This window comes from Undibacterium sp. SXout20W (assembly GCF_049340285.1).
Lineage (GTDB): Bacteria > Pseudomonadota > Gammaproteobacteria > Burkholderiales > Burkholderiaceae_D > Undibacterium.
The window spans coordinates 1-57,671 of the sequence record NZ_JBMPPH010000022.1 but is presented as its reverse complement, the minus strand read 5'-3'; the positions used below and the strand labels follow the sequence as shown (position 1 = coordinate 57,671).

The 57,671-nt window shown below is 47.0% G+C and carries 50 protein-coding genes (1 of these 50 running past the window's edge); 35 read left to right on the top strand and 15 right to left on the bottom strand.

Annotated elements, in window-relative coordinates:
- The 5 genes from ACO0K1_RS12545 to ACO0K1_RS12525 all read left to right on the top strand — a co-directional run.
- Nucleotides 1-1,006, top strand: the 3' end of a protein-coding gene (locus tag ACO0K1_RS12545; protein WP_423026182.1) for a sodium:solute symporter family protein. 1,031 nt of this gene lie to the left of the window's left edge; 1,006 of the gene's 2,037 nt are visible here — the last part of the coding sequence; its start codon lies off the left edge, out of view; the stop codon is at nucleotides 1,004-1,006.
- A 204-nt stretch (nucleotides 1,007-1,210) separates the two neighbouring features.
- Nucleotides 1,211-2,644, top strand: a complete 1,434-nt coding sequence (locus tag ACO0K1_RS12540; RefSeq protein ID WP_423026180.1) for a circularly permuted type 2 ATP-grasp protein — start codon at nucleotides 1,211-1,213, stop codon at nucleotides 2,642-2,644.
- 77 nt (nucleotides 2,645-2,721) lie between these two features.
- Nucleotides 2,722-3,672, top strand: coding sequence for an alpha-E domain-containing protein (locus ACO0K1_RS12535; RefSeq protein ID WP_423026200.1), 951 nt, complete (start codon nucleotides 2,722-2,724; stop codon nucleotides 3,670-3,672).
- Between the two features lie 6 nt (nucleotides 3,673-3,678).
- Entirely contained in the window at nucleotides 3,679-4,485 is an 807-nt protein-coding gene (locus tag ACO0K1_RS12530; RefSeq protein ID WP_423026178.1) for a transglutaminase family protein, read from the top strand.
- A 74-nt stretch (nucleotides 4,486-4,559) separates the two neighbouring features.
- The gene (locus ACO0K1_RS12525; protein ID WP_423026177.1) at nucleotides 4,560-5,456 is read left to right on the top strand and encodes a peptidase; all 897 of its coding nucleotides are present in this window, start codon (nucleotides 4,560-4,562) and stop codon (nucleotides 5,454-5,456) included.
- Here the strand turns inward: ACO0K1_RS12525 and ACO0K1_RS12520 are convergent.
- Both ACO0K1_RS12520 and ACO0K1_RS12515 read right to left on the bottom strand, forming a co-directional pair.
- Nucleotides 5,453-6,013, bottom strand: coding sequence for a DNA-3-methyladenine glycosylase I (locus ACO0K1_RS12520; protein WP_423026175.1), 561 nt, complete (start codon nucleotides 6,011-6,013; stop codon nucleotides 5,453-5,455). The two genes, ACO0K1_RS12525 and ACO0K1_RS12520, sit on opposite strands and share 4 nt — an antisense overlap.
- A 120-nt stretch (nucleotides 6,014-6,133) precedes the next feature.
- Nucleotides 6,134-7,555, bottom strand: coding sequence for a S41 family peptidase (locus ACO0K1_RS12515; RefSeq protein ID WP_423026173.1), 1,422 nt, complete (start codon nucleotides 7,553-7,555; stop codon nucleotides 6,134-6,136).
- Between the two features lie 427 nt (nucleotides 7,556-7,982).
- On the opposite strand from ACO0K1_RS12515, the gene ACO0K1_RS12510 reads away from it, so the two are divergent.
- From ACO0K1_RS12510 to ACO0K1_RS12495, 4 genes are all read left to right on the top strand, one after another.
- Nucleotides 7,983-9,038 (top strand): LacI family DNA-binding transcriptional regulator, encoded by a 1,056-nt coding sequence (locus ACO0K1_RS12510; RefSeq protein ID WP_423026171.1) that lies wholly within the window; start codon nucleotides 7,983-7,985, stop codon nucleotides 9,036-9,038.
- 195 nt (nucleotides 9,039-9,233) lie between these two features.
- A complete protein-coding gene (locus ACO0K1_RS12505; protein WP_423026169.1) occupies nucleotides 9,234-9,776 on the top strand; it encodes a gluconokinase in 543 nt (180 codons plus the stop codon).
- An 86-nt stretch (nucleotides 9,777-9,862) separates the two neighbouring features.
- Entirely contained in the window at nucleotides 9,863-11,152 is a 1,290-nt protein-coding gene (locus ACO0K1_RS12500; protein ID WP_423026167.1) for an MFS transporter, read from the top strand.
- Nucleotides 11,153-11,300: 148 nt separating this feature from the next.
- Nucleotides 11,301-12,368, top strand: coding sequence for a porin (locus ACO0K1_RS12495; RefSeq protein WP_423026165.1), 1,068 nt, complete (start codon nucleotides 11,301-11,303; stop codon nucleotides 12,366-12,368).
- A gap of 305 nt (nucleotides 12,369-12,673) precedes the next feature.
- Here the strand turns inward: ACO0K1_RS12495 and purM are convergent, their stop codons facing one another.
- Complete coding sequence (gene purM, locus ACO0K1_RS12490) at nucleotides 12,674-13,717, bottom strand: phosphoribosylformylglycinamidine cyclo-ligase (RefSeq protein WP_423026163.1); 1,044 nt, start codon at nucleotides 13,715-13,717, stop codon at nucleotides 12,674-12,676.
- A gap of 188 nt (nucleotides 13,718-13,905) precedes the next feature.
- On the opposite strand from purM, the gene ACO0K1_RS12485 reads away from it, so the two are divergent.
- From ACO0K1_RS12485 to ACO0K1_RS12455, 7 genes are all read left to right on the top strand, one after another.
- On the top strand, nucleotides 13,906-14,991 hold the full coding sequence (locus tag ACO0K1_RS12485) for an AI-2E family transporter (RefSeq protein ID WP_423026161.1): 1,086 nt from the start codon (nucleotides 13,906-13,908) through the stop codon (nucleotides 14,989-14,991).
- Nucleotides 14,988-15,662, top strand: coding sequence for a DnaA regulatory inactivator Hda (gene hda, locus ACO0K1_RS12480; protein ID WP_423026159.1), 675 nt, complete (start codon nucleotides 14,988-14,990; stop codon nucleotides 15,660-15,662). The genes ACO0K1_RS12485 and hda overlap by 4 nt, the downstream gene beginning before the upstream one ends.
- A 36-nt stretch (nucleotides 15,663-15,698) precedes the next feature.
- Entirely contained in the window at nucleotides 15,699-16,376 is a 678-nt protein-coding gene (locus tag ACO0K1_RS12475; RefSeq protein WP_423026157.1) for an HAD family hydrolase, read from the top strand.
- Between the two features lie 10 nt (nucleotides 16,377-16,386).
- Nucleotides 16,387-17,739, top strand: a complete 1,353-nt coding sequence (gene pcnB, locus ACO0K1_RS12470) for a polynucleotide adenylyltransferase PcnB (protein WP_423026155.1) — start codon at nucleotides 16,387-16,389, stop codon at nucleotides 17,737-17,739.
- Nucleotides 17,736-18,218, top strand: coding sequence for a 2-amino-4-hydroxy-6-hydroxymethyldihydropteridine diphosphokinase (folK, locus tag ACO0K1_RS12465; protein WP_423026153.1), 483 nt, complete (start codon nucleotides 17,736-17,738; stop codon nucleotides 18,216-18,218). Before pcnB ends, folK begins: the two co-directional genes overlap by 4 nt.
- Before the next feature lie 339 nt (nucleotides 18,219-18,557).
- Nucleotides 18,558-19,370: a 3-methyl-2-oxobutanoate hydroxymethyltransferase gene (gene panB / locus ACO0K1_RS12460; protein WP_423026151.1), complete on the top strand. Its 813-nt coding sequence runs from the start codon at nucleotides 18,558-18,560 to the stop codon at nucleotides 19,368-19,370.
- A gap of 449 nt (nucleotides 19,371-19,819) precedes the next feature.
- Entirely contained in the window at nucleotides 19,820-20,590 is a 771-nt protein-coding gene (locus tag ACO0K1_RS12455) for a TorF family putative porin (RefSeq protein WP_423026149.1), read from the top strand.
- A gap of 152 nt (nucleotides 20,591-20,742) precedes the next feature.
- Here the strand turns inward: ACO0K1_RS12455 and ACO0K1_RS12450 are convergent, their stop codons facing one another.
- On the bottom strand, nucleotides 20,743-21,147 hold the full coding sequence (locus ACO0K1_RS12450; protein ID WP_423026147.1) for a hypothetical protein: 405 nt from the start codon (nucleotides 21,145-21,147) through the stop codon (nucleotides 20,743-20,745).
- Nucleotides 21,148-21,699: 552 nt separating this feature from the next.
- Here ACO0K1_RS12450 and kdpF point away from each other — a divergent pair.
- The 6 genes from kdpF (at nucleotide 21,700) to kdpE (ending at nucleotide 29,805) form a co-directional block, all read left to right on the top strand.
- A complete protein-coding gene (gene kdpF / locus ACO0K1_RS12445) occupies nucleotides 21,700-21,789 on the top strand; it encodes a K(+)-transporting ATPase subunit F (protein ID WP_422992849.1) in 90 nt (29 codons plus the stop codon).
- The gene (gene kdpA, locus ACO0K1_RS12440) at nucleotides 21,789-23,606 is read left to right on the top strand and encodes a potassium-transporting ATPase subunit KdpA (RefSeq protein WP_423026145.1); all 1,818 of its coding nucleotides are present in this window, start codon (nucleotides 21,789-21,791) and stop codon (nucleotides 23,604-23,606) included. Before kdpF ends, kdpA begins: the two co-directional genes overlap by 1 nt.
- A 13-nt stretch (nucleotides 23,607-23,619) precedes the next feature.
- Nucleotides 23,620-25,701, top strand: coding sequence for a potassium-transporting ATPase subunit KdpB (kdpB, locus tag ACO0K1_RS12435; RefSeq protein ID WP_423026143.1), 2,082 nt, complete (start codon nucleotides 23,620-23,622; stop codon nucleotides 25,699-25,701).
- Nucleotides 25,702-25,732: 31 nt separating this feature from the next.
- Nucleotides 25,733-26,302, top strand: a complete 570-nt coding sequence (kdpC, locus tag ACO0K1_RS12430) for a potassium-transporting ATPase subunit KdpC (protein WP_423026141.1) — start codon at nucleotides 25,733-25,735, stop codon at nucleotides 26,300-26,302.
- Nucleotides 26,303-26,401: 99 nt separating this feature from the next.
- On the top strand, nucleotides 26,402-29,116 hold the full coding sequence (locus tag ACO0K1_RS12425) for a DUF4118 domain-containing protein (RefSeq protein ID WP_423026139.1): 2,715 nt from the start codon (nucleotides 26,402-26,404) through the stop codon (nucleotides 29,114-29,116).
- Nucleotides 29,113-29,805, top strand: a complete 693-nt coding sequence (kdpE, locus tag ACO0K1_RS12420) for a two-component system response regulator KdpE (protein WP_423026137.1) — start codon at nucleotides 29,113-29,115, stop codon at nucleotides 29,803-29,805. Before ACO0K1_RS12425 ends, kdpE begins: the two co-directional genes overlap by 4 nt.
- 229 nt (nucleotides 29,806-30,034) lie before the next feature.
- Here kdpE and ACO0K1_RS12415 read toward each other — a convergent pair whose 3' ends face one another.
- From ACO0K1_RS12415 to grpE, 11 genes are all read right to left on the bottom strand, one after another.
- Entirely contained in the window at nucleotides 30,035-30,763 is a 729-nt protein-coding gene (locus ACO0K1_RS12415; protein WP_423026135.1) for an SDR family NAD(P)-dependent oxidoreductase, read from the bottom strand.
- Nucleotides 30,742-30,963 carry a TIGR02450 family Trp-rich protein gene (locus ACO0K1_RS12410; RefSeq protein WP_423026133.1) on the bottom strand — a complete coding sequence of 74 codons (222 nt, stop codon included), beginning with the start codon at nucleotides 30,961-30,963 and terminating at the stop codon, nucleotides 30,742-30,744. The genes ACO0K1_RS12415 and ACO0K1_RS12410 overlap by 22 nt, the downstream gene beginning before the upstream one ends.
- 136 nt (nucleotides 30,964-31,099) lie before the next feature.
- Entirely contained in the window at nucleotides 31,100-31,774 is a 675-nt protein-coding gene (gene can / locus ACO0K1_RS12405) for a carbonate dehydratase (RefSeq protein ID WP_423026198.1), read from the bottom strand.
- Between the two features lie 133 nt (nucleotides 31,775-31,907).
- Complete coding sequence (locus tag ACO0K1_RS12400) at nucleotides 31,908-32,699, bottom strand: hypothetical protein (protein ID WP_423026131.1); 792 nt, start codon at nucleotides 32,697-32,699, stop codon at nucleotides 31,908-31,910.
- Nucleotides 32,700-32,851: 152 nt separating this feature from the next.
- On the bottom strand, nucleotides 32,852-33,643 hold the full coding sequence (locus ACO0K1_RS12395; protein WP_423026129.1) for a hypothetical protein: 792 nt from the start codon (nucleotides 33,641-33,643) through the stop codon (nucleotides 32,852-32,854).
- 111 nt (nucleotides 33,644-33,754) lie between these two features.
- Nucleotides 33,755-34,546 carry a hypothetical protein gene (locus ACO0K1_RS12390; protein ID WP_423026127.1) on the bottom strand — a complete coding sequence of 264 codons (792 nt, stop codon included), beginning with the start codon at nucleotides 34,544-34,546 and terminating at the stop codon, nucleotides 33,755-33,757.
- Nucleotides 34,547-34,556: 10 nt separating this feature from the next.
- A complete protein-coding gene (locus ACO0K1_RS12385; RefSeq protein ID WP_423026125.1) occupies nucleotides 34,557-34,967 on the bottom strand; it encodes a D-alanyl-D-alanine carboxypeptidase family protein in 411 nt (136 codons plus the stop codon).
- A gap of 1,083 nt (nucleotides 34,968-36,050) precedes the next feature.
- On the bottom strand, nucleotides 36,051-36,659 hold the full coding sequence (locus ACO0K1_RS12380) for a chalcone isomerase family protein (protein ID WP_423026123.1): 609 nt from the start codon (nucleotides 36,657-36,659) through the stop codon (nucleotides 36,051-36,053).
- Between the two features lie 268 nt (nucleotides 36,660-36,927).
- The gene (gene dnaJ, locus ACO0K1_RS12375; protein WP_423026121.1) at nucleotides 36,928-38,049 is read right to left on the bottom strand and encodes a molecular chaperone DnaJ; all 1,122 of its coding nucleotides are present in this window, start codon (nucleotides 38,047-38,049) and stop codon (nucleotides 36,928-36,930) included.
- A gap of 173 nt (nucleotides 38,050-38,222) precedes the next feature.
- On the bottom strand, nucleotides 38,223-40,163 hold the full coding sequence (dnaK, locus tag ACO0K1_RS12370; RefSeq protein ID WP_423026119.1) for a molecular chaperone DnaK: 1,941 nt from the start codon (nucleotides 40,161-40,163) through the stop codon (nucleotides 38,223-38,225).
- A 188-nt stretch (nucleotides 40,164-40,351) separates the two neighbouring features.
- Complete coding sequence (grpE, locus tag ACO0K1_RS12365) at nucleotides 40,352-40,990, bottom strand: nucleotide exchange factor GrpE (protein ID WP_423026117.1); 639 nt, start codon at nucleotides 40,988-40,990, stop codon at nucleotides 40,352-40,354.
- A 488-nt stretch (nucleotides 40,991-41,478) separates the two neighbouring features.
- Between grpE and rfbB the strand changes: the two genes are divergently transcribed.
- The 13 genes from rfbB (at nucleotide 41,479) to ACO0K1_RS12300 (ending at nucleotide 57,204) form a co-directional block, all read left to right on the top strand.
- Nucleotides 41,479-42,546, top strand: a complete 1,068-nt coding sequence (gene rfbB / locus ACO0K1_RS12360) for a dTDP-glucose 4,6-dehydratase (protein ID WP_423026115.1) — start codon at nucleotides 41,479-41,481, stop codon at nucleotides 42,544-42,546.
- Complete coding sequence (rfbA, locus tag ACO0K1_RS12355) at nucleotides 42,543-43,439, top strand: glucose-1-phosphate thymidylyltransferase RfbA (protein ID WP_423026113.1); 897 nt, start codon at nucleotides 42,543-42,545, stop codon at nucleotides 43,437-43,439. The genes rfbB and rfbA overlap by 4 nt, the downstream gene beginning before the upstream one ends.
- A 3-nt stretch (nucleotides 43,440-43,442) precedes the next feature.
- Entirely contained in the window at nucleotides 43,443-43,988 is a 546-nt protein-coding gene (gene rfbC / locus ACO0K1_RS12350; RefSeq protein WP_423026111.1) for a dTDP-4-dehydrorhamnose 3,5-epimerase, read from the top strand.
- Nucleotides 43,985-44,899 (top strand): dTDP-4-dehydrorhamnose reductase, encoded by a 915-nt coding sequence (rfbD, locus tag ACO0K1_RS12345; protein WP_423026109.1) that lies wholly within the window; start codon nucleotides 43,985-43,987, stop codon nucleotides 44,897-44,899. The genes rfbC and rfbD overlap by 4 nt, the downstream gene beginning before the upstream one ends.
- A 138-nt stretch (nucleotides 44,900-45,037) precedes the next feature.
- Nucleotides 45,038-45,817 carry a hypothetical protein gene (locus ACO0K1_RS12340; protein WP_423026107.1) on the top strand — a complete coding sequence of 260 codons (780 nt, stop codon included), beginning with the start codon at nucleotides 45,038-45,040 and terminating at the stop codon, nucleotides 45,815-45,817.
- Entirely contained in the window at nucleotides 45,810-46,805 is a 996-nt protein-coding gene (locus ACO0K1_RS12335) for a UDP-glucose 4-epimerase family protein (protein ID WP_423026105.1), read from the top strand. The genes ACO0K1_RS12340 and ACO0K1_RS12335 overlap by 8 nt, the downstream gene beginning before the upstream one ends.
- Nucleotides 46,805-47,365, top strand: coding sequence for a sugar transferase (locus tag ACO0K1_RS12330; protein WP_423026196.1), 561 nt, complete (start codon nucleotides 46,805-46,807; stop codon nucleotides 47,363-47,365). Before ACO0K1_RS12335 ends, ACO0K1_RS12330 begins: the two co-directional genes overlap by 1 nt.
- A 45-nt stretch (nucleotides 47,366-47,410) precedes the next feature.
- Nucleotides 47,411-49,366, top strand: coding sequence for a polysaccharide biosynthesis protein (locus tag ACO0K1_RS12325; protein WP_423026103.1), 1,956 nt, complete (start codon nucleotides 47,411-47,413; stop codon nucleotides 49,364-49,366).
- Between the two features lie 111 nt (nucleotides 49,367-49,477).
- The gene (locus ACO0K1_RS12320; RefSeq protein WP_423026101.1) at nucleotides 49,478-50,854 is read left to right on the top strand and encodes a phosphomannomutase/phosphoglucomutase; all 1,377 of its coding nucleotides are present in this window, start codon (nucleotides 49,478-49,480) and stop codon (nucleotides 50,852-50,854) included.
- A 260-nt stretch (nucleotides 50,855-51,114) separates the two neighbouring features.
- A complete protein-coding gene (gene waaC / locus ACO0K1_RS12315) occupies nucleotides 51,115-52,092 on the top strand; it encodes a lipopolysaccharide heptosyltransferase I (RefSeq protein ID WP_423026099.1) in 978 nt (325 codons plus the stop codon).
- 119 nt (nucleotides 52,093-52,211) lie between these two features.
- Entirely contained in the window at nucleotides 52,212-53,108 is an 897-nt protein-coding gene (locus ACO0K1_RS12310; RefSeq protein WP_423026097.1) for a DMT family transporter, read from the top strand.
- 22 nt (nucleotides 53,109-53,130) lie between these two features.
- Complete coding sequence (waaA, locus tag ACO0K1_RS12305; protein WP_423026095.1) at nucleotides 53,131-54,411, top strand: lipid IV(A) 3-deoxy-D-manno-octulosonic acid transferase; 1,281 nt, start codon at nucleotides 53,131-53,133, stop codon at nucleotides 54,409-54,411.
- A 297-nt stretch (nucleotides 54,412-54,708) separates the two neighbouring features.
- Nucleotides 54,709-57,204 carry an adenosylcobalamin-dependent ribonucleoside-diphosphate reductase gene (locus ACO0K1_RS12300; RefSeq protein ID WP_423026093.1) on the top strand — a complete coding sequence of 832 codons (2,496 nt, stop codon included), beginning with the start codon at nucleotides 54,709-54,711 and terminating at the stop codon, nucleotides 57,202-57,204.
- Nucleotides 57,205-57,671 lie beyond the last annotated feature (467 nt).

The window sequence follows — 57,671 nt, the reverse complement described above, 5'->3', positions numbered from 1 at the left end:
CATCTACCTGGCAAAATCACAACCAGGATTTTCGAAATATATGCCCTACTCTGCAAAAACTAAATCAGAGTCGGATGATAAACGGAATAATTTTCTCGCATTAGTACTATGTCTGATGATGGGTACGGCAGCTCTCCCGCACGTTTTGACGCGGTACTATACAACGCCCTCCGTAACGGAGAGCAGAGACTCCGTTTTTTGGTCGCTGTTTTTTATCATGTTGCTCTACATCACAATTCCAGCGCTGGCTATTTTGGTGAAATATGATATTTACACGTCGTTGGTGGGCAGCAAGTTTTCCGATCTGCCGGCGTGGGTCACTTATTGGGCAAACATCGATAAACTTAATCCCCTGGTGAGTATTATCGATATCAACAAAGATGGTCTTGTCCAATTATCTGAAATCAATATAGACGGCGATATCATCGTATTAGCGACGCCGGAAATATCGGGGCTGCCCTACGTCATCTCGGGCTTGGTTGCAGCGGGTGGTTTGGCTGCGGCTTTATCAACCGCCGACGGTTTATTGTTGACGATCTCAAATTCCTTGTCACACGACATCTATTACAAAATTATCGATCCTTCTGCATCAACACAAAAACGCGTCACGATATCAAAACTTTTTTTACTTGTGGTCGCGCTCTTCGCTGCCTATGTTGCCTCACAAAAACCTGCCGATATTTTGTCACTTGTTGGTGCAGCTTTTTCTGTCGCAGCGTCGGCACTGTTTCCCGCACTAGTATTGGGCATATTCTGGAAACGCACGAACCATCAAGGTGCAATAGCAGGCATCATTACTGGTTTTAGTGTGTGCGTTTTTTACATGCTCTATACGCATCCATTGTTTGGCGGCAATATTCATAATCAATGGTGGCACATTGCACCTATTTCGGCAGGCGTATTTGGCGTGCCGGCGGGTTTTTTAGCTATGACAATCGTCAGTCTTTGCGCTCCCAAACCAGACTCAAAAACGTTAGAACTGATTGATTATATTCGCGCACCTTAACATACCGGATGCGTAAAAAATGAATCCTGTGAACATGTTGTTGCGAACACATGTTGTTGCGAACACATGTTGTTGCTAACAATAACTAGTAATCTCCGCAACTGCATGACTTCGTGAAGCAATGTTACATAATGCCTGCAAGATGCTGTCAACTGGCACGTTTCTTGATATAGTCAATATCAATAGCACTCGTGGAAAAATGACATGGCAAATTTTTTTAATGAAATGACTGCTGATGTAGCAGTCGGTACCGATGGTCTGAACACAACACGGGAACATTATCGCGATTTTGATTTTTGGTTAAAGCAACAAACGGCAGAACGCTTACAACGTAAGCGTGCAGAAGCCGATTTGAGCTTCCGTCGCGTAGGTATTACTTTTGCCGTCTACGGTGATGACGCTGGTACCGAGCGGCTCATTCCATTTGATATCATTCCGCGCATTATCCCCGCGCATGAGTGGCAAACTCTCCAGACTGGCCTAGTACAACGCGTACAAGCGTTGAATATGTTTATTCACGATGTGTACCACGATCAGAACATCATTAAGGCTGGAATTATTCCTCCAGAGCAAATTTATAAAAATGCGCAGTACCGTCCTGAGATGCAAGGCATTTCGGTGGCATCAGACATCTACGCACACATTGCCGGTGTTGATATTGTACGAGCGGGTCAGGGCGAATTTTACGTTCTCGAAGATAACCTGCGCGTCCCGTCTGGTGTATCCTACATGTTAGAAGACCGCAAGATGATGATGCGACTCTTTCCTGAATTATTTAGCAGCAATAAAATCGCGCCGGTCGATCATTACCCGGACATGTTGCTCGACAACTTACGTTCAGTTGCGCCTATGGGTATTGACGATCCTACCGTCGTCGTGATGACGCCAGGGATGTACAACTCAGCTTATTTTGAGCATGCATTTCTGGCACAACAAATGGGCGTTGAACTGGTCGAAGGCAAAGATTTATTCGTGAACGATAACGCTGTGTACATGCGCACGACCCGTGGACCCAAACGTGTTGATGTGATCTATCGTCGTATCGATGATGATTTCATGGATCCATTGGCCTTCCGTCCGGATTCATCATTGGGGGTTCCCGGGTTGCTGTCCGTCTATCGTGCTGGCCGTGTAACCTTGGCAAATGCCATCGGCACCGGTGTTGCCGACGATAAATCAATCTATCCCTATGTGCCAGATATGATTAAGTTTTATTTATCTGAGCAACCAATTTTAAATAACGTACCGACTTACCAATGTCGCAAACCTGACGATCTGGCGTACACTTTGGCTAACCTCTCCGAGTTAGTCGTGAAGGAAGTGCATGGCGCGGGCGGCTACGGCATGTTGGTAGGTCCTGCATCTACCAAACAACAAATTGAAGATTTCCGTCAACGTGTGATTGCTAAACCTGACGGTTATATCGCCCAACCAACGCTGGCGCTTTCGGCTTGTCCAACGTTTGTTGAAAATGGCATTGCACCACGTCATATCGATTTACGGCCATTTGTTTTATCCGGTAAGACCATCTCGATGGTGCCCGGAGGTTTGACCAGGGTTGCCTTACAAGAAGGTTCCCTCGTGGTCAACTCCTCACAAGGTGGTGGCACCAAAGATACCTGGATTTTAGAAAAATAAACACGTGCTGAACTGCCTTCAAACGCACAAGTAAAATCATGATTTCACGCGCTGTTGAGAGCGCACAAGGAACTAAGATGCTAAGTCGTACCGCTGATCATTTATTCTGGATGGCCCGTTACACTGAACGTGCTGAAAATACTGCCCGTATGTTAGACGTGAATGTGCAAACGTCGATGCTGCCACAATCTGCTGAAAATGCAGAACAGGGATGGCGCGCGATGCTCGGCATCTCCGAATTGCAATCCGCATTCGATCATCATTACGGCATGTTAACCAAAAAGGATGTACTCGATTTTATGGTGCGCGATCCGATGAATCCATCGTCGATCGCCTCCTGCCTTAAAGAGGCACGCGAGAATGCACGCGCCGTGCGAGGTACCTTAACGACAGAAGTCTGGGAAACGCAGAATGCAACGTGGCTGGAAGTTCAGGAGAAGCTCGCCAGCGGCATGTTAGAACAAGATCCCGGCCAATTTTTTGAATGGGTTAAATTCCGTTCACATTTATCACGTGGGGTCACTTTAGGCACCATGCTGAAAGATGAAGCGGTGCATTTCATTCGCCTCGGTACATTTTTAGAACGCGCCGATAACACTGCACGCATATTAGACGTCAAGTTCCATAACGCCAAAGAAATTGAGACAGGCAACCAATTAATGCAAAGAGATTTTTATTATTGGGGTGCGCTGTTACGTTCAGTTTCGGGTTTCGAAATCTATCGCAAAGTATATCGCGACGTGATCACACCAGAGCGTGTTGCAGAACTATTAATGCTACGTGGTGACATGCCGCGTTCTTTGTTGGCATGCCTGGATGAAGTCGTCGCAAATTTGGCCGAAGTGCGCAATGATGTCTCGTCAGACACCGAGCGTCTGGCAGGAAAATTACATGCCGAATTTAAGTTTGCCAGAATTGACGATATTTTAGATGCCGGGCTACACGATACGTTGACTGAGTTTTTAGAGCGAATTTTTGAACTGGGCAATCGTATCAGCCGCGATTTCCTTGTTCCGCTGGCAGCCTGATTTCATATGCAACTTCTCATTCAGCATCAGACGACATACCACTATTCTTTGCCGTCAACGTACACGATTCAGCAATTGCGCCTGACGCCACGCATTGAGGCGCATCAGCAAGTGATTCAATGGGAGGTCAAAACAGGCGGCCATAAAACCCCCTTTATTGACGCCTATGGCAATCAATCACACACGCTGACAATTACCGGCGCTCACGAGACGATCAGCATACTGGCGCACGGGATTGTTGATATTCATGCACCGCCGTTCGGTCGTATTGTTGACGTTGAACATTTTTCGCCGTTGGTATTTACCGTGCCGACACGCTTAACTGAAGCCACGCCTGCGATCTATGCCTTTGCGCAACGAGGATTGCCACGTGATCAAACAGCAACGACAAGCGAATTGCTTCATTTGGCTGAACAAATACAAACTGCGGTAGCCTATCGTAGTGGCACGACGATTGTGACCAGCACCGCCGACGACGCTTTAAGCCTGGGGCTGGGCGTATGTCAGGACCATGCGCATTTGTTTCTGGCATGCTGCCATGTGCGTGGGATTCCTGCTCGTTATGTTTCTGGCTATATTGACCCGGAAACCAGTGATCATGCTGATAGTCATGCGTGGGTTGATGTGTGGGCGCAGGATCATGATTTTCATGGCTGGGTCAGTATCGACGTTACCCATGCCTGTCTGATGAACGATGCCTATTGCCGTTTGGCGGTAGGACGAGATTACGATTCAGCTGCACCAGTGCGCGGCGTTCGACGTGGTGGCGGCACGGAAACCTTAGAAGTCAGCGTGCATGTCACTCCACGCTAATTCGCACCGGACTCCCTCGAAAATCTGCGCATGAGGTAAAATTCATGCTTTGCTTTTATTTGCTTGATTGAATTATGACTTACTGTGTTGGCATGCGCCTTGACGCCGGGCTGGTTTTTTTATCGGATTCTCGTACCAATGCAGGGGTGGATCAAGTCGGTACTTTCCGCAAGATGTCGGTCTTTGAAAATCCCGGCGACCGCATGATGGTTCTGATGACTGCCGGAAATTTATCAATTTCACAATCGGTCCGTGAACTCTTGTCAGATTTCAAAGATGAAAATGGCAACAGCATCTGGAACGTGCCTAATATGTACGAAGCAGCACGCATCCTCGGTGCTACTGTACGTGCAGTGCATCAGCGTGACGCTAAAGCCTTAGCCGAATTTGGCATCGATTTTAATGTCAGCCTGATGTTTGGTGGGCAGATAGGTGAAGAACGTTGTCGTTTATTCCAGATTTATGCCGCAGGTAACTTCATCGAAGCGCACAACGAAAATACTTATTTTCAAATTGGCGAAGCCAAGTACGGCAAACCGATATTAGACCGCGTTATTAATCCAGCCACTAGCTTAGATGAAGCCGCGAAATGCGCGTTGATCTCAATGGATTCTACCCTGCGTTCCAACGTGTCCGTTGGCTTGCCACTGGATTTATTGGTCTATGAAAATAACCGGCTAGCAGTCACAAGGTTCGTCACGATAGACGAAAAAAATCATTACTTCCAGATGATACGCAACACCTGGGGTCAACAGTTAAAGGCTGTATTCGAAGGCATTGAGGCACCAGTATGGGACGCCAAAATCAATGTCGAAACAAATACCAACGTCAATAGTTCAGCCGCATTGTCCAATTTTGGCGTACGTAATACACCGGTGTTGGTCGCACATCCACGCAACCACGATAGCAAGACTTCGTCTGGCGAGTTACAGTCTTTTGCGGGACAAACGCCATCAAAAAGACAGCATTAATCTGATCGCGTCCGACGCCAGTGACAGTCGGCGGCATGGTCATGCACCATGCCTATCGCCTGCATATACGCGTAAATAATTGTTGAACCCACAAATTTAAAACCACGCTTAAGTAAGTCCTTAGATATCTGATCCGATAGAGGCGTGGTTATAATCCGCTCACCATTATTGTATATTGGCGTGCCATTAACATACGCCCACAAATACGCGTCCAGCCCCCCTTTTTCTTCACATAAACGCAGATAGGCCTTGGCGTTATTTATCGTAGCCGCCACTTTTAAGCGGTTACGTACAATGCCAGGATTGGCTAATAATGAGACAACCTTGTCGTCATCATATTGAGCAATTTTATGCGCGTCCCAACCATCAAATGCAAGTCGGTAATTTTCGCGTTTATTCAAGATCGTTTCCCAACTTAATCCTGCCTGCGCACCTTCGAGATTGAGCATCTCAAATAAACGTTTTTCGTCATGACATGGAACTCCCCATTCATGATCGTGGTAATCAAGATAAAGCGGATTAGACAAATTCGCCCAAGCACAGCGTATTTTTTGCATAAAAGTTGAAATAAAAATGAAGAGTAAGAGTGCGAGTGAAATTGCGATTGCGATTGCGACAAGCCAAAGCAGCAAAAAAAATGGCAAGCACGACGGCTTGCCATTATATGCGGAAAATTTCTATGGATGCGACATTGGCGTCAGGATACGCATTTCTTTGCTCGCAGGTCTCACCAACTGGTAAGCAGTTCCTGTTTGCGCCTTCACAAATTTAGGCAAATTGGCATTGACCGGACATGTGCCAGTAGCGCGATATGCGAGCGCCGAACTTAACATAGTTTCGGCTGTATCACCACGCTGATGCGTAAAGTCGTCAGATGCCTGACAGGTCGGTGCAAAGCCATCAGCATAGTCACCTAAGCCTTTATCATTCACGCCTTTAAACTGTATAGAGAAATAAGTCCAACCACAGTTATCCTGCGGTACAAAGCCATATGGCTTGCCGCGTGTAGTAGTACCAATTAAATCTACCGTCAGGTTAACCCCTCGCAAACTATTAATGATCGATTCACTCGCGGAAGCTGCACCATTGCTCACTAATAAACTGACGTGTTTCAAGCCCAATGTCGGCAACGACTGATTCGAAGTACCCAAAGAATAAAACGGGTAACTGACATTTTGGGAGGTCAATTTATCATTGTAGATCAGGCGTTCAAACGTGTGATTCGCAGTCGTGGTCGGGCCTGCAATCATATAAGCCAATTCACTGGCAATGTATAACAAGCCACCGCCGTTATAGCGTAAATCAATAATCAGATCGCTGACACCCGCGGTCTTCAACTGATTAATTGCGTTGGATAACTCGGTTTCTGATTGGGCGATATGTGTATCGAAAACGAAATAACCAACACTGCCATTTGCCGTTGAAATGACATTCACCTTTTTGACCGTCGTTTCTGAATAAGGAGCGCTGGTAATCGATATGCCCGCCTGATTGTTAAAACCATACGAGTGAGTTGCTACTGGTCCAGGTAAAAGTGCTACGTTAATTGCATTAATATCAGCTGAAACATTATCGTTCACGAAATCTAAACCATCGATGGTAGTTAACTTCGCACCCCGCTGCAAACCAGCAAGCGCAGCGGGCGAACCTGGGGCGACTTCAGCGATCACCCAGTTGCGGGGTGGCGAACTACTCAATGCTGCCCATTGAATTCCGATATCGAGTGGATTACCACTCGACTCTGCATTCCATGACGCCGTGGTTTGCGACCAATGGAATTGATCCACTGGAACACCTGCAGAATCAAGTGCAGTGGTCTTCAAGGCGGCAAAGTAATCTTGTGGTGTCGCATAATTAGCCGCAACCAGATTCGTCGGTAATTGCTGGTACCACAAATAAGTCTGATTAACGAATTGATTCAGAAACGCTTTTTCATTATCTACAGTACCCTGTTGATCAACGGTATTAGCACGTGGATTGGCACATAAATTTGCAGCAGAGCTCACAAATACTGGCGTACTTGATCCACTATTTGTTCCACCACCGCCGCCGCAGGCAGCCAAAATACTTAAGATACTTAGGGAAAGAATTTTTTTCATTTTATGTGTATAAAGAGGATCAAAATGAGGCTAACAGTGGATGAATTTACATCACCCCAAATGCGCTAAGACAGCATTTATTTTAGAACAGAAATCTAATTTCTTTTGCTTAATTTCTTCGGCAACTTAGTCATATAAAGAACTTTATCGCCTTAGTTTCTAAGATAGCGGAAAATATCCGGACATGCATGAGCGGTTACATGTTTTACAAAATTGACGGGACTTGGCTGTATAGCAACTGAATAGCGACTGAATAGCAACTGAAAGGCAGCCTGATAGTCGCCTAAAAGAAGGTCAAAGTAATGCAACGAATTCCATTTTCCAATGCCAAGTTATTGCCACTAGGCTTACAATGCAGGCCAGATAACTCTACAGAGTGATACCTTTTTCACTAAGCGCGCGATTGGTAACGCTAACATTTTTAGCTATGATAAAAAAATTAAAATCAGAAATTACAACGCAAAATTCACTCACCAAGGGGCGCGCCAGCGGTAAAATTACGCTTGCTGATGTCGCCGCTAAAGCGGGTGTTGCCAGCATGACAGCATCACGCGCCATCAATCAGCCAGAAATGGTTTCTGAAAGTTTGCGTCAACGCGTTGAATTAGCCGTCAGCGAATTGGGCTATGTCCCTAACCGTGCTGCTCGCGCCCTCGCTTCCGCGCACTCAAATGTGATCGTGGTATTGGTACCCTCCTTATCGAATGCGGTATTTACGGAAGTATTGGCGGGCATTCAGGATGCCTTAGATACCGACCACTATCAAATCTTGATCGGTAACACCCGCTATTCCGATGCCGAAGAAGAAAAGCTGCTCAGCATCTATATGCAATCGAATCCAGATGGCATTTTGCTTTCAGGATTAAGCCATAGCCCACGTGTCGAACAAATCTTAAAGACTTCGCAGGTTCCCATCGTTTCAATGATGGATCTGGCAGAGAAAAAGCAACAAATATCCGTCGGCTTTTCTCAATTTCAAGCTGCTTATACGATGACCCGCTATCTCATTTATAAAGGGCATCGGCGTATTGCGTTCATGGGCGCACAGCTGGATGAACGTACACTCAAACGCGCAGAAGGATATCGCAAAGCGATGCATGAATCGACACTCTACGATCATCAACTTGAAGTCATGGTAAGCGATCCGTCCACCATTGCACTTGGCGCTGAATTATTAGGGCGAATTCTGGCAGCGACGCCAGATTGCGATGCGATATTTTGCTGCAACGACGACCTGGCGCATGGGGCAATTTATCAATGTCAGCGGCGTGGCATCGCCGTGCCAGAGCAAATGGCGATTGCGGGGTTCAACGATCTTCCTGCATCAGCGTGGATGAAACCCTCCGTCACTACGATTAGCACACCACGCTATCGTGTTGGCTTCGAAGCGGCGAAATTGCTCCGCGCACTGATCCACAATGAACCGGTAACACAATCCAAAATCGACCTCGGATTTACTCTGATGGCCAGAGAGAGTGCCTGAAAAACCACAAAAACAAAAAGTTCTAAGGTGCCTTTGTACGGCAACACTCCCCTCGTAAAAGGTTAACAATCGACGGTCTGAATGCTGCGTCGCAGCACATCTTCTTCTTTACAAATAAAACCACATCATTAAACTTGAGTTCGAATGTTAGCGCTAACATTTTAACTGCAAAACCTCACTTTTTGGACAAACACGATGAATTCAATGCTGGATCAGACAATTTCTTCTGATGCGAACGATGTACGGTGGGTAGTGATGGGCGTGTCTGGATGCGGTAAGACCGACATTGGACAAAGCCTGGCACATCGACTCAATGTGCAATTTGTTGAGGGAGACCAATACCATTCGTCATCGAATATTCAGAAAATGCGTGATGGCATTCCATTAACAGATAGTGATCGCTCAGATTGGCTGTTGCAGCTGAGCAAAATTATTTCTGATGCACGCGAACAAGGTAAGGGATTAGTGCTGTCGTGTTCCGCGCTCAAACGTGCGTATCGCGATCTTCTACGCACTGCTGACGCAAGTCTTCGTTTTATACATTTACACGGTGACCGTAATTTGATCGCAAAGAGGATGCAAGCACGGAACGACCATTTCATGCCCGTCTCGTTACTGGACAGTCAGCTAGCAGATTTACAAGTCTTGCAAGCGGATGAGGCAGGTATTTGTCTCGATATTTCTCAAACACCAGACGTATTAATCACACAGATTGTGTCGACAACGGTACGTCAATGACCAGCTAAATCAGCCATTCGACAAAGTACACGCATGCACCAAGTCGATACTAAAAAAACAAAAAACATTTTTATCAAGGGACAACAATGAATTCTCAAACTCAACAAAAAATTCCACGCCGCCGCTGGGGAATAGGTGCCTTACTAGGGGTCGGTGTACTGATCAATTATATCGACCGCATCGGTCTTTCAGTTGCAGCGCCACAGATTCAAGATTTATTCAAACTGACTGGTTTTGAGATGGGCTTGCTTTTTAGTGCATTCGCTTGGTCTTATGCGGTTTTACAAATCCCTGTCGGCATGGTGATCGATCGCTTTGGACCAACCAAGGTCGGCCGTTGGGGCGCATTTCTCTGGGGTGTGGCATCAACGATTACGGCGTTTTCCAGTGGCTTTGCCGGAATATTTTTTGCCCGGGTACTCCTCGGAATTGCTGAAGCACCGGCATTTCCTGTCAGCGCCAAAGCGACAGGTTACTGGTTCCCGCGCAGTGAACGTGGGCTAGCAACGGCAATCTTTGATGCTGCTGCAAAGTTTTCCAATGTGATCGGTGTGCCACTGGTTGCAGTGACGGTTGTTAGCTTCGGCTGGCGTTGGGGTTTTGGTCTGACGGCCGCATTAAGTTTTATCTACTTTTTTGCGTTCCTGACTTTTTACCGTGATCCTACTGCGGATAAAAAATTGACTGCTATTGAATTAAACTACATTCAACAAGGCGGCGCAGCAGCAGAAGGCAAAGCTGAAAGCGGTGCGGTGAATATGCTGGCTTATCTGCTCAAACAACGCAAAGTATGGGGTTTAACGATAGGCTTTGCTGCATACGGTTATTCCTTTTATCTGTTCCTGACCTGGTTGCCAGGTTACCTCGTGCAAACAATGCACATGAGCATTCTGAAATCCGCGGGTTATGCGGCGATCCCCTGGGTCGTAGCCACTATCACCGATTTATTTGTCGGCGGCTGGTTAATCGACCATCTGATTGCACGTGGTCATAACGAATCCAAAGTCCGCAAAAGTGTTTTGGTCACTGGTATGTTATTTGGCCTTGCCGTGTTTGGCGCCACACAAACGGTTGATCCCGTATGGGCAATTTTCTGGATTTCAATTGCACTCGGTGGATTGGCATCAGCGGCACCGGTAGGTTGGTCTTTACCTTCGCTCATTGCACCGAAAGGCGGTGCGGGCACCATCGGCGGCATCATGAATTTTGTCAATAACCTCATGGGTGCGGCGGCGCCAATCGTGACTGGCTATATCGTTGGCGCCACAAATTCCTTCATCAATGCGTTTTTTGTCGCAGGCGTGATTCTGGCGATTGGTATTGTGTCGTTTGTCTTCGTTATGGGAAAAATCGAAGCCATCAGCGATCCGAAATAATCATTCTCAACCCATCACTACAGTGTCGTTCTGATCCACAGCGGTAGCATCGAAGGCCACCGCACTGACAACCCTATGTTCAAAGAAAAGTCTCGCAGAGATAAGGGATCTCTGCGCCCTTTTCCCTTATAAAAAAGAGAGACCTCGTATGAAAAAACTCACCCTCACAACTACCTTAGCCGCTTGTTTCTGCTTGATGCAAGCATCCGCTCAGGCGCAAAGTACCGTCACCATATATGGCGTCATGGATATCGGCATGTCTTATGATCAGGGCGGTATCAACGGCAATGCTTTGCGTGTCACCAGCGGCATGGCAACCCAAAGTCGCTGGGGTTTTCGTGGCACCGAAGATCTGGGCAATGGCTTATCCGCGTACTTTGTTTTAGAAGGAGGCATTCATGCCGACACTGGCGGTTCCACTCAAAACAGCACTTTGTTCGGACGCACGTCGATTGTTGGTTTGAGCAATTCACTTGGCACCGTGTCTGCCGGCTTGCAAGACACGCCTTACTTCACGACCCTCAATACCATTGTCGACCCGTTACGCAACGGTATTGCACGATCAAACAATCTGATGGCGGCAACTGGTTTCCGCGCTGGCAATTCCATCCTGGTGCGCAGTAACAAAGTCAATGGCTTTAATGCTGATCTGATGTACGTAGCAGGTGAAGTAGTAGGCGACGTCAATGCGGGACGTGCGATCGGTGGCTCGTTTGGATATAGTGAAGGCCCGTTAAATCTGCGCATTGCTTATCATAATAAAAATAACGACAGCGCAAGTATTCAAAACACCAGCAAAGCACGCAATGTATTGTTTGCGGCGAACTATGACTTTGGTATTGCGAAGACTTACTTTGGCTATGCGATTGATAAAGGCTTAAACAGCGCCAGCTTGAACAATGCAGCAGCGAGTTTCGGTGGCATCGCCCCGACAGCATCGACGGATAGCAGAGATCTGCATTTAGGAGTTTCAGTACCGTTTGGGATGCAAACGGTAGTGGCTACGTATATCCGTAAAGACGACAAAACTAGTCTGGCTCAAGACGCACAGCAATATGCATTAGCTTATATGTTTGCCTTTTCGAAACGAACCGACGTGTACACATCGTATGCCATTATCAGGAATAAAAATGGTGCGGCGTATACGGAAGGTAATAGCGAGGAAGCTGGCACCGGTAATAAACAATTTACCGTTGGCTTACGTCATCGTTTTTGAGGTCGACGGTGGGATTGAGATTGCGATTAATGCATTAATCCTGCTTTTACCCTTGCCCGTTTAAGAGCAAGCATGTTGAGCTTCACGGAAAACGGATTAGAAAGTATCTTTATCTGCGCGCAGTGCGTTGAGATACTTTTCCCGTTTTACGTGACGCACCAATTGTACCGACACGCAGTGACGGCACGAGTAGGACAAAGTTATTAAAAAGGACGCAAAAATATCACAAAAATGTTCAATAAGGATTACATTGAATTGAGTTGGATACCTCTTTCCACGCAATATCCACGCGTCCTTCAGATTGCTTAAACAACGATTGTTGGATGCTCATTACCTTCACGTGCACGGATTTCACCGATACGTGAAAGTGTTTCACCCGAAGCTGCCAGATGAGCGATCGCAGCGTCTGCGTTTTCTGCAGAAACGATCACGACCATACCGATACCGCAATTGAATACACGGTGCATTTCTGCGTCAGCAACGCCGCCGTGCTGTTGCAACCAGGTGAATAGCGGTGGCATGACCCAACCATCTTTGTGCAAGACGGCAGTTAATGTGTCGCCCAAGACGCGAGGTACATTTTCAACAAGACCGCCGCCAGTGATGTGCGCCATGCCTTTGACTTCGATAGCTTCCATCAGCGCCAGCAATGGCTTCACGTAGATGCGGGTTGGTGCCATCAGAGCGTCGCCCAATGTACGGCCATGGAAATCGGCGTTCAAGTCTGGTTTCGCGACTTCAATGATCTTACGTACCAGAGAGAAGCCGTTGGAGTGAATACCTGAGGAAGCTAAACCGAGGATGACGTCGCCTGGTTTGATTTTGCTACCATCGATGATTTTAGATTTTTCTACGGCGCCAACAGCAAATCCAGCCAAATCGTATTCGCCATCTGGATACATAGAAGGCATTTCAGCAGTTTCACCACCGATCAGCGCGCAACCAGCTTGTTCGCAGCCAGCGGCAACGCCTTTGATCACGTCTGTTGCTGTCGCCACATCGAGCTTACCGCAGGCAAAATAATCCAGGAAGAACAAAGGTTCTGCACCTTGTACCAGAATATCATTCACACTCATCGCCACGAGATCGATACCGACTGTGTCGTGCTTATTCAGATGAAAAGCCAGTTTCAGCTTTGTACCGACACCATCTGTACCAGAGACCAGCACTGGTTCTTTGTATTTTTTGCTGACTTCGAACATCGCGCCGAAGCCGCCAATACCGGCCATTACGCCTTCGCGCATGGTACGTTTAGCAAAAGGTTTGATGGCATCGACGAGGGCGTCGCCAGCAACCATATCGACACCAGCGTCGGCGTAAGAGAGAGAAACAGGGGTAGGAGTGCTCATGATAGTCGTCAGTAGGGGCTTGAGGCGGTAAAATAGAGGAATTGCCAGAAAACTCCGGCAAAAGCGCTATTTTAACAAAATGCCCGCCGCTTGACCTATATTTGGACAAGACATTACAAACAGGCAATGATTGATACCGATAAATTTATTTTTAACAACGCCATTTCTAACAACAACGCCCCCTGACCATGTCACTCTCATTTACAAACGAGCAAAAACAAACCCTGCTGTGGCTGGCGACAGGATGCGCCTTCTTGATCTTATTTGCGATGCTGGGTCCTGTGCTGATGCCGTTTATTGTGTCAGCGACACTCGCTTATGTACTCAATCCGTGGGTGGATCGGCTTTGTGCGCTCAGATTGGGACGGTTACGGCTGCCTCGCTCTGTTGCTGCGACCCTGTTGATCGTGATATTGATCACAGTGGTTCTGGCCTTAATTTTCGTGATCGTACCAATTTTGAAGCGAGAAATACCGCAACTTCAGGATGAGATTCCGCAATTTCTAGACAAATTTGACCAATTTATCGGACCAAAACTCGCTGAATATGGCTATAACGTTAAGTTGGACAGTGCCGGAGTTAAGTCTTTATTAACAGATCAACTGGCCGGCAGCGGCGAAGTCATCGGCAAGGCTATCCTGTCGTCGGTTCGAGTTGGTGGCACGGCGGTTCTTGGAATGATTGCTAATTTGTTGTTAATTCCCATCGTTTTATTTTATTTGTTGCTCGATTGGCATGCATTGATTGAACGTTCAGCGCAGTTTATTCCTCGTCGCTGGTCACATCGCGCAAGTGCGTCACTACAAGAAGTCGACGAAATTCTCGCGCAATATTTACGCGGACAATTGCTGGTGATGCTTGCCCTGGCCATTTATTACTCTGTGGCATTAAGTATTGCCCGCTTTGATCTGGCGTTGCCGGTCGGGATTATTACCGGATTTTTAGTATTTATTCCGTACCTGGGCTTTGGTCTGGGTCTGATTTTGGCTCTCATTGGTGCGGTTCTTCAATTCGACGGCGCGCATGGTTTAGTTGCGGTTGCCATCATTTATGGGATTGGTCAAACGCTAGAGTCATTTTTTCTGACGCCGCGACTGGTTGGCGAACGTATCGGTTTACACCCACTGACTGTGATTTTTGCGTTAATGGCATTTGGTCAGTTGTTCGGGTTTATCGGTATTCTGGTAGCACTGCCGGCTTCAGCAGTCGTTTCCGTTGCCATTAAACACCTGCGTGCCTCGTATTTTAATAGTCCTTTTTACCGACAGTCATGAGGCAATTACTTTTAGATCTGGATGCGCAAAAATTGCCATCGCTGACGACCTTTGTGGTTGGTCAAAATGCCGAGCTGGCACAATTGTTAGGATTATTTTCACAGCGTATTGCCAGTCAGTATGGCGAACGGTCTGTGTATATCTGGGGTGAAGCTGGAGCCGGCAAAACGCATTTACTGCACGCCCTCGCCGATCACAGCGAATCACGTTATATCCCGGCCAATGCACCGGAAAGTGCGTTTGACTTCAGTGAAGCAGTGAGTTTGTATTTGTTGGACGACTGCGACTCACTGTCACCATTAAACCAAATCGCGGCGTTCAATTTATTCAACGAAGCACGCGCCAATGGCGGTTTTTTAGTGGCAACCGGCAATCACCCGCCGATGATTCTGAATGTCAGAGACGATCTTAGGACACGTTTTGGCTGGGGTTTGATTTACCAGCTGCATGGTCTGACCGACGAAGATAAAATTGATGCTTTGGAACGTGCAGCGCATGCCAGGGGGATTCAATTGTCGGCTGGCGTGTTACCCTACCTGATCACACATTATCAACGCGATATGAGCTCTTTGTCAGATATGCTGGATCAATTAGACCATTATTCTCTGGTGACAAAGCGCCCGATCACGCTGCCATTGCTGCGTGAACTCATGCTACAGCAACAATTGTGACAAACAACCTATATAGACTACTTACCCAGCCCCTTTATGCGTCAATTAGCTTTATTTGATCTCGACCACACGCTGATTCCTATCGATTCAGATTACGAATGGGGACAGTTCCTCTGCCGGATTGGTGCAGTCAATGCAGACGAATTTGCTCGTCGCAACGCGGATTTTTTCGCTCAGTATCAAGCAGGTACTTTGGATCCGGTTGAATATCTGGAATTTGCACTAGGAACGCTGGCGCAATTTAAACGCTCACAACTGGATGAGTACCATGCACAATTTATGCATGAGGTGATACAACCTGCATTACTGCCGGCCGCGTTTGATCTTTTAAAGAAACATCAAGACCAAGACAATTTGATCGCCATCATCACGGCAACGAATCGTTTTGTCACTGCGCCAATCGCTGCGGCACTCGGTGTTGAGCACTTATTAGCCGCCGAACCCGACGTCGATACAAGCAACAATATCACCGGCAAATTACTTGGCGTCCCGACCTCGGGCGTCGGTAAAGTCATTCATTTGCATGATTGGTTGCAACGTCGTGATCAACAACTGAGTGATTTTGGTCAAAGCTATTTCTACAGCGACTCGCACAACGATATTCCTTTACTCGAAGTTGTGACACACCCGGTTGCCACTAATCCAAACGCAAAACTGAGTGCCCATGCACTGACGCGCGGATGGCCACAAATTAACCTGTTCGATCAGCAATAATTCGCAAGCAATGATTAAGAAATTTATCCGCAAAATACTCGGCGTTAAAAACTCAGCAGAGTCTGGCAAAGCCAACCCTAAGCCAACCATGCTGACCGCAAAAGAGCACGGCATCAATCCCAAATTAGTGTCGGCAAATGCGATCCGTGTCACGCAAACTTTGCAAGAAAATGGTTTTAAAGCATTCATCGTTGGTGGCGCCGTACGCGATTTACTGACAGGCGTGAAACCGAAAGATTTTGATATCGCAACCAACGCGACGCCAGAACAAGTTAAGCGCCTATTCCGCCGAGCTTTTATTATCGGGCGTCGGTTTCAAATTGTGCACGTTATGTTTGGGCAAGACTTGCTGGAAGTGACAACTTTCCGTGGCCCGTCTAATGATGGTGCGCCGAAGGATGAACACGGCCGCGTGTTGCGTGATAATACCTTCGGTGAACAGCATGAAGATGCAGCGCGACGTGATTTCACGATCAATGCAATGTATTACGATCCTGCAGCACAAACGGTACTCGATTACCACGGTGGCATTAAAGATATTCGCAAAAAAACTTTGCGCATTATTGGTGTACCTGAAGCACGTTATCGCGAAGACCCTGTACGTATGCTACGGGTTGTGCGCTTTGCAGCAAAACTACAGTTCGAAATCGACACGGCAACCAGAGCACCGATCGCCGTCATGGCACCATTAATCAACAATGTCCCGGCTGCCCGCGTCTTTGATGAAATGTTGAAATTGCTGACCAGCGGACATGCGATGGCCTGTTTGCAGCAATTGCGTAAAGAAGGCTTACATCACGGATTAATGCCTTTGCTCGACGTCGTGATGGAGCAACCCTTAGGCGAAAAATTTGTTACCCTCGCACTCGCCAATACAGACGAACGCGTACAGCAAGGAAAACCTGTTTCACCGAGTTTTCTATTTGCCTCTCTACTTTGGCACCAAGTCGTTGAAAAATGGGACGCCTATAAAGCGGCAGGAGAATTCCCGATTCCGGCGCTGCATCTGGCAGCCGACGACGTCTTAAATGCGCAAACGGATGCATTAGCGATTCAACGCAAAATCGGCGCTGATATGCGTGACATCTGGGCAATGCAACCACGTTTCGAAAAACGCATCGGCAAGACACCTTATAAAGTACTGGAACATCAACGCCTGCGCGCTGGCTACGACTTTTTGTTGCTACGTTGTGCCAGCGGTGAAATTGATGCTGAAATTGGCGAATGGTGGACTGGCTTCATACATGGTGAAGCTGAACAACGCGAACAATTAATTAATAGCAAGCCTAAAACAAGCGGTGCATCAGCAGTAAAAAAACGTAAACCTCGTCGTCGCAGTCCGAAAGCGAAAGCTGAAGAATGACCCTGGCCACCATCGGCATAGGTGCCAATCTGGGCAATGCGCGCGACACAGTACGCCAAGCCATCAAACGCCTGGCAACGATGGATGGCTGCAGCAACGTTATTGCTTCATCCTTATTTAGCAGTGCCCCCATCGACTCGAGTGGTGATGACTATGTCAATGCAGTCGTGCAGCTACAAACCAGCTTAGATGCGCAAACGTTGCTCTCTTCGCTGCAAGAGATTGAGCTCGCATTCGGCCGCGAGCGGCCTTATCGAAATGCACCAAGAACGCTAGATCTGGACGTCTTGTTATTTGGTGATGAAGAAATTTCGACTGCAACGCTGATCGTGCCCCATCCGCGTATGGTTGAACGCGCATTTGTGTTGCTCCCTCTTGTACAAATTGCCCCGGATATCAACATTCCTGGCGTCGGTAAAGCAGATGCGTTAATAGCCAATGTGAATGATCAAGTGATTTTTGAATTACCCGAGACGTAAGAATACACCCCCGAGTAATTTTATTTAACCAGACAACGCAAGGATAAATAGGGCATTTTTTGAATATACTCCCCCTATTTCAAATAAAAATACAAAAAAGCAAAAGCAAAAGCAAGATCAAGATCAAGATCAAGATCAAGATCAAGATCAAGATCAAAAAATAGCTTCAAATAAGGTTCAAAGCAAGCGACGATCAGATTTGGGTTAGACTAGCTTTCATCAGGTCGTCGCCAACATACGAATGAGCAAGCAAGAACAAAAACCGAATCGCAGGTAATGGCGGAGACCAAAACCAGCTGTCAAAAAAATCGAATGGCAGCATTATCTTTGGAGAAAAGAATGGCTGAATATTTACAAGACCGTAAGGCTGTCAGTGTCCCTGGCTTGCAAACCATGCGCGCGAACGGCGAAAAAATTGCAATGCTGACTTGCTATGACGCAAGTTTTGCAGCATTAATGGATCGTTGTGGTGTTGAAATTTTATTGATTGGTGATTCGTTAGGTATGGTCTGCCAGGGTCACGAATCGACGTTGCCAGTCACAGTTGCCGACATTGCGTATCACACAGCCGCCGTGGCGCGTGGAAATAAGAAGGCGTTGATCGTCGCCGATATGCCTTTTGGTAGTTATGCAACACCCGAATCCGCGTTTCAAAATGCGGTTCAGCTAGTGCAAGCTGGTGCGCATATGGTGAAACTTGAAGGGGGTAACTGGCTCGCACCGACGATTAAATTTCTCACGGAGCGCGCAATTCCGGTCTGCGCACATCTGGGTCTGACGCCACAATCGGTCAATTTATTAGGTGGCTATAAGGTACAGGGAAAAACATCAGCAGCTGCCGATATTCTCAAATTAGAAGCCCTGGCAGTGCAAGCGGCGGGAGCCAGTCTGCTGGTACTCGAAGCGATTCCCGCAAGTTTAGGCAAAGAAGTGACGGCCTCTCTAGATATTCCAACGATCGGCATCGGCGCCGGTGTTGACTGTTCTGGCCAAGTCTTGGTGATGCATGATCTGCTCGGTGTATTTCCGGGACGAAAAGCACGTTTTGTGAAAAATTTCATGGAAGGGCAAACCACGATCGATGCAGCCGTATCTGCTTACGTGGCAGCGGTAAAGGATCAAACTTTCCCGGCGCCAGAACACTGTTTTTAAACGATCAATTAAGATCGCTCCCACCTAACATAGATACCAGGACTTTTTGCTAAGCCTGGTATCTATGACAACACTCCTCCCATGAACACGGGGCAGCAATGCCAAGTACCCACGTATGCTGATCGATAATTCAAACTCTGAATCGATTGATCTGAGATTGATTTGATATCGAATTAATATCGAATTAATATCGAATTAAGGTCGATTTAATATCGAACTAAAGTCGAACTAAGCTCGAACTAAGCTCAACTAATGTTGAATTGACGTTAAATTAATGTTGATTTGATGCTTTTTTAACTACCCACATGCACAATAATATAAAAATTACAAATGTAGGTTTACGGCATCTATACATTCGCCTAGACTATCTTTGCACCATTTTTATACCTTCACCGTTATTCTAACCACTATCAAGTCGCCATCTCGGTGACGATAAAAAGGAAGATCACATGAAGAAAAATATCCTGATGTTAAGCATCATCGCCACACTAGTTTCCTCTGGTGCTGCATTTGCAGAAGAAGCGAAACCGGACAATGAAGTCAGCTTCAATGCCAGCCTTGCGAGCGATTATCGCTATCGCGGCATTTCCCAGACTCGTTTAAATCCAGCATTACAAGGCGGCGCAGACTATACAAACAATCCAACGGGTTTATACGCTGGTACCTGGTTATCGACCATCAAGTGGATTTCTGATACCCCAGGCGCAGGAAGCACGCCCGCAGAATGGGATATCTACGCTGGCAAAAAAGGCGAAGTAACGAAAGACATTTCTTACGATATTGGCGTACTGGCCTATGTCTACGTCAACAATAATTTGACCAATGCCGGATTAAAGGATGCCAACACGTTAGAACTCTATGGCCAACTCGGTTATGGTCCAGCGTATATTAAGTATTCACACGCTGTGACGCCATTATTCGGTATCGTTGATAGCAAAAACAGTGGCTATCTGGATGCTGGTGCCAATATCGAAATCAGCGAAGGTCTGACGTTGAACCTGCATGTCGGCTATCAAAAGGTGAATGGGTTCAATTCTAGCCAAGCCACTTACACTGATTACAAAGTCGGCATCAGCAAAGAATTTAAAGAATTCGGCGACATCGTTGTCAGCCTCGCAGCGGTGGGCACCAATGCAAATCAAACGTTCTACGCTTCCCCTGCGAACGGCAAATTTTTGGGCAAAAATAGCGCGGTGCTGATTGCTACAAAAACGTTCTAAATTAGTTCTAAATTAGTTCTAAATTAGTGCTGAAATAGCGCTGAAATTGAGAAAAATTGAAGCTGGAAGGAGAAATAATTTTCTCCCTCCAGCTTCTATTATTTAATTTTTTCTATGCTTGATGACAACGCGACCGATTCGCTTTGAAGCGATTAGTGTACGCTCGCCAGTACCGGCAAACTATTCGCACTACGTGCAATCAACACTTCACCACTCACATCATCGTTTGCATTGCGTTCAAGATGAATTTTAAGTTTTTTGTCTTCTGAGACAAACGTATTTTTACCTGCAACGACGACGCGACGTAATACATCATCGCTGTCCAGACTCGCGTACATTAATTGACCACGCTTGACGATTTTGAGTTTCTCGCCAGTAGAAAGCTCATAAACACCAACGAATTTACTCCTCGTTTCAATATCCATTTGCAACGCATGCGCTGGTAATTCTATCGTTTGCATTGCCTCAGGTGTCGGCACGGCATCGGCTGCAAAAGCGGCGTTCTGTGTCAATGTTAAGGCCAACACTGCTGTAACGAGGGGAATTAATTTCGACATGATGATTTCCTTTTCTCTGCTAAAAAATAACGAATTCTGTTAATGAAAAACCGCAAATCAAAAAATTTGATTTCAACAGCTTGTCATCCCTGAGCAGTTTCAACCCGCGTCGTTGAATGACGAGTGAATCATAGATAATTTCAATCAACGATCAGGCCAGTTTCCGACCAACAGCGTATTTTGAGGATTAAAAAGCGTTTTTTGAGGATCTAAATTTCGATTTCTCAGATATTGGGGGGCTTTTAGCACCTTCGTCATTTTTGACACGCTTGACCTCGATTGTTTTTGCGCGCATGAATTTCTTCGCCAAAAAAATAGGATTTAGTGCTGTTTGTAAAAGGCGGTCAGCGGTGGTCAGCCACGTTTACACAATTTTTACACCGCACCAATCAAGCTATACGACATCTTTATCCCTTTTTCCCTATTGTGTCTCCTGTCATCAAAGAAATTCACTGGAGGTCATATGGAATTCATTTACTTGGGATACATACTGCTGTTTGCGGTCTGTACGTTCGCCCTGATCAAGGGTTGCAGCCATCTTGGAGGCGGCTTATGAGCCTGTTTCAAATTATCGCAGCGGTGGCTTCCGCTTTATTGTTGGTTTATCTGGTCTACGCCCTGTTGAAACCGGAGGCATTCTGATGAATCACTCCGCCTTTTTCCAAATCGCACTGTCTATGGTGGTACTGACAGCACTGGCCGTGCCTTTGGGTCTGTATATCAATAAAGTCATGAGCGGCGAAAAAAATGCCCTTTCATGGTTGTTGCAACCTGTAGAAAAATTCTTCTACAAAATTTTTGGGGTTGATGCTGCTGAAGAGATGTCCTGGAAACACTATGCCATTACCTTAATGGCATTTAACGTTCTGGGTGTGCTCGTTGTTTATGCATTACAGCGCCTGCAACTGGTTTTGCCTTTGAATCCACAAGCATTGCCAGGCGTTGGTACGGACTCCTCGTTCAATACAGCGATTAGTTTTGTCACCAATACCAACTGGCAAAGTTATACGCCAGAAACCACCATGAGCTATTTAACGCAAATGACGGGTTTAAGCGTACAAAACTTTTTCTCCGCTGCGACAGGTCTGGCCGTCGCAGTTGCGTTGATTCGTGGTTTTGCACGTCACACCGTACAAAGCATCGGTAACTTTTGGGTCGATCTGACACGCAGCACTTTGTACATTCTGGTTCCGCTGTCGTTTGTATTTGCTGTTGGCTTTTTGAGCCAAGGCGTGATCCAAAACTTTGACGCCTACAAAACCGCGCAATTAGTTGAAAAGCTGGACTACACGATTCCTAAAGTCGACGCTGCTGGCGTAGCTATCAATGATGCAGCCGGCAAACCAGCCATGGAAGCACAAAGCACGACGACACAAACTTTGCCTATGGGTCCGGTCGCTTCACAAGAAGCGATCAAAATGGTCGGTACCAATGGTGGTGGTTTCTTTAACGCAAACTCTGCACATCCTTACGAAAACCCGACGCCGTTTTCGAACTTCTTGCAAATGATCGCGATTTTCTTGATCCCGGCAGCATTATGTATCACGTTCGGTAAGATGGTCGGTGATAAACGTCAGGGTTGGGCAATCTTCTCCGTAATGGCTATCTTGTTTGTGACGTTTGCCAGTATCGCTATCGTCGCTGAACAACAAGGTAATCCAATGTTTGCAAGCTTAGGTCTCGATCAGGCGATGAACAGTGCGCCGGCAATGTCTCAGGCTGGCGGCAATATGGAAGGGAAAGAAACTCGTTTCGGCATCGCCGCTTCTGGTTTGTTCGCAACAATTACCACAGCAGCATCCTGCGGCGCCGTGAACTCTATGCATGATTCATTTACACCGATCGGCGGCATGGTACCCCTGGTATTGATGAAGCTGGGTGAAGTGGTGTTTGGTGGTGTCGGTGCAGGTATGTACGGCATGTTGATTTTCGCGATCATGGCAGTGTTTATTGCGGGCTTGATGATTGGTCGTACGCCAGAATATCTGGGCAAGAAAATCGAAGCATTTGAAATGAAAATGATCGCCATCACTATCCTGATCGGCCCCTTGTTGGTACTGGTTGGTACGGCGATCTCGGTCACGGTTGCCGATGGTAAAGCAGGTATATCTAATCCTGGTGCGCATGGCTTCACAGAAATTTTGTATGCGTTCGTCTCTGCAGCCAATAACAACGGCAGCGCGTTTGCAGGTTTGAATGCAAACACACCGTTCTATAACACGATGTTAGCAATTGCAATGTGGTTTGGTCGTTTCTTCATCATCATTCCTATTCTGGCAGTTGCCGGTGCGATGGCACGTAAAAAACGTCTGGCAGCGACTGCTGGTACCTTGCCTACGCATGGCCCGCTGTTTGTCGCTCTGCTGCTCGGTACAGTGGTTATTGTGGGTGCATTGACCTACATCCCTGCATTGGCGCTCGGTCCTATCGTTGAACACCTGACCATGATCGCCCAATAAAAGAAAGAAGAAAATGAGCCATAAAGTCGAATTATCGTTGCTGAATTCCAGCATAGTAAAACCAGCGATTGTCGATGCTTTCCGCAAATTGCAACCACAAATCCAGATGAAAAATCCGGTCATGTTTGTGGTGTATGTGGGTAGTATTCTGACCTCCGCATTGACCGTTCAAGCCTACGTCAGCAAGGGCGAAGCACCAGCAGGTTTCATTCTTGCAGTTAGTTTGTGGCTGTGGTTTACCGTCCTCTTTGCCAATTTTGCAGAAGCACTCGCAGAAGGACGCAGTAAAGCCCAGGCAGAATCTCTGCGTGGTGCAAAACAGGATGTACGCGCAAAAAAATTAACGAACGCAAAACGCAATGCATCACAAATGTTAGTCAGCGGATCTACCTTGCGCAAAGGCGATATCATTTTGATCGAAGCCAATGACGTCGTACCCGCTGACGGTGAAGTCATTGAAGGTGTTGCTTCTGTCGATGAATCCGCGATTACCGGTGAATCTGCACCCGTCATCCGCGAATCCGGCGGTGACTTCAGTGCAGTTACTGGCGGTACCCGTGTATTGTCTGACTGGATCATCGTACGTGTGACTGTCAATCCAGGTGAAGCATTCCTGGATCGTATGATCGCCATGGTCGAGGGTGCGAAACGTCAAAAAACACCCAATGAAATCGCCTTGACGATCTTGTTAGTGGCATTGACTATCGTATTCCTGTTAGCGACTGTCACATTGCTGCCATTCTCCCAATTCAGTGTGGAAGCTTCCGGTGCTGGTACACCAGTGACCATCACCGTATTGGTCGCATTACTGGTGTGCTTGATCCCAACGACCATTGGCGGCTTGTTGTCAGCGATTGGTGTGGCGGGTATGAGCCGTATGATGCAAGCCAACGTGATTGCTACTTCTGGTCGTGCGGTGGAAGCAGCTGGTGACGTTGACGTTTTGTTGCTGGATAAAACCGGTACGATTACTTTGGGTAATCGTCAGGCGTCCACGTTCTACCCTGCCCCAGGCGTCACTGAAGAACAATTGGCAGATGCAGCACAATTGTCTTCGCTGGCAGATGAAACACCAGAAGGTCGTAGTATCGTTATTCTTGCGAAGCAAAAATTCCAATTGCGTGAACGTGATATTCAAGCACTAGGTGCAGAATTCATCCCCTTTACGGCACAAACCCGTATGAGTGGTGTGGATCTGACGCAAGCTGGTGTGGTGCGTAAAATCCGCAAAGGCTCGGTCGACGCAACACGTAAATATTTTACTGAAATGGGCAACAGCTTCCCACAATCAGTGATCGATACCGTAGAACAGGTTTCTCGTCAGGGTAGTACACCACTGGTAGTGATCGATGACCAGCGCGTGATGGGTGTGATTGAGCTCAAAGATATCGTCAAAGGTGGCATCAAGGAACGGTTTGCCGAGTTGCGCAAAATGGGTATCAAAACCATTATGATCACCGGCGACAATCGCTTAACAGCTGCTGCCATCGCGGCAGAAGCAGGCGTGGATGATTTCCTGGCGGAAGCAACACCAGAAGATAAATTGAAATTAATCCGTTCCCATCAGGCCGAAGGCAAGTTGGTGGCGATGACGGGTGACGGTACCAACGATGCCCCAGCGCTAGCACAAGCTGACGTCGCGGTAGCAATGAACAGCGGTACTCAGGCAGCGAAAGAAGCCGGTAACATGGTCGATCTGGATTCTAACCCAACCAAATTGATCGAAATCGTTGAGATCGGTAAGCAAATGCTGATGACGCGCGGTTCTTTGACGACCTTCAGTATTGCCAATGACGTTGCTAAATACTTCGCGATTATTCCTGCGATGTTTGCCACGACTTACCCACAGTTGAATGCATTAAATCTGATGCATTTGAGCAGCCCGGCAAGCGCGATCATGTCGGCCGTTACTTTCAATGCGTTGATCATCGTGTTCTTGATCCCATTGGCATTGAAAGGGGTTAAATATCGTGCCCTGGGTGCTGATGTTTTATTGCGTCGTAACCTACTGGTCTATGGTTTAGGTGGTTTGATCGTGCCATTCATTGGTATCAAATTGATCGATATCATCCTCACCATTTTTGGTCTGGTCTGAACATAAAAATGAAAAGAATCGAAAGCACATCATGAAAATTTTACGTCCCTTAGTCGCTTCCTTCGTTTTATTGACCGCAGTGACCGGCATCGTTTATCCATTAGCGGTAACAGGTGTAGGCAAGGTCGCTTTTAGCAATCAGGCGAATGGCAGTATTATCGAAAAAAATGGAAAAATTGTAGGCTCGAAATTAATTGGCCAAAATTTCTCTGACCCAAAAAATTTCTGGGGCAGACCATCCGGTTCGGGTACTTTTGCTTACAATGGTCTTGCATCTGGCGGTTCTAACCAAGGTCCAACCAATCCAGCATTGAAAGCCGCCATCGAAGATCGCATCAAGGCATTGCACGATGCAGACCCAGAAAACAAAGCAGCAATTCCTGTTGATCTGGTCACCGCATCAGGTAGTGGCTTGGATCCTGAAATCAGTCCAGCAGCAGCAACTTATCAAGCGCAACGTGTAGCAAAAGCACGCGGCTTGAAAGTGGAACAAGTCCGTGATTTAATTGCAAGCAACACGAAAGAACCGCAATTTGGCTTATTTGGTGAAGCACGCGTAAATGTACTTGAACTGAATCTGGCGCTTGATCAATTGCATTAAGTTGTTAGAAATGAGAAATACATTGTGCATGCACTCGGCATGCACAATAATCCAGCCCGGTCTTGCGTAGTCTTGCCGTGCGATTTCACTATAAAAACAATGAATACCTCCCGCCCCGATCCAGATGCATTGTTGGATAAAATCCAGCGCGATGACCAGCGACAACAACGTGGTCGTCTGAAGATATTTTTCGGTGCCTGTGCCGGGGTTGGCAAAACCTACGCGATGCTGAATGCAGCGCATGCACAGAAAGCCAATGGCGTTGACGTTTTAGTTGGTGTCGTCGAAACACACGGTCGACACGATACTGTGCAAATCAGTCAAAACCTCGACGTCTTACCGCCTAAAAAAATTCAGTACAAAGATCGTCTCCTGTCCGAGTTCGATATTGACGAAGCTTTGCTGCGTCATCCCGATCTGATATTGATGGACGAGTTAGCACATTCCAATGTCGCCGGATCACGTCATGCCAAACGCTGGCAAGATATCGAAGAATTACTCGCCGCCGGCATCAACGTCTACACCACCGTCAATGTGCAGCATTTAGAAACACTCAATGACGTCGTTGGACAAATTACCGGCATCCGGGTGTGGGAAACGGTGCCTGACAAAGTGTTTGATCAAGCCGACGAAATTACCTTGGTTGATCTGCCACCGGATGAATTACTACGCCGCCTCAAAGAAGGCAAAGTCTATCTGGAACAACAAGCCCAACGGGCTGCAAAGAATTTTTTCCGCAAAGGGAATCTGATCGCCTTACGTGAACTGGCATTACGCCGCACCGCTGATCAGGTTGACGTCCAAATGCGCGATTACCGCGCAGACCAGTCTATCAATACGGTATGGCAAGCGAAAGAACGTTTGCTGGTATGTATAGGACCAGACGACAGCGCTAGCAAATTGGTGCGCGGTGCGGCGCGTCTCGCTGCCAGCCTTCGTGCTGACTGGATCGCCGTTTATGTTGAAACGCCAAAACTTCAGAATCTCAGCAATGACAAGCGCGAAGCGATTCTGAAAACGCTCAAACTCGCGCAAGAGTTGGGCGCTGAGACCACAACCCTGGCAGGCGAAAGTTTGCCGACACTGCTGTTGAGTTACGCACAAAGTCGCAATGTCTCCAAAATCGTCATCGGTAAATCTTTACGTCCGGCATGGGAACGATTGCGCCGAAATAGTCTCGCTGACGAGCTGGCAAACCGCACCAAGGATATTGATATTGTCATGGTGGGGCATGATCTGGAAGCCAACGCTGACAAGTCTCGGGGTGGTTCTAACAGCAGTCATCTGAACTCCGAACAAGAAAAGAAAACTAATACAACAGATTACATCTGGACAGCGGTTGTTTGTATGGGCGCAACGCTCATCAGCGCAGGTTTGACACAGATTTTTGATCTGGCCAATGTGGTGATGTTGTATTTGCTGGCCGTCGTATTTATTGCAATTCGCTTTGGTCGCGGTGCTTCTGTCCTTGCGTCCTTTTTAAGTGTGGCGAGTTTTGATTTTTTCTTCGTACCCCCACGATTTTCTTTTAGCGTCAGCGATAGCCAGTATTTATTTACGTTTGCGATTATGTTGGCGGTATCTTTAATCATCAGTAATTTGATGGCGAATCTGCGCTTTCAGGCACGTATCGCGCACTACCGCGAACGCCGTGCCGATGCGCTCTACACCATGACTAAAGCCCTTTCTGGTGCTTTAATGGTAGAGCAAATTATCGAAATCAGTACGGAACATGTTGCCCCGGTGTTTCAAGCTAAGGTTGCCATTTTACTGCCGGACAGCCACGAAAAAGTGCGTCCTCCCGTCTCTGGCGGCAACGAAAAATCGACCTTGCAACAATTCGATAGTGACGTCGCCCAATGGGTCTACGATAACGCACAAAAAGCCGGACTAGGTACTAATACACTACCATCGAATGCAGTGCTTTATATCCCTTTGCAAGCGCCCATGCGCACACGGGGTGTACTGGCTATCGCACCAAATGATGAGCAACAGCTTTTTCAGCCGGAACAACAGCAATTGCTCGATACCTTTGCCTCACAAATCGCGCTGGCTTTAGAACGTGTTCATTATGTCGATGTAGCACAAGATGCCTTAATTAATATGGAGGCCGAACGCCTGCGTAACTCACTACTCTCCGCGATTTCACATGATTTGCGCACACCGCTGACGGCTATCGTAGGATTAGCCAGCACGCTCGATGAACAGAGTGATTTAAGCGTGGAAAAGCGCCACGAATTAAGTCATGCGATTCATGAGGAAGCGCTCAGAATGAGTGGCTTGGTGGCGAACCTGTTAGATATGGCAAGATTGCAGTCCGGCAAAATTAATCTCAATTTGCAATGGCAACCACTGGAAGAAGTTGTTGGTAGTGCCTTACGCGCTTGCAGTCATAGCTTGATCAATCATCACCTCGAAACGCATATTCCCAAGGATTTACCATTGCTTTCTTTCGATGCAGTATTGATCGAACGGGTGCTATGTAACTTGCTTGAAAATGCGGCAAAGTACGGCGCAGGAACCATAGAACTATCGGCCGTCAAACACAAAGATGCCGTATGGGTGGTGGTCAGCGATAATGGTCCGGGGCTGCCTACCGGCATCAACATTTTTGAAAAATTTACCCGTGGCGATGTCGAAGCAGCCAGCCCCGGGGTTGGGTTAGGCCTCGCAATTTGTGAAGCCATCGTCGGTGCCCACGGTGGTAAAATATGGGGAGAAACACTGGATCAGGGCGGCGCCCAATTCACATTTTCACTACCCATCGGCATTGCCCCTGACATGCCACCAATTATCGAGTCGGAATTGACATGAGCGAAAGCAAAATACATATCGTCCTGGTTGAAGATGAAAAGCAAATCCGCCGCTTTCTCACCGCCGCACTGGAAGCCGAAGACATGGTGGTGTATGAAAGTGAAACCGGCAAGCAAGGTTTGATCACGTGTGCTACCCGTAAGCCTGATTTGCTCATCGTCGATCTCGGCTTGCCCGATATCAACGGCTTAGAGGTGATACGTGACGTTCGTAGCTGGAGTGAAGTACCTATTATCGTGTTGTCAGCGCGTACCCAAGAACATGAAAAAGTTGCCGCCCTTGATGCAGGTGCGGATGATTATCTGAGTAAACCATTTGGCGCAGCAGAGCTGATCGCTCGTATCCGCGCTCATCTACGTCGTCGTCAACCGAGTAATGCACAAGCAGATTCCATTTTTCAATTTGGTGAGGTCAGCATCAATTTTGGACTGCGTACTGTGACTCGTGCCGAAGAAGCGATTCACCTGAGTCCTCTCGAATATCGCTTATTAACAGTCCTGGCAAGAAATGCCGGTAAAGTAATGACGCATCAGCAATTGCTTAAAGAAGTGTGGGGACCAAATCATTCTGAAAGCAGCCATTATTTGCGGATTTATATGGCTAATTTGCGGCAGAAGCTCGAGCGGGAACCTGCGCAGCCTAAGCATTTCATTACTGAAACTGGGGTTGGGTATCGCCTCGTAACCTGACACGCACACGCTACCACCGCCCGCGTACAAGGCTTAAGGACGGCGTTGAACTGAAGTCAAAAATCGCCGTGTATGTCACAAATTACCAATAAACAAGGACTTTGCAGACTCCCCCCCGTCGATCGTTTGTTTGATCAACGAGGTTAGCGGGTTGCCCTGCCCTTCTGTGCTGTGAAGTAAAACGCTAGCGCCGGCGCATTTTGCAGCCTGTACCTGTGTTGTTCATCAATTACCAAGGTAACTGTTGATCATCATAGGTATAAAAATTCCCTGAGTGTTCAGGCATTTTAAGATTTATCACATGGAGCATATCCGCCACCGCCTCATCCGCATGACGTGCCGCACTGCCGCCACGAAACGGTTGTGATAAATCTGTCTGTACGGTGCCAGGATGCAGCGCTAACAACACGGCATTTTTTTGACTGCGCTTGAGTTCAATAGCAGCGGTTTTGACCAGCATATTTAGCGCTGCCTTTGAGGCGCGGTAGCTATACCATCCACCCAGGCGATTGTCTTCGATGCTTCCCACCTTGGCAGATAACATCACCATCACTCCACGCTGGCTATCAAGCAAAGGGGCAAAATGGCGCATCACTAAGGCTGGTCCAAACGTATTAATCTCAAACACACTTTTTAACTGTGCATACTGTAGATCAGAGAGCTTCTTTTCAGGCATAAGTTCGCTCTTATGCAAAATACCGGTCGCGTTAATAATCAAATGAAAAGGCCCACTAGCGGCCATATTCTGCGCCGCATTTTGTATGCTGGATTCATCTGAAAAATCAATCGAAGGTAAAGAATGGCGGTGTAATTCCTCGACCTGAATTTCCACAGGACTCGCCCGCAGAGCACGCACAAACGCAGCACCGATACCACCCGAAGAACCGATCACCAAAGCGCGCATAGGTTTTGGAAAAGAATTCAAACTCTCCATACTCATTTCCAGCCTCGCTGCCATTGGCTCTCATCACACAATTCACGCCAGGGAATCTGGCGTACCGCTTTGCTGAAAACAGCTTCAATTTCTATCGTCTCAATAGGCAGATCAGGATCAGCTTTTTGAATCAATTTGGTAACAATAAAATGCTTTTGCTTCGCAACAACGTCCGTTGCCGTCCATTTGGATAAAAGTAATTTTTTCGGCTGGATGCGATTCATTTTTAACCCTGTTGATGCGAGGATGGGGGTATATTTTCGACCATCAAAACGCATTATTAAATCTCAACTAATTTTGCAGGTCAGCAATTTCACACCGCAAGGTGATTGACAATGGTGATTTAGATCACGCACTTGGTTATTCCATTGCAGAATAGCGAGACAGGCTGCGTTCAACATGGCCAGCCAGCGTTTCTGGAGAGCTGACTGTCATACCTAATTCGCTCAGTAAGCCATCTTGCAAGCCATAAACCCACCCGTGCACGGTGACGGGTTGACCACGCTCCCAAGCGTCTTGAATCACGGTCGTTTTGCATACGTTGACAACCTGCTCAATGACGTTCAATTCACATAAGCGTTCGCCACGCTGTTTCAAATTCAAAGTCTCACCCATATAACGCTCATATTTTTGATGAACGTCCTGAACGTGGCGCAGCCAATTGTCGGCCAGTCCAACACGACCACCTGTCATCGCTGCATGGACGCCTGAACATCCATAGTGACCACAAATAATGATGTGTTTGACACCAAGTACATCGACCGCAAATTGCAATACTGAAAGACAATTCAGATCAGAATGCACCACCACATTAGCAATATTCCGGTGTACAAACAGTTCGCCCGGCAACAATCCAAGTAATTCATTGGCCGGCACCCTGCTATCGGAACAACCTATCCAGAGGTACTCGGGGTTTTGCTGCGCAGCGAGGGTCTTAAAAAAATCTGCGTCTTTATCACAGATCGCTTTTGCCCAGCGACGATTGTTTTCAAACAACTGCTCTGGGGTCAATTCTGCTCGGATTTGGTCTGCCATCATAATGCCCTGAATGTGAAACAGGCATGATTTTAACCGTTTCTGCCGTTTCCAGAGTAGCGCATTATCTTTATCGGACGTTTTTGACTTAAATGAGCTTATCTGCCGGGATAATGATCAATATGCATTTACTTTATCTGCCCAAATGAACTCGACGTGTATTTACTGACAGGCTTTTGGTGTAGTTTGACGTATTGCCCGAAGCATCCATGACGGTAAAAGTAACGTTATAGATTCTGTCTTTCGCGATCTTGACCAGAAATTTCTTAGTCTCCTCATTGAAAACTGCTTGGACATCGGTCGCAGGAAATGTTTGATTCGCCGTGATTTTACTCAACAAAACGTCAGGATAAGGATCCATATCATCGTGGGCAGCCGCGGTGACACTGACCTCTAACCAACCCGGTTTTCCTGCTGCAGGTAATGTTGTCAGGTAGATTTCTGCTGTGGGGGCAGCGGTATCGGCTTTGACTATATTGACTAATTTATCCTGTACTATTGCCTTAGTCGTTACATAGTTGGGATCTGCACGATTTAAGCGAACCGAGAATCGATCACTGCTTTGACCTGGCAAAAGATAGTATTTACCCGAAAAAAGATCGTTATGATTTAACACTATCCACTGTAAATAATAGCTATATGATTCCTCTAGCCATATTCGTTCAGCCTTCCATCCTGGTGGGACAATGAACCCAGTTTCTAATACTCTCGCATTTCTGGTGTCGAGATAAGGAGGTGTTTCATCACCACTATCCCCTACAGCAAAGACGCCAACTTCGTCATTACTAAAATTCTCCAATTTGTAAGTATATATAGCTGTTTTCTTGCCTATTAGATGGTCAACCTCATGTTTTCCAAAGGCTATTACCCGATAATCGGCTGCATAGATTTGATGACTGACGAGTAGACATAAAATCAAAGACATAGCGCTAGGATGTTTTATTATTTTTGGCCTAAAGAAACGTGGTCTCGCAGTTGCAAACAATTTTCAAAATCCTTAAAGGTGCCAATGAACAGCCTACTTTACAGATCAGCAGTCTGAGTAAACGTTACCGAACGTAAAAAGAGCTAATCAAGCTATTTAGCAGGTAAATCTTTCGAATAGCTTGTCGTATTGCCGGAGGCATCCATGACGGTAAAAGTAACGTTATAGATTCTGTCTTTCGCCATCTTGACCAGAAATTTCTTAGTCTCCTCATTGAAAACTGCTTGGACATCGGTCGCAGGAAATGTTTGATTCGCCGTGATCTTACTCAACAAAACGTCAGGATAAGGATCCATATCATCGTGGGCAGCCGCGATGACACTGACCTCTAACCAACCTCGCTTCCCAACAGCAGGTAATGTTGTCAGATAGATTTCTGCTGTGGGGGCAGCGGTATCGGCTTTGATCATCACCACTTGCTTGCCTTGTACGCTAGCTTTCGTACTTACATAGTTAGGATCAGCTTTATCCAAACGAACAGAAAATTGGTCAGAAATTTGACCTGAACGTAAATAATATCTACCGTCAATCAAATCGTTTATATCTGCAATTTCCCATTGAATAAGGTAACGATAAGACTCTTCCAGCCATACATCCCGAGCTTTCCAACCATCTGGAGAAATAAACCCGTTTGGCAACACGTTACTACTCCTAGTATCCAATAGTGGGGCCATCTCATCTCCAGCATCGCCAATACAAAAGGATGAAATACCATTTTTTTCTTTGCTTAGATTTTCTAATTTGTAGCTATAAGCAGCTATTTTTTTACCTGTGCTTTGATCAATTTCATGTCTGCCAAAAGCAGTTACCCCGTAATCTGCAGCAGAACATGAATAAGCAACTAGTATGTAGAAACTTAAAGAAATAGCGACAGCAATTTTCATTATGTATTGCGTGAACTGATACGTTGTCTGGCAGTTAAAAGCACTTTTCGAATGAGTCTAAAGATCAAATATCTAAGCAAACTTTGCTAATCATAAACTTACCTGATCAAGTTATTTAGCAGGTAAATCTTTCGTGTAGCTTGTCGTATTGCCAGAGGCATCCATAATGGTAAAAGTGACGTTATAGATTCTGTCTTTCGCCATCTTGACCAGAAATTTCTTAGTCTCCTCATTGAAAACTGCTTGGACATCGGTCGCAGGAAATGTTTGATTCGCCGTGATTTTACTCAACAAAACGTCTGGATAAGGATCCATATTATCGTGGGCGGCGGCGGTGACACTTACCTCTAACCAACCCGGTTTTCCTGCTGCAGGTAATGTTATCAGATAGATTTCTGCTGTCGGGGCTACGGTATCAGCTTTGATCATGTTAATCAGCTTACCTTGTACCATTGCCTGGACATTCGCATATTTTGGATCAACCTTCGTTAGCCGAACAGAAAATTGATCTGAGCTTTGTCCTGGAAGTAAATAATAATTGCCTGCTAACATATCGTTAAATTCTGCAACTTTCCACCTAATTGAATAGCTATAAGATTCCTCCAGCCACATTTCCTCTCCTTTCCATCCTTTCGGTGCGACAAAACTGTTATTAATAATAGAACTGACTCTAGTGTCAAATAACGGAGGTGGTTCAGTACCAATATCTCCAACTGAAAAAACAGCAACGCCATTCTTATCGCTACTGAAGTTCTCTAACTTATAACTGTATAAAGCAGATTTTTTACCGGTTCGCGGATCAAGTTCATGCTTGCCATATGCTGTAACCTGATAATCAATTGCGTGTGCCGGAGAATTAAAAATTAATAAAATAAATGTCGCAATTAACAAATCAACTTTCATATCACTTCCTTTAATTTTGAAAATGTACAGGGTCTTTTGCTGGATAAGGACGACTAAGAGAGCATTTTTGCGCGCTCAAATCAAGATTGTCATCACTAATACCACTCCAATTTGCATCAAATGCTTTTCCCGATGAATGCTTGGACGTTTTGCCTACCTTACCTTTTAACTGATGTTTATTATTTTCAGTTTGAAGGGTTTTATAAAGATCTTTGCATTGAGGGAAATTCGACAGTGCTGAATCAGTCCTCGCTAACTTATCAAATATCTCATACAAATGATCCTGATAAGCCTGCGGTCGATAGGCAGACGTCACGCTGACCGATCCCTTTGCCTTTACTACTTCGTCTTTTAAGCAATGCAATGCAGTTTGCGTTTCAGTGCTCAACTTATCAAGGATGACGTTTTCCCCATTTTCCATTCTGATCGCTTCTGGATCGGTAATCGGTTTTAAGGGATCAATAGGGCAAACATTGCCACAGTATCGATCTATGATATCCGAGTCTGCGGTGCAATAAGAGTTTCCCATACCGACGCGCGCCATCACTGCCATTCCGCGGCATTCGCGGGTCAAAGGAACCGCACCTGCTGCTTTATAGAGGGGAAAGCAAATTAAATCGGTATCAGTTGCCCAGCTGGATAATGGATAAAAAAAGACTACGAAAACAAGAAACTTACCCGCAATTTTTTTATAAAAATGATCTTGTACATTTGCATTTAACTTCTTTCTCAGCATCATTTATCTCGCTCAGTTTAACTGCACCAGAATGAGTCCCAATTGGCGACTTAATTGCAGAAAGGTTAAACGAGCAAAGATACAATACGATACTTTATTACACAGTATTACACAAATACCTCTTTTGTTATGAAATTAATCATTTGATACAAGTGGATTGCTGATGTTAACGTACAGAAAAAGTCGGAGGAATTCTTTATTAAATATACAAGCGGCTGCAAAGAAAATTAATCTTGGCGATCGATTTTATTTTCGATCCCTATTTATTTTCAGGTAGTTTAAAACCCTCATTCGTGCCCTTCTCCCGCTTGCGGGAGGATTCAGGTTTAATATGTCTGGAGAATTGTCGACGAAATGCGTCGAATGACTTATGCAAAAGTATGTTTGAATCGCGGCGTAATATTGAAGGTGTCGGTTTGACTTCGGCTGCGAGCGCAATTCATTCGTATCCGGTACATCCCCCCTCATCCCTGTCTTTCTAAAGCTAGGGGGAGGGTTCAGGTTTAATTTTTTTTGGCGAATTGTGGATGAAATGCGTCTACAGATTTAATCTGCGGCGGGTTTGAATCGCGGCGTCATTTTGAAGGTGTCGATTTGACTTCTGCTGCGAGCGCAGTTTATTCGCATCCGGTACATTATGCGCCTTCATTCATGCCCTTTTCCATCATGAGGGAGAAGGAAGTGAATGAGAGCGCTCAGTATTTTACTTTTTTTACAAGCGAGCTATCGCTTTTATGCTAGCTTTTGAATAATGAACTACAGAATTACCTAGTGAAATACGCCATGACTTTCAACTTCACCCAACATAGCTTTTTTCAAACCGTTATCAACCGGGCTGTCGCCTAGCCAGATGCGAAGCAGCGTGTTGTAAAAAAGAATATCAGGATACGGGTCGCCCATTTTTTTGCCGTTTAATGCGACTACGGTACCGACACCAGGGATCCAGTCATTTGTCATGACGTCGCCTTTTTTAAGTTCAGGTACCGATGCGAACAATTCACCGAAGCGTAAAAACTGAGAAGTAAGTTTTGCCTTATCCGCTTTTTCGGTATTTTTTTGTATGCCTTGCATAAAGCCACGACTAAAGTCTTCGCTGCTTAAATCACGCAGCATCACGATGGTGACACGTCGCGGACCATCTGCGTTTAACACGTCATGTACCGTTGTCTTCTTTTCTTTTAAGTAGAGGCCAGCGACGTAGACCTTAAAAATGGCTTTATAACGAATCCCTGCGCCATTGAGCTTGAGTTCAGTATTAGCAAGTTGTACCGTTTCATCCAGTTTGACGCCGGCGACTTCAGCGGCATTCGCACTTAACAGAACGCCTGCTAGTAAACTAAATCCTGCAACCCAGGATTTATAATTTTTTAAACACATTTTGTCTCCTCTAAACGATCATTTAATGTTGAGTTCTGTTGTGACAACATCTTCAATGTCTATCATTACTTAACAAAAATCAACACCAACCCATTTTTTAATTTACTTTTTTTAACGTATTCGCAGGTTACTCGATATACAAAAACACGCCATATGCATTTTTGGAGCGACCTCTCTAATTCGCACAAATTAAGACAAACAAGTAGACAAAAAAATGCCCTGTTTATACGTCAACAGAGCATTTCTTGGAGAGCGAGGTGTTATTGTTTTATTCAAAAAACTTCTTCACTTTATCCATCCAGGTTTTGCTTTGCGGATTGTGTTTTGAACCGCCTTCAACCGTAAGTTGCTCAAACTCGCGCAGCAAGTCTTTTTGCTTCTCAGTCAGTTTTACTGGTGTCTCAATTACCACGTGGCAGAACAAATCACCAGCGTATCCAGAGCGTACCCCTTTGACGCCTTTACTACGCAGGCGGAAAGTCTTACCGGATTGCGTACCTTCAGGAACAGTGAACGACGCTTTGCCGCTCAGTGTTGGTACTTCAATATCGCCACCCAACGCTGCTTTGACAAAGGAAATCGGAATTTCGCAATGCAAATCATCGCCTTCGCGTTGGAACACTGGATGCTGTTTAATGTGGATTTCAACATACAGATCACCCGGAGGCCCGCCATTGACACCAGGCTCACCGTTACCGGAAGAACGAATCCGCATGCCGTCATCGATACCAGCCGGGATTTTAACTTCTAGAGTTTTATTTCGTTTGATACGCCCAACGCCAGAACAAGTCGGGCATGGGTCTGGAATCATTTTGCCTGTACCGTGGCATTTTGGACAGGTTTGTTGGATACTGAACAAACCTTGCTGCATGCGTACCTGACCATGACCAGCACAGGTTGTACATGTGACAGGAGATGTTCCAGGCTTAGCGCCAGATCCATGACAAGTGTCGCATTCGTCCCAGCTTGGTACGCGAATCGTGGTATCAAAACCGTTCGCTGCCTGCTCTAAAGTGATCTCAAGGTTGTAGCGTAAATCAGCACCGCGATAGACTTGTGGGCCTGCACTACGACGACCGCCACCACCGAAGATATCCCCGAAAATATCGCCAAATGCATCGGCAAAACCGCCCGCACCGCCACCACCGCCGCCACCCATGTTAGGGTCAACGCCGGCATGACCATAGCGGTCATAAGCATCGCGCTTCTGGCTATCAGAGAGCATCTCGTATGCTTCTTTGGCTTCCTTGAATTTTTCTTCAGCGGCCTTGTTATCCGGGTTGCGATCCGGATGGTATTTCATCGCCAGCTTACGATAAGCCTTTTTGATTTCTTCTTCTGAGGCATTTTTACCGACGCCCAGAATTTCGTAAAAATCACGCTTCGCCATCTCGATTACACCTTGTTTTTTTATTCACACGCCGTCTGATCTGACTGGCATGTAACATATTAAAAGTTCAAAAACAGTTACTACAAAAGCGCAGAGAGCACAGAGATCATTTTTATTTCCTCTGCATCCTCTGCGCCTCTGCGCTTATACATCGCCCTCATCAGGCGACAGATTTACTTGTTGTCTTTGACTTCTTTAAAGTCGGCATCAACAACGTCGTCATCCTTAGCATGTGCTTCTGCACCCGCTGCACCGGCGCCGCCAGCGGCGCCAGCAGCAGCTTGTTGCGCTTGCATGTCGGCATAGACTTTTTCACCGAGCTTTTGGGATGCCGTAGAGAGCGCGCCCAATTTAGTGTCGATCTCAGCTTTGTCACCGGATTTCAATACGTCTTCCAGATCTTTGATTGCAGCTTCGATTTTCTCTTTTTCGCCAGCTTCTAACTTGTCGCCGTGTTCAGCCAATGCTTTTTTGGTGGAGTGAACCAATGCATCACCTTGATTGCGGGACTCAGCCAATTCTTTGACTTTTTTGTCTTCTTCCGCGTTCAATTCCGCATCTTTCACCATTTTCTGGATTTCTTCTTCAGTCAGACCAGAGTTAGCTTTGATCGTGATTTTGTTTTCTTTGCCAGTTGCTTTGTCTTTTGCGCCTACGTGCAAAATACCGTTCGCATCGATGTCAAAAGTCACTTCGATCTGTGGTGTACCGCGTGCTGCTGGTGGAATGCCTTCCAGATTGAATTCGCCCAAGCCTTTGTTACCGGCAGCGATTTCACGTTCACCTTGGTAAACTTTAATTGTTACCGCTGGCTGATTGTCATCCGCTGTCGAGAACACTTGGCTAAACTTGGTTGGGATCGTTGTGTTCTTCTGGATCATTTTAGTCATCACGCCGCCCAGAGTTTCGATACCCAGGGACAACGGTGTTACGTCCAGTAACAACAAATCTTTGCGATCGCCAGACAAGACCGATCCTTGAATCGCTGCACCAACGGCTACTGCTTCGTCAGGATTCACGTCTTTACGTGGTTCTTTACCGAAGAAGTCTTTGACCAGCTCTTGCACCTTAGGCATACGAGTCATACCACCAACCAGGATGATGTCGTCGATGTCTGATGTTTTAACACCAGCATCTTTGATCGCCAAACGGCAAGGTTCCATGGTTTTTTGGATCAGTTCTTCAACCAATGCTTCCAATTTTGCACGTGTGATTTTCAAATTCAAATGCACTGGTGCGCCATTTGCCATCGCGATGTACGGCTCATTGATTTCTGTTTGCTGTGCGCTGGACAATTCAATTTTTGCACGTTCAGCAGACGCTTTAATACGTTGCAAAGCGATAGGATCTTTGGATAAATCCAGACCATTGATGTTTTTGAATTCAGTAATGATGTAGTCGATCACGCGTTGATCGAAGTCTTCACCACCGAGGAAAGTATCGCCGTTTGTGGACAAGACTTCGAATTGCATTTCGCCATCAACGTCAGCGATTTCGATGATCGATACGTCGAATGTGCCACCACCCAAATCGTAAACTGCAATCTTGCGATCGCCTTTTTCTTTTTTGTCCAGACCAAAAGCCAATGCCGCTGCAGTTGGTTCATTGATGATGCGTTTGACATCCAGACCAGCGATACGGCCTGCATCTTTCGTTGCCTGACGTTGAGCATCGTTAAAGTATGCTGGAACAGTAATAACCGCTTCAGTGACTTCTTCGCCGAGGTAATCTTCAGCGGTTTTTTTCATTTTACGCAAAACTTCTGCGGAAATTTGTGGTGGCGCCAAACGTTTGTCGCGCACGGAAACCCACGCATCGCCGTTGTCGGCTTTGGAAATTGTGTAAGGCATCAGGCTGATGTCTTTTTGCACTTCTTTTTCTTCGAATTTACGACCGATCAAGCGTTTTACCGCGAACAGTGTATTTTTTGGGTTGGTGACAGCCTGGCGTTTTGCAGATGCGCCAACCAGAATTTCACCATCTTCTTGATAAGCAATGATAGACGGCGTGGTACGTGCGCCTTCAGCGTTTTCGATAACTTTAGGCTGGCCGCCTTCCATGATAGCAACGCAAGAGTTGGTTGTACCCAAATCAATACCAATCATTTTTCCCATGATTTTTCCTCAGAATTATTTAGATTTTATGTATTTGTCAATATTTTTGAGTTAATCTAAATTATTGAACTTTTGTCGTTTTCACTCATCAAAAGCTTCAATAACCTCATTGAATAACTCATCTGTATCCGATATTAGGTAAAAAACCTGCTTTTCAAGCGTTTTTTGCTGGTTTTTTACGCTTTTTTTTACTTACCTTGCGCGACAGTCACTAAAGCGGGGCGTAACAAGCGGTCGGCGATGTTATAGCCTTTTTGTAAAACGGTAACAACTGTGTTCGCATCTTGCTCCGCTGGTACCATAGAGATCGCTTGATGTTTCATTGGATCAAGTTTCTCACCTTGGACTGGATTAATTTCCAGCAGACGATTCTTTTCAAAAGCGGCACTTAATTGCTTCAATGTCATTTCGACACCTTCTTTTAAAGAGTCAATCGATGGCGTTTCTACTTTTAATGCCATTTCAAGGCTATCTTTGACTGGCACCATGGCTTCGGCAAAACCCTCGATCGCGAATTTATGTGCTTTGGCGATGTCTTCCTGAGCACGACGACGAATATTCTCACCATCCGCTTTGGCGCGCATGAATGAATCTTGCAATTCAGCTACTTTTGCTTCTAATGCGGCAATAATTTGCGCGTTTTGTGCAGCAACGTCCACAACTTCTTCAGCAACAATAGGATCAACCGCAGGAGTTGCATCAGCAATTTCTGTAGCTTCGTTAGCAGTGGCATTCGTATTTGCAGCGGTGTTTGTGGCGGTGTTTGTGGCCGTATTTGTGGCCGTATTTGCGGCATCTTCTGCTTGTGTATTTTCTTCGTGTTGCATTCTTACCCTCCAGTCAATTTCATATTGCAGCCCTACTTGGTGACAATCTCTGTGATTTCAAGTGATGAATATCAAAATTCTGTGCTCCGGAAGAGTCTTTGGATCACATTGTTAAAAATACATTTTGTCACAAGAAAAATACAAATTAATACGAACAAATGCACGTGCAAATTCTATCCTACAAGAACACCAATCCAGCTTTTCACCCGACCTGGGAGCTCCGATGAGACTCACCGTTATCTCAGTGCTGTTAATCACCTATTTGATTGTCGCCACGGTGTGGATCTGTCTGTCACAAATTGATAGCAACTAGCTGCTAGCCACCCATTATCAGGCTACTACTGCAACTTTTTCACTTCCATTTCATTTATATTTAAACAATATAAATGCGTCTATTTGTAATTTAAACAGCAGCATTTCTGGTGTATGCCCCCCAAACTCTAGTAAAATCGCGACCTACTTTGCAGTGATTGACTTAGGGGTTTGGAATGATTTTTGTTACTGGCGGCGCAGGTTTTATCGGCGCAAATTTTGTGTTGAGCTGGATGGCGCAGGCCGACGAGTCGGTACTGAATTACGATAAATTAACTTATGCTGGCAATTTAAACAATCTGACCAGCCTGCGCAATGACGAACGTCACTTGTTTGTGCAAGGCGATATTTGTGACGGTGAGAAGTTAGCTGCCCTGTTTGCAGAACACCAGCCACGCGCGATTTTGCACTTCGCCGCCGAAAGCCATGTTGACCGCTCAATTCACGGCCCTGCTGCCTTTGTTACCACCAATGTCAACGGTACCTTTACCTTATTGGAAGCCGCGCGTGCTTATTGGAATACGCTGGATGCGGATAAAAAGGCCGCCTTCCGCTTCCTGCACGTATCAACGGATGAAGTCTATGGCACCTTGTCTGCGGAAGACCCGCCATTCACTGAAACCACGGCCTACGCACCAAACAGCCCTTACTCCGCATCCAAAGCAGCATCTGATCATCTGGTACGCGCTTACCACCATACTTACGGCATGCCGGTATTGACGACCAATTGCTCAAACAATTACGGTGCGTATCATTTCCCAGAGAAATTAATCCCACTGATCATCACCAATGCCCGCGCTGGTAAAGATCTGCCAGTTTATGGCGATGGTCAACAAGTGCGTGACTGGCTGTATGTAACCGACCACTGCGCTGCGATTCGTCGCGTACTGGAATCGGGTCGCTTGGGCGAGACCTACAACGTTGGTGGCTGGAACGAACAAACCAACCTCAGCGTCGTTCATACCATTTGCGATTTGCTCGATGAATTGCAACCAAAGGCAAACGGCAGCTACCGCGATCAGATCAAACACATTACCGACCGTCCTGGTCACGACCGTCGCTACGCCATTGATGCGCGTAAAATCGAACGCGAGCTGGGCTGGAAACCTGCCGAAACCTTTGAAACCGGTCTGCGTAAAACCGTAGAATGGTATCTCGCCAATGACGCCTGGGTTGCCCAGGTGCAATCCGGCGACTACACAAAGTGGGTCGATCTGCAATATAACAACAAGGAACAAGCATGAGTTTTGCGTCTTCTTCCCGCAAAGGAATCATTCTCGCAGGTGGTTCAGGCACACGCTTGTACCCTGTGACCAAAGCAGTTTCTAAACAATTGTTGCCGGTCTACGACAAGCCCATGATTTACTATCCGCTGACATCGCTGATGTTAGCCGGCATGCGCGATATCCTTATCATTTCCACACCGCAAGACACACCACGCTTTGTCGAATTGTTAGGTGATGGCTCACAATGGGGTATTAACCTGCAATACGCGGTACAGCCATCACCAGATGGGCTGGCGCAAGCCTTTATTATTGGCAAAGAATTTGTCGGCAACTCGCCGTCAGCCCTGATTCTGGGTGACAACATTTACTACGGGCACGATTTCGAGCCCCAATTACGCAATGCGGACGCTCGCAATCAGGGCGCTACTGTGTTTGCTTATCACGTCCATGATCCAGAACGTTATGGCGTGGTCGACTTTGATGCGAATAAACAAGCCATCAGCATTGAAGAAAAGCCGCTCAAACCAAAATCCAACTATGCTGTCACCGGTTTGTATTTCTATGACAATCAGGTGTGCGATATCGCTGCCAATATCAAACCTTCACCACGTGGTGAATTAGAAATCACCGACGTCAACAATGTCTACCTGAAACAAGGCGAGCTGAACGTTGAATTAATGGGCCGCGGCATGGCATGGCTCGATACCGGCACCCATGAATCCTTGCTGGAAGCAGGCCAGTTTGTAGCGACAATAGAAAAGCGCCAGGGTTTAAAAGTCGCGTGTCCGGAAGAGATCGCATTCCGCCGCAATTACATCAGCGCCGAACAACTCGAAGCGTTAGCGCAACCTCTGAAGAAAAACGAATATGGCCAGTATTTACTGCGTCTTCTGCAACACAAAACTTTTTAAGCTATGAACGTCATTAAAACCAATTTGCCAGAAGTCATGATTATCGAACCAAAAGTGTTTGGTGATGAACGTGGTTTTTTTTATGAGAGCTTTAATGCAAAGAAATTTGCTGAATTAACTGGGGTAGATTTGCCTTTTGTACAGGATAATCACTCGATGTCAGCTAAAAATATTTTGCGCGGCCTCCACTATCAAATTCAGCAAGCACAAGGAAAACTCGTGCGCGTGGTGTCAGGCGAAGTGTTCGACGTCGCGGTTGATTTGCGCAAAAGCTCACCGCGGTTTGGTCAATGGACAGGCGTCTATTTATCAGAAGAAAATAACCGTCAGATGTGGATACCGCCAGGGTTTGCTCATGGTTTTTTGGTCACCAGCGACAAAGCAGAATTTTTATATAAAACGACGAACTACTGGGCGCCAGAGCACGAGCGCAGCTTGTTTTGGAACGATCCGGCGATCGGCATTGAATGGCCTCTAAAAGAAACACCGATGATGTCTGGCAAAGACCAGGTGGCTAAATTACTTGCCGATGCTGAGGTGTTTGCATGAGAATTTTGCTTACCGGCGTAACAGGGCAACTTGGACACACATTACACCCTATATTATCTCAGCATCACGAAGTCATTGCACCGACTCGTGCTGAACTCGACCTCAGTGATACGGCAGCAATTGCCACCTTTGTGACGAATTGCCAACCCGATCTGATTATCAATCCTGCCGCTTATACCACTGTCGATAAAGCAGAGACCGAACCTGATCTGGCGCAAGCGATCAATGGCATTGCACCCGGCGAATTTGCCGCGCAAGCAAAAAAGCGAGGGATAGGTTTAATTCATTTCTCTACCGATTATGTCTATGATGGTAGTTTGCGTGATGAACAAGACGTTTTAACAAGCTACACAGAAGATGCCCCGACGAATCCATTAAATGTCTACGGAAAAACCAAGCTCGCAGGTGAACAAGCGATCATCGCCAGCGGTTGCCAATATCTGATTTTCAGAACCAGTTGGGTGTATTCGACGTTTGGAAAAAATTTCCTGTTAACGATGTTGCGTTTAGCGAACGAACGCGATGAACTACGCGTAGTGAATGATCAATGGGGTGCACCGACATCGGCAAATGCCATCGCCGACATCAGCGCCAGTATCGTGCAACAACTATGCGCATCAGAAAATCCCGCACAGTGGTGGCAATTGCATCAAGGCTTATATCATTTAACGACAACAGGACGGACGAGCTGGTGTGGTTTTACGCAAGAAATCATGCGACAAGCGAGCGCTGGAGGTAAGTTGAAAAAAGCTGCTCCAAGCGTGACTGGGATTCCAGCCGTAGACTACCCAACACCCGCCCAACGTCCGGTGAATTCAAGTCTGAATACTGACCTGCTAGCAAGCACGTTTGGCGTGCAGATTCCAGCATGGGAAACTGCTTTGGCCGTATGTTTGTCAAAGATGAAATAGAACTCGTCTCATTCAGAATTTTACTGAGCATCATTATTAAAAAAAGTATTTACCGCAGTTACCGAAGTAATTTTGGCGATAGCAATAAGAAGAATTGCTTCGGATAATTAAAACAATGTCAGCAATGGAATTTTTAGTATGATTCATATCGCCATCGTCAGTCATGGACACGAAGAACTGCTCATCTCAAGTGAGATTGGCGGTTTGCAAGATGCTGGCGATGATATCCACGTTTGGATCAAAGACAACCATCCCTCTGCCCGCCTGAAAGAGTATTGCCTGCGCCATCGCGTTTCTTACAGCGATGCCTCGCCGGGGTTGGGTTTCGGTGCAAACAATAATTATCTGTTTGCGCAAATAAAAAATAGTGTTGGCGTGGAGCCTGATGACATTTTTATCGTCATGAATCCAGACGTCACCACGGATCAGGCTACGATCCTGGAGTTAGTGCGGCTGATGCGTAAGGACAACGCAGCGTTGGCAACGCTTAATCTTTTCCGCGATGACGATTTCCAGACGCCGGATGCCAATATTCGACGCTTTCCGGATTTTCTGTCGCCTATCCGCATGGCATGGGTGCGCTCACTAACGGAACCCTACAACAAAAGTAATTACCTCTCTGCGGGTTGGAGCGATTGGGCATCCGGCGCTTTCTTGGCATTTAAAGCAGAACATTACCAACGTCTGCAAGGCTTTGATGATCGTTACTTTATGTACTTTGAAGACGTCGATTTATGCTATCGCTCAAGTCTCTTGTTGGGACATGGCGTACGTTATTATCCGCAATTAAAAGCCTTGCACAGCGCAGCCCGTAAAAACCGGAATGTCGCGTCAATGCATGCGAATTGGTTTATACGCAGTTTCATGAAATTCATTTTCCGTAAATATTTTGTGTATAGCGGCAGCAAGCATGCATGATCAGACTGTCATCAAAAACCAGCGCAAAATTTTACTGACGGGGGCCAGTGGCTTTGTCGGCAAGACGATTGCTGCTGCACTCTCCGCAAACAACACGCCGTTGATCTGCCCTAGCCGGAGCCCGCTGCGCGCCCTCGATCGCAAGGTAGAAAATCCGCAAATCGGTGACTTGTCGGGGGACACAGATTGGTCGCCGTATCTGACCAATGTTGGCATTGTGATTCACTGTGCAGCGCGGGTGCACGTGATGCACGAAGCGGTGAGCGACCCGCTACCTTTATTTCGTCAAATCAATGTTGATGCCACGATGCGCCTTGCAGAGCAAGCGGCACTCGCCGGCGCGACACAGTTTATTTTCATTAGCTCTGTCAAAGTGAATGGTGACGGCACCGCGCTTGGGCAGCCATACACGGAAACGACTCCCTCAGAAGCTGATGACCCTTATGGCATTTCCAAATACGAAGCAGAAAACGCCCTGTTAGCTTTGGGCGAACGCAGCGGTATGCGAATTACCATCATCCGCCCCCCGCTGATCTATGGACCTGGGGTCAAAGCTAATTTTGCCAGTATGTTGAATTGGGTAAAAAAAGGTATCCCGCTGCCGTTTGCGAGTATCAACAACAAACGTAGTCTGGTTTATCTGGGCAATCTGGTCAGTCTGGTTCTGTGTTGTCTGCATAATGCTCAGTCTGGACAGCAGATATTTTTGGTCTCAGATGATCATGATTTATCTACGGCAGAACTTTTGCGGCTGAGTGCACAGGCGATGAAGATGCGTCCACGTTTATTACCATGTCCACCGTCGGTGTTGATATGCTTAGCAAAACTGGTTGGCCGTCCGGCAATTACTGATCGGCTCTGTGGCTCGTTGCAGGTGGATATCAGTAAGGCAAAGCAATTATTGGGATGGACACCTCCTTATTCAGTCGAGCAAGGTTTAAGCGCAACCGTTGCCGCGCTCGATACTTCAATAAAAACGACGTCATGATAAAACGCATTGTTGATTTAATTCTGGCACTCATCGCGACGGCGATTCTAGCCCTTCCCCTTTTGCTGACTGCCTTGTGCGTCAAATTGACATCACGTGGCCCGATTGTCTATTGGTCAAATCGTGTTGGCAAAAATAATGTCATTTTTAAAATGCCAAAATTTCGTAGCATGAAAGTCGACACGCCAGCAGTTGCGACACACTTATTAAGCAATCCGGATCAATATTTGACACCGATAGGCTCGTTTATCCGCAAATCCAGCCTGGATGAGTTACCGCAACTATGGAGCATACTCTCGGGAGATATGAGTTTTGTCGGGCCACGCCCGGCACTCTACAATCAGCACGATTTGATTGCATTGCGCACAGAAAAACGAGTACATACGATCGCGCCTGGTTTGACTGGCTGGGCGCAGGTCAATGGACGGGATGAATTGCCGATACCGGCAAAAGTGGCGCTAGACACCTACTATCTTGAGCATCAGTCGTTGTGGTTGGATATCCGTATTTTATGGATGACTTTTTTTAAAGTTGTCCGCCGGGACGGTGTTGCGCATTAAGGCACTCAGGTCGAACAATAAATAAAGCGCGAAAGTAGACACACCATGTTGCACTCTCTCATTAGCCTATCCCGTCTGCAGAAACAAGTGCTCGCTGCGAGTCTGGATACGATTTGTCTGCCTGTCATTTTCATACTCGCAATCTGGCTGCGTTATGAAGGCTTTAACGAAGAATTGTTCCGGCATTACTTTGGGCTGATCATTTCAACTCCATTGATTTCGGTACCTATTTTTATCCGCATCGGACTATACAGGGCGGTCGTACGTTTCATTGACCAAAAAATTATCAGCACTATTTTTATCGGTGCCAGCACGTCGGTACTATTGCTGGCGTTCATTGGCATCATGTTGCACATCATGCCAATTTCACGCGCCATTTTCGGTTTTTACTGGGCAGGTGCCATTATCTATTTATGCGCTAGTCGCTTTGTCGCGCGTACGTGGTTACTAAGTTTAGGCATGTCAGCAGACGCTATTCCGGTTTGTATCTATGGCGGCGGCAAAGCAGGCGCTTTGCTGGCGGGTGCCTTGCGATCAGGCGGTGAATATGTGTGCGTCGCGTTTGTCGACGACAACAAGCATATTCAAGGCTCCACCATTGCTGGCATTAAAGTATACAGTCCAGCCGATCTGGCGAATCTGGTACCAAAACGCGAAATCAAACAAATTTTATTGGCACTGCCGTCGATTTCCAAAACCCGACAAAAGCAAATTTTGGATCAACTCGAGTATTTAAAACTCAAGATCAAAGTCACGCCATCGATACAAAGTCTGGTGAATGGTGAATTACGGCTACAAGATATTCGTGACGTAGAAATCGAAGATTTACTAGGACGCGATCAGGTTACGCCGGATGCGCGCCTGCTGGCAGTCTGCATCACCAATAAAAACGTCATGGTAACCGGTGCGGGTGGGTCTATTGGTTCCGAATTATGTCGTCAAATCGTGCGCCAGCGCCCCAAAAAGCTGGTCTTATTAGAAATGTCTGAATACGGCTTGTATGCGATCGAGCAAGAACTGTGTGCATTGCGGACACAACTCGGTCTGGATCTGGAGATAGTGCCATTTCTGGGTACGGTGCTCGATGCGGCAAAGCTCGATAAGATTTTTGCAGCCTTTGAGATCGATACGCTGTATCACGCGGCGGCATATAAACATGTTCCGCTGGTCGAACTCAATCCTGTCGACGGTATTCGCAATAACGTATTCGGTACGCTGACGGTGGCAGAGGCGGCGATGCGCGCCAAGGTGAGTAATTTCGTATTAATTTCAACTGACAAAGCTGTGCGACCGACCAATGTGATGGGGACGACCAAACGACTCGCTGAATTGATTCTGCAAGCATGCGCACGTAAACAAAACGGCACCCGTTTTTGCATGGTGCGTTTCGGCAATGTGTTGGGATCTTCTGGTTCCGTTGTACCTTTATTCCGTAAGCAAATTATGGCTGGTGGCCCGATTACGCTGACGCATCCGGACATCACCCGTTATTTCATGACCATCCCAGAAGCAGCACAACTGGTATTGCAAGCAGGAGCAATGGGCGAAGGTGGTGATGTGTTTGTGTTAGATATGGGCGAACCTGTGCGCATCCTTGATTTGGCTCGTCGCATGGTGCATTTAAGCGGTCTCGAAGTAAAAACTGACGCCACCCCCGATGGCACGATCGAAATCCAGCATGTGGGTTTGCGTCCCGGTGAAAAACTCTTTGAAGAATTGCTTATCGGCGACAATGTCGAGGGTACCAGTCACCCGCTAATTATGCGAGCGCAAGAGAATGAAATTCCATGGAACACCCTGGAACATTTCCTCGAAGAATTACGTCAAGCATGTGACACTTTCAATTACACAGAAATTCGTACGCTCTTACTAAAAATAGTGGCAGAATACCAACCGCAATGTGGCATTGAGGATTTAATCTGGCAAGCCACCGGAGTAAGCAGTGCCCAAATTAGCGAGCATCACAGCACAGAAAGCACAAATCTGGGTGTATTGACTTGAATTGCCCTGAATTGCCCAGAATTGCCTCGAGTTGCCCTGGGTTGCCCAAAATCGCCCTGAATTGAACTCGAACACATCAAATACTTTTTTAATTTTCAAACTAAGGTTGCTATGTCCCTACTCTCTCCAAGCATCTTTAAAGCCTACGATATCCGCGGCATTATTGGCAAAACACTCGACGCCGACGTGGCGTTTCAGATCGGTCAGGCTTTTGGCACTGCGGCATTAGCAAAAGGCGAAAAAGCAGTCGTTATTGGTCGCGATGGTCGCTTATCCGGTCCTGAACTGATCGCAGCACTCGCTAAAGGTTTGCAATCAACTGGCGTTGATGTGATCGACCTCGGTATTGTGGTGACACCAATGGTGTATTTTGGCACCAATGTTCTCGGTGCAGCCTCCGGCATTATGGTAACAGGCAGCCATAACCCAACTGACTACAACGGTTTCAAAATGGTGCTCGCTGGCGAAGCTATTTACGGCGACGCAATCCAAGCCTTATACCAAGCTATTCTGAAAAAAGAATTCGCGACAGGTGCCGGTAACTATCGTACGCACGATATCAAAGCAACCTATCTGGAACGCATCATTGGCGACGTTAAATTACAGCGTCCGATCAAAATCGCGGTGGATTGTGGCAATGGTGTCGCTGGCGCGTATGCTGCCGATCTGTATCGCGGCATGGGCTGCGAGGTCATCGAATTATTCTGCGAAGTCGACGGCACATTCCCAAATCATCATCCTGATCCAGCGCATCCAGAAAACTTGCAAGACCTGATCCGCTGTCTGCAAACCACCGATGCTGAAATCGGTCTGGCATTTGACGGCGATGGTGATCGTCTGGGCGTCGTCACTAAAGATGGCCAGATTATTTATCCTGATCGTCAGTTGATGTTGTTTGCCGAGGACGTACTGACCCGCAACCCTGGCGCACAAATTTTGTACGACGTGAAGTGCACCCGCCATATCTCGGCGTGGGTCAAAGCACGCGGCGGTGTGCCACTGATGTGGAAAACCGGGCACTCGTTGGTGAAAGCAAAATTGCGTGAAACCGGCTCCCCTTTGGGCGGCGAAATGAGCGGCCACATCTTCTTTAAAGACCGCTGGTATGGCTTTGATGATGGTTTGTATGCAGGTGCTCGCTTGCTAGAAATTTTAAGCCGTGTGGCCGATATGACTGTGACCCTGAATCAATTGCCGCAATCGGCCTCAACACCAGAATTACAATTGCAACTGGCCGAAGGCGAAAACTTCAGCATTATCGCTGCAATGCAAGCGAATGCGGATTTCCCGGGTGCAGATGAGATCATCACCATCGACGGTTTGCGAGTTGAGTATCCAGATGGATTCGGTCTGGCACGTTCGTCCAATACGACACCAGTGATCGTAATGCGCTTTGAAGCGGAAACACCTACTGCCTTGGCACGTATACAAGGGGCATTGAAGCAAGCTATTTTGGCAGTAAAACCTGACGCGCAGTTACCATTCTAAAACCGAAAATTACGCTTCCATCAAACATATACTCTACCCAGTACTTTTAAAGACCCTTATATTCATATTGATATTCAAGGTAAAATTTAAAATTACAGGGGGAGTATATAAATTTGTGTAAAATTTGACGCTAAACTTGCAACTGGCATCAGTAACAATTTAGCGACAAATCGACACTAAATGAGCGCCAAATCAGCGCTAAAATATCAGTCCCCATCGATACTTTTCTGCTAAAGCAAACTTTTCCCCCTGAACAATTCGTGAAAATTCTATTGATCCGCGTTTCATCTCTTGGCGACGTGCTGCATAACATGCCTATCGTCGATGATTTGCATCGCCATTTCAACAATGCACAAATTGATTGGGTGGTGGAAGAAGCTTACGTCAATCTCGTACGCTTACATCCTGGCGTGCGTAACATCATTCCATTTGCCCTCAGACGGTGGCGCAAAAGTCTGGGCGCAGCAGAAACACGCCAGCAGATGAAGCACTTCTATCAGCAATTAAGGCATGAAGAATACGATCTGGTGCTTGATACCCAAGGCTTATTTAAAACTGGTTTGATTATGGGCATAACCAGACTCGCTACCGGCGGAAAAAAAGTCGGGTTAGCGAATGGTACCGAAGGTTCTGGTTACGAAGGCATTTCGCGGATTTTTCACAATCAAAGTGTAGCCGTCGACAAACGCACACATGCAGTGCAACGTGGCAGACTGGTCGCCGCGGCGGCCAGCGGTTATACCGTCGAGACGCCAGCCTGTTTTGGCCTGCATACACCAGAAGGGTCACCTGCGTGGCTGCCTGACCAACCGTATGTCGTGTTTTTTCATGGCACCGCCGGTGCGGCCAAAAAGTGGGCGCGCACTCACTGGATCACAATCGCCGAAGAGTTGCGTCGATATGCACTGCCAATTTTGCTACCGTGGGGCAATGCGACCGAAAAAGCCGAAGCAGAAGCGATGGCGGCAGAGATGCCAAACGCCACCGTTCTGCCCGCGCTGTCAATGCTAGACGCCACGATTCTTGCCCAATCGGCGGCGCTAGTAATTGGTGTCGACACAGGGCTCACGCACATTGCCGCAGCCTATGAAACGCCCACCATAGAAATTTATTGCGCCTCACCAAAATGGAAAACCGAAGGAAATTGGTCGGATAAAATCATCAATCTTGGTGACCAGGGAACACCGCCTTCGCCCAATGATGTCAAAGACGCCATTAAAAAATTATTAATTCACTAAAAATTTATTTCGAATCTAAGCTATTTTTGGCATTGTTTTCCAATTGAACAGCAGTTCCATCGCACCATCTCATCAATTTCAGGTATATTCCGTCGTCCTGATTTGAGAACGCTCTCTGAATGACCACCCGCAAACATCTCGACGCCAACGCTATCATCATCATGTTGCTCCTCTGCATCTGCTGGGGATTACAACAGGTGGCGGTGAAACTGGCAACACCAGTGATCAGTGCCGGATTGCAACTCGGCTTGCGTTCAGAGATCGCCGCGATGTTAGTACTCGCTTTGATCTGGTGGAAAAAAATTCCATTTTCATTAAGAGACCGGCATTTGTTACCAGGTTTAATTGCAGGTTTATTCTTTGCGCTGGAATTCTTGTGTGTTTCTTACGGTTTAAACTTCACCACCGCTTCACACATGTCGGTCTTTTTGTACACTGCGCCGATTTTTACTGTTATTGGGCTGCATCTGCTGATTCCAAGTGAACGCTTACATGCACGACAATGGCTGGGGGTCGCCTCTGCTTTTGGGGGGATTGCGATTGCATTTTCAGGTGCCATGCAAAATTCTGCCGACGACATCAGGCAAATGCTGATCGGTGACAGCTTGGGCGTGCTCGCAGCGCTATTATGGGCGGCTACCACGTTGACGATACGTTTCTCTAGTCTGGCGGATGCAGAACCCACCACCACCTTGTTTTATCAGTTGGCGGGCGCTGCCGTTATCCTGACTGGCGTGGTACTCTTGCGCGGCGAAGTGTGGCATGCGTGGACGGCCGTGGCCTGGGTCAGTATGCTATTTCAAAGTGTGATTGTGGCTTTTGCGAGCTATCTTGCGTGGTTCTGGCTCATGCGCCACTATCTGGTTTCACGCTTATCCGTTTTTTCGTTCCTGACCCCGCTATTTGGCGTGGCAGCAGGCGTGTTACTGATGCACGATGTCATCAGTTCGCGCTTCGCGATTGGCGCCCTCATGGTACTCGGTGGTATCGTGCTGGTGAATTTCAAAAAAAATTAACCCATTTACTCAAACAGCCTTAATGCGCCTTCTTTATTCATTCGTCTGGGGACTTTCGCTGCCCTTTGCTATCTTTCGTTTATGGTGGCGTGGTCGTCAGGAACCCGGCTATCGCCAGCATATTCCGGAGCGCTTGGGGTTCTACAGTCGCTATGAGACTACACCAACGATCTGGGTACATGCGGTCTCTGCTGGCGAGACGCGCGCGGCAGAGCCATTGATACGCGGCTTATTGGCAAACTACCCACAACACCACTTGCTGCTTACGCACATGACTGCTACCGGACGAGAAACCGGTGGAAAACTATTTGCCGACGTCGCGGACCGCGTGCGTCAATCTTTTTTGCCGTACGATATCAATTGGATGATGCGGCGCTTTTTGAAACACTATTCACCACAATTGTGCGTTCTCATCGAAACCGAAGTCTGGCCTAATCTGATTGCTCAATGCGAAATTGCCAACATTCCTGTAAGTTTAGTGAATGCGCGCTTATCCGAAAAATCCTTAAAAAAAGCGCAAAAACTGGCCTCGCTTATCTTGCCCGCCGCCCATGCCATCAGTGCCGTGGCGGCGCAATCCAATCCCGATGCCCGTCGCCTGCGTGAATTAGGCATTAGCAGTCCGACGGTAACTGGCAATATGAAGTTTGATGTCACACCGCCGGCGTTAATGGCAGAACGCGGCGCTGCCTTACGACGCAGTTTTGGCAACCGTCAGATTATTTTGTGCGCCAGCACCCGCGACGGCGAGGAAGAGCTCATTCTGGATGCGTTTTTAGAGCAATTACCGCTACTGGATAATGCGCCACTTCTGATGATTACACCACGCCATCCGCAGCGTTTTGATCAGGTTGCGCAAATGATAGAAGAACGCGGAATTGCCTATATTCGACGTTCCGCCCTTCACCATGACGTCGTCTCGCCCATCGCTGATAAGATTCAGCTCGTCCTCGGTGACACCATGGGTGAAATGTACATGTATTACGCCACCGCTGATATCGCATTTGTCGGCGGTAGTCTGGTGCCTTTAGGTGGTCACAATCTGATTGAAGCCTGCGCCATGGGCAAACCTGTATTGACCGGCTTGCACACTTTCAATTTTTCTGAAATTACCGATCAGGCAATAGCTGCACACGCTGCTTTGCGGGTTGACGGCGCCCGTAGTATGCTACGCGAAGCGCTGGCGTTATTGTCCGATGACCAAAAACGCCAGCATATGGGCGAAAGCGCTCATGCTTTTTTTCTGCAACACCAGGGTGCCACGTCCAGAACACTGGATATATTGAAACCTTTCCTGAATTAAATTAACCAAGTATTCAAGCAGTAACTAACTAAGGGATAAATTCGTCATTGACATCATTCCTGCCACGATTAACGTTACAAATTCACAGCACTAATAACATTAGCAACATTAGCAACATTGGCAACATTAGCAAAATTAACAAAATTAACAACCGACAGTAGCACCTTGATGCGAGTCAAGGCTTTGCTGTCGGCAATGTCTATACTGGTACAACGATGCAGTCAGCTGGACTGACATGCGTCATACCGGCGCGATTAACAGACAAACGACTCTCTCTCAGATTGAATTAAGCACAACATGAACGCCAACGAAAAAATCCTAGGAATCACTGACATGGCTCCCCAAGAAATCTCCCTCGATGTCTTGCTTGAAAAGTATGCTAAAGGCGACGAAGCCAGCATCCACGATGTCCAGGCCCGCGTTGCCAAGGCGCTGGCGAGCGTAGAACAAGCGGATGCGCAAGCCTACTACGAAGAAAAATTTTTATGGGCGCAAAAAAATGGTTTCGTCCCGGCAGGTCGGATCAATTCCGCTGCCGGCATGGATTTGCATGCGACGCTCATCAATTGCTTTGTGCAACCAGTGGGCGACTCCGTTTCCAGTCCAACCGATGGCAAACCGGGCATCTATGCAGCCTTGGCAGATGCCGCTGAAACAATGCGACGCGGTGGCGGCGTGGGCTACGATTTTTCCAGTATCCGCCCTAAAGATGCGTTGGTGCGCGGCACTCGTTCACGGGCGTCTGGTCCGGTCTCGTTCATGCAAGTTTTTAATGCATCGTGTTCTACCGTCGAATCCGCGGGTGCACGTCGCGGCGCGCAAATGGGCGTGCTGCGCGGTGACCATCCCGACATTTTAGAATTCATCCGCTCCAAAGACGAAGGTGGTTTAACTAACTTCAATATCTCCATCGGTGTCACCGACGAATTCATGCAAGCAGTCGCCAGCGATGGTGAATTCTGTCTGGTCCACAAAGCGGAACCTAGCGAAGATAAAAAAGCCAACGGCGCGTATCAACGAGACGACGGTATCTGGGTGTATGAAACCGTACGCGCTCGCGACTTGTGGGACGTCGTCATGAAGTCGACCTACGATCACGCCGAACCTGGCATCTTGTTTTTATCGCGCATGAATGCCGAAAACAATTTGTACTATTGCGAAAAAATCGAAGCCACCAATCCGTGCGCCGAACAACCACTGCCGGATTACGGTTGCTGCTGCCTTGGCTCGGTCAATCTCACCCGCTTCATCAGAAACCCCTTCAGCGCGATCGGCAAATTTGATTTTGATGCGTTCCAGGAAGTTGTTACGGTAGCGACCCGCATGCTAGACAACGTGCTCAATGCCACTGCCTGGCCGTTAGATTTGCAAAAAGCAGAAGCAATGTCCAAACGTCGTGTCGGCTTAGGATTTTTAGGTTTAGGTAGCGCACTGGTGATGTTGGGTATTCGTTATGACTCTGAAGAAGGGCGTGAATTTGCTCGCCAGGTTTCTGAGACGATGCGCGATGCAGCGTATCTTGCTTCTGCTGAATTAGCGAAAGAAAAAGGAGCGTTTCCGCTGTTCGATAGCAAACAATATTTAGCCGGTAGCTTCGCACAACGCCTGCCAAAAAATCTGCGCGCCATCATCAAAAAAAATGGCCTGCGGAATTCGCACTTATTGTCAATTGCACCGACTGGCACCATTACACTGGCATTCGCTGATAATGCATCGAATGGTATTGAGCCTGCATTCTCCTGGGTCTATAACCGCAAAAAACGCATGGCCGTTGGCGATGCCCGTATTTATGAAGTCGCTGATCATGCATGGCGCCTGTATCGTGCAATGGGCAACGACGTGTCTGACGACAGCAAGTTGCCATCCCAATTCGTCACGGCGCTCAATATGTCTGCCAGCGATCACATGAAGATGCTGCAAGTCGTGCAGCCGTACATTGACTCTGCGATCTCCAAAACCGTGAATGTGCCGGCTGATTACCCTTACGCTGATTTCCAAAATCTGTACATGGATGCTTGGCAAGCTGGCCTCAAAGGTTTGGCAACCTACCGTCCGAACAGCATTCTCGGTAGTGTATTGTCAGTGTCCTCAGGCACACCAGAAACAGCACCAGAAGTCAAAACGGTGCCTGACGAAGATCTACTGCGCAAACAATTCGATGGCCGCCCATTTGGTGATCTGGAATCGGTAACGTCCAAAGTCCAGTACATGACCTATGAAGGCAAAAAAACTGTCTATCTGACTGTCAGCTTCATCCACGTGCAAGGCATGGTCGGCGGCGAGCGGGTCACCATTGAGCGTCCATTTGAATTCTTCATGCCAGCCGGTCAAAAGAATGATGGTCAACAATGGATTTCCGCCAGCATGCGTTTATTGTCCATGGCTGCACGCTCTGGTGGTTCGATCGCCAAAGCGCTTGCCGATATGCGCGAAGTGGTGTGGGACAAAGGCACGGTGCGTTGCGGCATGATTACCAAGGACGATGGTACCCAAGCGCCACTTTTCCATGAATCCGAAGTCGCTGCGATTGGCTATTCGCTGCAACGAATTTTGATGAAACGCGGTTACCTCGATGCATCAGGCAATCAAATTCCAGTCCATGTTTTAGCCGAAAAATTCAAAGCCCGCATGCAGCAGTACAGCCTTGACGACCTCGCCTACGAAGCCGATACCGCACCAATCAGCTACATCCCAACCGGCAAGAAATGCCCGGATTGTGGCGCCCACGCCCTGCAAAAAATCGATGGCTGCAGCCGTTGTGTTTCGTGTGGTTATGTCGGCGCCTGCGGATAATTTATTTGCAGCGTTCAACGAATTTATAGGTTACCCCATAAGCTGCAAGTTATACCCACTACGTTGCAAGTAAAAAATTGAAGTAGATGCAAAAAAATACGTCGTTTGGCTAATTACTGAACGGCGTTTTTTTATGCCTGTGATGAAATATGGTATTGTCAGGCTAAATCTAAAAGGCCTTGCCGAATCTAATTCTTGGGGCTCTGTCGCGATAAGAAACTAAAGTTAAGATAAAGCAGCGATGAATCGAGAAGATCAAAAAACCAAAGAGTAAAATTGATTGGCAGCAGATGCAACTTGACCATCAGGGCAATCGAGCTGTCCCATTTTTATCATATCCGTAAGCGTCCGACGCAACCATCTAGCAATGATGAAATGAACGCGCCACACTCCTTCGTTTCAAAGTTAAGGAGAAGGCATGAGCCACGACCCAATACAAATATCGCTATGGAATCAACGCCTGCAGG

Coding starts and splice junctions, on each gene's coding strand:
- kdpA (WP_423026145.1), top strand. CDS start 21,789: ATGAATCACTCCGCCTTTTTCCAAATCGCACTGTCTATGGTGGTACTG.
- dnaK (WP_423026119.1), bottom strand. CDS start 40,163: ATGGGAAAAATGATTGGTATTGATTTGGGTACAACCAACTCTTGCGTT.
- can (WP_423026198.1), bottom strand. CDS start 31,774: ATGGCAGACCAAATCCGAGCAGAATTGACCCCAGAGCAGTTGTTTGAA.
- folK (WP_423026153.1), top strand. CDS start 17,736: ATGACCCTGGCCACCATCGGCATAGGTGCCAATCTGGGCAATGCGCGC.
- kdpE (WP_423026137.1), top strand. CDS start 29,113: ATGAGCGAAAGCAAAATACATATCGTCCTGGTTGAAGATGAAAAGCAA.
- ACO0K1_RS12385 (WP_423026125.1), bottom strand. CDS start 34,967: ATGGAAAATGGGGAAAACGTCATCCTTGATAAGTTGAGCACTGAAACG.
- rfbC (WP_423026111.1), top strand. CDS start 43,443: ATGAACGTCATTAAAACCAATTTGCCAGAAGTCATGATTATCGAACCA.
- grpE (WP_423026117.1), bottom strand. CDS start 40,990: ATGCAACACGAAGAAAATACACAAGCAGAAGATGCCGCAAATACGGCC.
- rfbA (WP_423026113.1), top strand. CDS start 42,543: ATGAGTTTTGCGTCTTCTTCCCGCAAAGGAATCATTCTCGCAGGTGGT.
- ACO0K1_RS12535 (WP_423026200.1), top strand. CDS start 2,722: ATGCTAAGTCGTACCGCTGATCATTTATTCTGGATGGCCCGTTACACT.
- dnaJ (WP_423026121.1), bottom strand. CDS start 38,049: ATGGCGAAGCGTGATTTTTACGAAATTCTGGGCGTCGGTAAAAATGCC.
- kdpC (WP_423026141.1), top strand. CDS start 25,733: ATGAAAATTTTACGTCCCTTAGTCGCTTCCTTCGTTTTATTGACCGCA.
- ACO0K1_RS12320 (WP_423026101.1), top strand. CDS start 49,478: ATGTCCCTACTCTCTCCAAGCATCTTTAAAGCCTACGATATCCGCGGC.
- panB (WP_423026151.1), top strand. CDS start 18,558: ATGGCTGAATATTTACAAGACCGTAAGGCTGTCAGTGTCCCTGGCTTG.
- ACO0K1_RS12425 (WP_423026139.1), top strand. CDS start 26,402: ATGAATACCTCCCGCCCCGATCCAGATGCATTGTTGGATAAAATCCAG.
- ACO0K1_RS12300 (WP_423026093.1), top strand. CDS start 54,709: ATGAACGCCAACGAAAAAATCCTAGGAATCACTGACATGGCTCCCCAA.
- ACO0K1_RS12520 (WP_423026175.1), bottom strand. CDS start 6,013: ATGCAAAAAATACGCTGTGCTTGGGCGAATTTGTCTAATCCGCTTTAT.
- pcnB (WP_423026155.1), top strand. CDS start 16,387: ATGATTAAGAAATTTATCCGCAAAATACTCGGCGTTAAAAACTCAGCA.
- waaA (WP_423026095.1), top strand. CDS start 53,131: ATGCGCCTTCTTTATTCATTCGTCTGGGGACTTTCGCTGCCCTTTGCT.
- kdpF (WP_422992849.1), top strand. CDS start 21,700: ATGAGCCTGTTTCAAATTATCGCAGCGGTGGCTTCCGCTTTATTGTTG.
- ACO0K1_RS12390 (WP_423026127.1), bottom strand. CDS start 34,546: ATGAAAGTTGATTTGTTAATTGCGACATTTATTTTATTAATTTTTAAT.
- ACO0K1_RS12400 (WP_423026131.1), bottom strand. CDS start 32,699: ATGTCTTTGATTTTATGTCTACTCGTCAGTCATCAAATCTATGCAGCC.
- ACO0K1_RS12410 (WP_423026133.1), bottom strand. CDS start 30,963: ATGAATCGCATCCAGCCGAAAAAATTACTTTTATCCAAATGGACGGCA.
- ACO0K1_RS12515 (WP_423026173.1), bottom strand. CDS start 7,555: ATGAAAAAAATTCTTTCCCTAAGTATCTTAAGTATTTTGGCTGCCTGC.
- ACO0K1_RS12525 (WP_423026177.1), top strand. CDS start 4,560: ATGACTTACTGTGTTGGCATGCGCCTTGACGCCGGGCTGGTTTTTTTA.
- ACO0K1_RS12495 (WP_423026165.1), top strand. CDS start 11,301: ATGAAAAAACTCACCCTCACAACTACCTTAGCCGCTTGTTTCTGCTTG.
- kdpB (WP_423026143.1), top strand. CDS start 23,620: ATGAGCCATAAAGTCGAATTATCGTTGCTGAATTCCAGCATAGTAAAA.
- rfbB (WP_423026115.1), top strand. CDS start 41,479: ATGATTTTTGTTACTGGCGGCGCAGGTTTTATCGGCGCAAATTTTGTG.
- ACO0K1_RS12325 (WP_423026103.1), top strand. CDS start 47,411: ATGTTGCACTCTCTCATTAGCCTATCCCGTCTGCAGAAACAAGTGCTC.
- ACO0K1_RS12505 (WP_423026169.1), top strand. CDS start 9,234: ATGAATTCAATGCTGGATCAGACAATTTCTTCTGATGCGAACGATGTA.
- ACO0K1_RS12475 (WP_423026157.1), top strand. CDS start 15,699: ATGCGTCAATTAGCTTTATTTGATCTCGACCACACGCTGATTCCTATC.
- ACO0K1_RS12500 (WP_423026167.1), top strand. CDS start 9,863: ATGAATTCTCAAACTCAACAAAAAATTCCACGCCGCCGCTGGGGAATA.
- ACO0K1_RS12455 (WP_423026149.1), top strand. CDS start 19,820: ATGAAGAAAAATATCCTGATGTTAAGCATCATCGCCACACTAGTTTCC.
- ACO0K1_RS12395 (WP_423026129.1), bottom strand. CDS start 33,643: ATGAAAATTGCTGTCGCTATTTCTTTAAGTTTCTACATACTAGTTGCT.
- hda (WP_423026159.1), top strand. CDS start 14,988: ATGAGGCAATTACTTTTAGATCTGGATGCGCAAAAATTGCCATCGCTG.
- ACO0K1_RS12310 (WP_423026097.1), top strand. CDS start 52,212: ATGACCACCCGCAAACATCTCGACGCCAACGCTATCATCATCATGTTG.
- ACO0K1_RS12485 (WP_423026161.1), top strand. CDS start 13,906: ATGTCACTCTCATTTACAAACGAGCAAAAACAAACCCTGCTGTGGCTG.
- ACO0K1_RS12335 (WP_423026105.1), top strand. CDS start 45,810: ATGCATGATCAGACTGTCATCAAAAACCAGCGCAAAATTTTACTGACG.
- ACO0K1_RS12510 (WP_423026171.1), top strand. CDS start 7,983: ATGATAAAAAAATTAAAATCAGAAATTACAACGCAAAATTCACTCACC.
- purM (WP_423026163.1), bottom strand. CDS start 13,717: ATGAGCACTCCTACCCCTGTTTCTCTCTCTTACGCCGACGCTGGTGTC.
- ACO0K1_RS12415 (WP_423026135.1), bottom strand. CDS start 30,763: ATGGCAGCGAGGCTGGAAATGAGTATGGAGAGTTTGAATTCTTTTCCA.
- ACO0K1_RS12540 (WP_423026180.1), top strand. CDS start 1,211: ATGGCAAATTTTTTTAATGAAATGACTGCTGATGTAGCAGTCGGTACC.
- ACO0K1_RS12450 (WP_423026147.1), bottom strand. CDS start 21,147: ATGTCGAAATTAATTCCCCTCGTTACAGCAGTGTTGGCCTTAACATTG.
- ACO0K1_RS12380 (WP_423026123.1), bottom strand. CDS start 36,659: ATGTGTTTAAAAAATTATAAATCCTGGGTTGCAGGATTTAGTTTACTA.
- rfbD (WP_423026109.1), top strand. CDS start 43,985: ATGAGAATTTTGCTTACCGGCGTAACAGGGCAACTTGGACACACATTA.
- ACO0K1_RS12530 (WP_423026178.1), top strand. CDS start 3,679: ATGCAACTTCTCATTCAGCATCAGACGACATACCACTATTCTTTGCCG.
- ACO0K1_RS12340 (WP_423026107.1), top strand. CDS start 45,038: ATGATTCATATCGCCATCGTCAGTCATGGACACGAAGAACTGCTCATC.